The organism is Methanothermobacter tenebrarum, assembly GCF_023167465.1.
Lineage (GTDB): Archaea > Methanobacteriota > Methanobacteria > Methanobacteriales > DSM-23052 > Methanothermobacter_A > Methanothermobacter_A tenebrarum.
Genome location: NZ_AP025698.1, coordinates 1,399,786 through 1,457,456 on the forward strand (window position 1 = coordinate 1,399,786; position 57,671 = coordinate 1,457,456).

Annotated in this window: 51 protein-coding genes (2 of these 51 only partly in view); 28 read left to right on the forward strand and 23 right to left on the reverse strand. The window is 42.6% G+C overall.

Annotated features, from left to right (window positions below):
- Window positions 1–555 carry the 3' end of a pseudomurein-binding repeat-containing protein gene (locus tag MTTB_RS07855; RefSeq protein ID WP_248564445.1) on the forward strand. The gene continues 1,203 nt to the left of window position 1, outside the view, so 555 of the gene's 1,758 nt are visible here — the last part of the coding sequence; the start codon falls outside the window, past its left edge; the stop codon is at window positions 553–555.
- A 5-nt stretch (window positions 556–560) separates the two neighbouring features.
- Here MTTB_RS07855 and moaA read toward each other — a convergent pair whose 3' ends face one another.
- Together moaA and mobB are read right to left on the reverse strand one after the other, a co-directional pair.
- A complete protein-coding gene (gene moaA / locus MTTB_RS07860; protein ID WP_248564446.1) occupies window positions 561–1,487 on the reverse strand; it encodes a GTP 3',8-cyclase MoaA in 927 nt (308 codons plus the stop codon).
- A gap of 5 nt (window positions 1,488–1,492) precedes the next feature.
- The gene (mobB, locus tag MTTB_RS07865) at window positions 1,493–2,173 is read right to left on the reverse strand and encodes a molybdopterin-guanine dinucleotide biosynthesis protein B (protein WP_248564447.1); all 681 of its coding nucleotides are present in this window, start codon (window positions 2,171–2,173) and stop codon (window positions 1,493–1,495) included.
- Between the two features lie 77 nt (window positions 2,174–2,250).
- Here mobB and fdhF point away from each other — a divergent pair, with 77 nt between their 5' ends.
- The 8 genes from fdhF to MTTB_RS07905 all read left to right on the forward strand — a co-directional run bounded on the left by fdhF (window position 2,251) and on the right by MTTB_RS07905 (window position 11,035).
- Window positions 2,251–4,905 (forward strand): formate dehydrogenase subunit alpha, encoded by a 2,655-nt coding sequence (fdhF, locus tag MTTB_RS07870; protein WP_248564448.1) that lies wholly within the window; start codon window positions 2,251–2,253, stop codon window positions 4,903–4,905.
- A 107-nt stretch (window positions 4,906–5,012) separates the two neighbouring features.
- Window positions 5,013–5,468 carry a 4Fe-4S binding protein gene (locus MTTB_RS07875; protein WP_248564449.1) on the forward strand — a complete coding sequence of 152 codons (456 nt, stop codon included), beginning with the start codon at window positions 5,013–5,015 and terminating at the stop codon, window positions 5,466–5,468.
- A complete protein-coding gene (gene fwdF / locus MTTB_RS07880; protein ID WP_248564450.1) occupies window positions 5,468–6,520 on the forward strand; it encodes a tungsten-dependent formylmethanofuran dehydrogenase subunit FwdF in 1,053 nt (350 codons plus the stop codon). Before MTTB_RS07875 ends, fwdF begins: the two co-directional genes overlap by 1 nt.
- Before the next feature lie 16 nt (window positions 6,521–6,536).
- On the forward strand, window positions 6,537–6,785 hold the full coding sequence (locus MTTB_RS07885; protein WP_248564451.1) for a 4Fe-4S binding protein: 249 nt from the start codon (window positions 6,537–6,539) through the stop codon (window positions 6,783–6,785).
- Window positions 6,782–7,177, forward strand: a complete 396-nt coding sequence (gene fwdD, locus MTTB_RS07890) for a tungsten-dependent formylmethanofuran dehydrogenase subunit FwdD (RefSeq protein WP_248564452.1) — start codon at window positions 6,782–6,784, stop codon at window positions 7,175–7,177. Before MTTB_RS07885 ends, fwdD begins: the two co-directional genes overlap by 4 nt.
- A 12-nt stretch (window positions 7,178–7,189) precedes the next feature.
- On the forward strand, window positions 7,190–8,902 hold the full coding sequence (gene fwdA, locus MTTB_RS07895) for a tungsten-dependent formylmethanofuran dehydrogenase subunit FwdA (protein ID WP_248564453.1): 1,713 nt from the start codon (window positions 7,190–7,192) through the stop codon (window positions 8,900–8,902).
- Entirely contained in the window at window positions 8,899–9,711 is an 813-nt protein-coding gene (gene fwdC / locus MTTB_RS07900; RefSeq protein WP_248564454.1) for a tungsten-dependent formylmethanofuran dehydrogenase subunit FwdC, read from the forward strand. Before fwdA ends, fwdC begins: the two co-directional genes overlap by 4 nt.
- Before the next feature lie 25 nt (window positions 9,712–9,736).
- Window positions 9,737–11,035, forward strand: a complete 1,299-nt coding sequence (locus MTTB_RS07905; RefSeq protein ID WP_248564455.1) for a formylmethanofuran dehydrogenase subunit B — start codon at window positions 9,737–9,739, stop codon at window positions 11,033–11,035.
- A 110-nt stretch (window positions 11,036–11,145) separates the two neighbouring features.
- On the opposite strand, the gene MTTB_RS07910 is transcribed toward MTTB_RS07905, so the two are convergent.
- The 6 genes from MTTB_RS07910 to MTTB_RS07935 form a co-directional block, all read right to left on the reverse strand.
- A complete protein-coding gene (locus tag MTTB_RS07910) occupies window positions 11,146–11,436 on the reverse strand; it encodes a DUF2097 domain-containing protein (protein WP_248564456.1) in 291 nt (96 codons plus the stop codon).
- Window positions 11,437–11,459: 23 nt separating this feature from the next.
- Complete coding sequence (locus MTTB_RS07915) at window positions 11,460–13,115, reverse strand: DUF128 domain-containing protein (RefSeq protein ID WP_248565319.1); 1,656 nt, start codon at window positions 13,113–13,115, stop codon at window positions 11,460–11,462.
- Between the two features lie 113 nt (window positions 13,116–13,228).
- Window positions 13,229–13,792, reverse strand: coding sequence for a diacylglycerol/polyprenol kinase family protein (locus MTTB_RS07920; RefSeq protein WP_248564457.1), 564 nt, complete (start codon window positions 13,790–13,792; stop codon window positions 13,229–13,231).
- A 233-nt stretch (window positions 13,793–14,025) separates the two neighbouring features.
- A complete protein-coding gene (gene purL / locus MTTB_RS07925; protein ID WP_248564458.1) occupies window positions 14,026–16,167 on the reverse strand; it encodes a phosphoribosylformylglycinamidine synthase subunit PurL in 2,142 nt (713 codons plus the stop codon).
- Between the two features lie 12 nt (window positions 16,168–16,179).
- Complete coding sequence (gene ileS / locus MTTB_RS07930) at window positions 16,180–19,296, reverse strand: isoleucine--tRNA ligase (protein ID WP_248564459.1); 3,117 nt, start codon at window positions 19,294–19,296, stop codon at window positions 16,180–16,182.
- 32 nt (window positions 19,297–19,328) lie between these two features.
- A complete protein-coding gene (locus tag MTTB_RS07935; protein ID WP_248564460.1) occupies window positions 19,329–20,534 on the reverse strand; it encodes a methionine adenosyltransferase in 1,206 nt (401 codons plus the stop codon).
- A gap of 94 nt (window positions 20,535–20,628) precedes the next feature.
- Here MTTB_RS07935 and MTTB_RS07940 point away from each other — a divergent pair, with 94 nt between their 5' ends.
- The gene (locus MTTB_RS07940) at window positions 20,629–20,991 is read left to right on the forward strand and encodes a DUF192 domain-containing protein (RefSeq protein ID WP_248564461.1); all 363 of its coding nucleotides are present in this window, start codon (window positions 20,629–20,631) and stop codon (window positions 20,989–20,991) included.
- On the opposite strand, the gene MTTB_RS07945 is transcribed toward MTTB_RS07940, so the two are convergent.
- The 9 genes from MTTB_RS07945 to nuoE all read right to left on the reverse strand — a co-directional run bounded on the left by MTTB_RS07945 (window position 20,982) and on the right by nuoE (window position 32,744).
- Window positions 20,982–21,674, reverse strand: a complete 693-nt coding sequence (locus MTTB_RS07945; protein ID WP_248564462.1) for a dihydromethanopterin reductase (acceptor) — start codon at window positions 21,672–21,674, stop codon at window positions 20,982–20,984. The genes MTTB_RS07940 and MTTB_RS07945 overlap by 10 nt on opposite strands.
- A 15-nt stretch (window positions 21,675–21,689) precedes the next feature.
- Window positions 21,690–22,961, reverse strand: coding sequence for a serine hydroxymethyltransferase (gene glyA, locus MTTB_RS07950; protein WP_248564463.1), 1,272 nt, complete (start codon window positions 22,959–22,961; stop codon window positions 21,690–21,692).
- Between the two features lie 186 nt (window positions 22,962–23,147).
- Window positions 23,148–23,822, reverse strand: coding sequence for a DUF169 domain-containing protein (locus MTTB_RS07955; RefSeq protein WP_248564464.1), 675 nt, complete (start codon window positions 23,820–23,822; stop codon window positions 23,148–23,150).
- Between the two features lie 40 nt (window positions 23,823–23,862).
- Complete coding sequence (locus MTTB_RS07960) at window positions 23,863–25,839, reverse strand: CoB--CoM heterodisulfide reductase iron-sulfur subunit A family protein (protein WP_248564465.1); 1,977 nt, start codon at window positions 25,837–25,839, stop codon at window positions 23,863–23,865.
- Window positions 25,840–26,058: 219 nt separating this feature from the next.
- The gene (locus MTTB_RS07965; RefSeq protein WP_282570358.1) at window positions 26,059–26,961 is read right to left on the reverse strand and encodes an AEC family transporter; all 903 of its coding nucleotides are present in this window, start codon (window positions 26,959–26,961) and stop codon (window positions 26,059–26,061) included.
- Window positions 26,962–27,026: 65 nt separating this feature from the next.
- Window positions 27,027–27,962: a DNA repair and recombination protein RadA gene (gene radA, locus MTTB_RS07970; protein ID WP_248565321.1), complete on the reverse strand. Its 936-nt coding sequence runs from the start codon at window positions 27,960–27,962 to the stop codon at window positions 27,027–27,029.
- Between the two features lie 2 nt (window positions 27,963–27,964).
- Window positions 27,965–30,343, reverse strand: coding sequence for an OB-fold nucleic acid binding domain-containing protein (locus tag MTTB_RS07975; RefSeq protein ID WP_248564466.1), 2,379 nt, complete (start codon window positions 30,341–30,343; stop codon window positions 27,965–27,967).
- Window positions 30,344–30,453: 110 nt separating this feature from the next.
- A complete protein-coding gene (locus tag MTTB_RS07980; protein WP_248564467.1) occupies window positions 30,454–32,286 on the reverse strand; it encodes an NADH-ubiquinone oxidoreductase-F iron-sulfur binding region domain-containing protein in 1,833 nt (610 codons plus the stop codon).
- Window positions 32,283–32,744 (reverse strand): NADH-quinone oxidoreductase subunit NuoE, encoded by a 462-nt coding sequence (gene nuoE, locus MTTB_RS07985; protein ID WP_248564468.1) that lies wholly within the window; start codon window positions 32,742–32,744, stop codon window positions 32,283–32,285. The genes MTTB_RS07980 and nuoE overlap by 4 nt, the downstream gene beginning before the upstream one ends.
- A gap of 90 nt (window positions 32,745–32,834) precedes the next feature.
- Here nuoE and fdhD point away from each other — a divergent pair, with 90 nt between their 5' ends.
- Entirely contained in the window at window positions 32,835–33,584 is a 750-nt protein-coding gene (gene fdhD / locus MTTB_RS07990; protein WP_248564469.1) for a formate dehydrogenase accessory sulfurtransferase FdhD, read from the forward strand.
- 64 nt (window positions 33,585–33,648) lie between these two features.
- Here fdhD and hxlB read toward each other — a convergent pair whose 3' ends face one another.
- Window positions 33,649–34,233, reverse strand: coding sequence for a 6-phospho-3-hexuloisomerase (gene hxlB / locus MTTB_RS07995; protein WP_248565322.1), 585 nt, complete (start codon window positions 34,231–34,233; stop codon window positions 33,649–33,651).
- A 102-nt stretch (window positions 34,234–34,335) separates the two neighbouring features.
- Between hxlB and MTTB_RS08000 the strand changes: the two genes are divergently transcribed.
- From MTTB_RS08000 to MTTB_RS08035, 8 genes are all read left to right on the forward strand, one after another.
- Window positions 34,336–35,187, forward strand: a complete 852-nt coding sequence (locus MTTB_RS08000; protein ID WP_248564470.1) for a LysR family transcriptional regulator — start codon at window positions 34,336–34,338, stop codon at window positions 35,185–35,187.
- Window positions 35,188–35,277: 90 nt separating this feature from the next.
- Entirely contained in the window at window positions 35,278–36,210 is a 933-nt protein-coding gene (locus MTTB_RS08005) for a carbohydrate kinase family protein (protein ID WP_248564471.1), read from the forward strand.
- Window positions 36,211–36,217: 7 nt separating this feature from the next.
- Window positions 36,218–37,519, forward strand: coding sequence for a phosphomethylpyrimidine synthase (gene thiC, locus MTTB_RS08010; protein ID WP_248564472.1), 1,302 nt, complete (start codon window positions 36,218–36,220; stop codon window positions 37,517–37,519).
- A gap of 28 nt (window positions 37,520–37,547) precedes the next feature.
- Window positions 37,548–39,125, forward strand: coding sequence for a lysine--tRNA ligase (gene lysS, locus MTTB_RS08015; RefSeq protein ID WP_248565323.1), 1,578 nt, complete (start codon window positions 37,548–37,550; stop codon window positions 39,123–39,125).
- Window positions 39,122–39,607, forward strand: coding sequence for a UGSC family (seleno)protein (locus MTTB_RS08020; protein WP_248564473.1), 486 nt, complete (start codon window positions 39,122–39,124; stop codon window positions 39,605–39,607). The genes lysS and MTTB_RS08020 overlap by 4 nt, the downstream gene beginning before the upstream one ends.
- A gap of 6 nt (window positions 39,608–39,613) precedes the next feature.
- The gene (locus MTTB_RS08025; protein ID WP_248564474.1) at window positions 39,614–40,699 is read left to right on the forward strand and encodes a hypothetical protein; all 1,086 of its coding nucleotides are present in this window, start codon (window positions 39,614–39,616) and stop codon (window positions 40,697–40,699) included.
- A gap of 756 nt (window positions 40,700–41,455) precedes the next feature.
- The gene (locus tag MTTB_RS08030) at window positions 41,456–43,162 is read left to right on the forward strand and encodes a PAS domain S-box protein (protein WP_248564475.1); all 1,707 of its coding nucleotides are present in this window, start codon (window positions 41,456–41,458) and stop codon (window positions 43,160–43,162) included.
- A gap of 8 nt (window positions 43,163–43,170) precedes the next feature.
- Window positions 43,171–43,539 (forward strand): sensor histidine kinase, encoded by a 369-nt coding sequence (locus tag MTTB_RS08035; RefSeq protein WP_248564476.1) that lies wholly within the window; start codon window positions 43,171–43,173, stop codon window positions 43,537–43,539.
- A gap of 138 nt (window positions 43,540–43,677) precedes the next feature.
- Here the strand turns inward: MTTB_RS08035 and MTTB_RS08040 are convergent, their stop codons facing one another.
- The 4 genes from MTTB_RS08040 to nrdD form a co-directional block, all read right to left on the reverse strand.
- The gene (locus MTTB_RS08040; protein WP_248564477.1) at window positions 43,678–44,391 is read right to left on the reverse strand and encodes a hypothetical protein; all 714 of its coding nucleotides are present in this window, start codon (window positions 44,389–44,391) and stop codon (window positions 43,678–43,680) included.
- A 212-nt stretch (window positions 44,392–44,603) separates the two neighbouring features.
- Window positions 44,604–45,164, reverse strand: coding sequence for a hypothetical protein (locus MTTB_RS08045; RefSeq protein WP_248564478.1), 561 nt, complete (start codon window positions 45,162–45,164; stop codon window positions 44,604–44,606).
- 236 nt (window positions 45,165–45,400) lie between these two features.
- On the reverse strand, window positions 45,401–45,916 hold the full coding sequence (locus tag MTTB_RS08050; RefSeq protein WP_248564479.1) for an archaemetzincin family Zn-dependent metalloprotease: 516 nt from the start codon (window positions 45,914–45,916) through the stop codon (window positions 45,401–45,403).
- Window positions 45,917–45,930: 14 nt separating this feature from the next.
- Window positions 45,931–48,243: an anaerobic ribonucleoside-triphosphate reductase gene (gene nrdD / locus MTTB_RS08055; RefSeq protein WP_428343366.1), complete on the reverse strand. Its 2,313-nt coding sequence runs from the start codon at window positions 48,241–48,243 to the stop codon at window positions 45,931–45,933.
- 313 nt (window positions 48,244–48,556) lie between these two features.
- On the opposite strand from nrdD, the gene MTTB_RS08060 reads away from it, so the two are divergent.
- The 7 genes from MTTB_RS08060 (at window position 48,557) to mmp11 (ending at window position 54,482) form a co-directional block, all read left to right on the forward strand.
- Window positions 48,557–48,784: a hypothetical protein gene (locus MTTB_RS08060; protein ID WP_248564480.1), complete on the forward strand. Its 228-nt coding sequence runs from the start codon at window positions 48,557–48,559 to the stop codon at window positions 48,782–48,784.
- A gap of 257 nt (window positions 48,785–49,041) precedes the next feature.
- The gene (gene hacA, locus MTTB_RS08065) at window positions 49,042–50,298 is read left to right on the forward strand and encodes a homoaconitase large subunit (protein ID WP_248565325.1); all 1,257 of its coding nucleotides are present in this window, start codon (window positions 49,042–49,044) and stop codon (window positions 50,296–50,298) included.
- Between the two features lie 14 nt (window positions 50,299–50,312).
- On the forward strand, window positions 50,313–50,810 hold the full coding sequence (locus MTTB_RS08070; RefSeq protein ID WP_248564481.1) for a 3-isopropylmalate dehydratase small subunit: 498 nt from the start codon (window positions 50,313–50,315) through the stop codon (window positions 50,808–50,810).
- Entirely contained in the window at window positions 50,798–51,793 is a 996-nt protein-coding gene (locus MTTB_RS08075; protein WP_248564482.1) for an isocitrate/isopropylmalate family dehydrogenase, read from the forward strand. The genes MTTB_RS08070 and MTTB_RS08075 overlap by 13 nt, the downstream gene beginning before the upstream one ends.
- Window positions 51,794–51,814: 21 nt before the next feature.
- A complete protein-coding gene (locus MTTB_RS08080) occupies window positions 51,815–53,017 on the forward strand; it encodes a cysteine desulfurase (RefSeq protein WP_248564483.1) in 1,203 nt (400 codons plus the stop codon).
- 98 nt (window positions 53,018–53,115) lie between these two features.
- Window positions 53,116–53,532 carry a 6,7-dimethyl-8-ribityllumazine synthase gene (gene ribH / locus MTTB_RS08085; protein WP_248564484.1) on the forward strand — a complete coding sequence of 139 codons (417 nt, stop codon included), beginning with the start codon at window positions 53,116–53,118 and terminating at the stop codon, window positions 53,530–53,532.
- A gap of 14 nt (window positions 53,533–53,546) precedes the next feature.
- A complete protein-coding gene (gene mmp11 / locus MTTB_RS08090; protein WP_248564485.1) occupies window positions 53,547–54,482 on the forward strand; it encodes a methanogenesis marker protein 11 in 936 nt (311 codons plus the stop codon).
- Here mmp11 and MTTB_RS08095 read toward each other — a convergent pair.
- Window positions 54,463–56,172 carry a glycosyltransferase gene (locus MTTB_RS08095; RefSeq protein ID WP_248564486.1) on the reverse strand — a complete coding sequence of 570 codons (1,710 nt, stop codon included), beginning with the start codon at window positions 56,170–56,172 and terminating at the stop codon, window positions 54,463–54,465. The genes mmp11 and MTTB_RS08095 overlap by 20 nt on opposite strands.
- Window positions 56,173–56,524: 352 nt before the next feature.
- On the opposite strand from MTTB_RS08095, the gene purE reads away from it, so the two are divergent.
- Together purE and MTTB_RS08105 are read left to right on the forward strand one after the other, a co-directional pair.
- Window positions 56,525–57,523, forward strand: a complete 999-nt coding sequence (purE, locus tag MTTB_RS08100) for a 5-(carboxyamino)imidazole ribonucleotide mutase (protein WP_248564487.1) — start codon at window positions 56,525–56,527, stop codon at window positions 57,521–57,523.
- 20 nt (window positions 57,524–57,543) lie between these two features.
- Window positions 57,544–57,671, forward strand: partial view of a UbiD family decarboxylase gene (locus MTTB_RS08105; protein ID WP_248564488.1) — the start only. Its footprint extends 1,138 nt past the window's final position; the window shows 128 of its 1,266 coding nt (coding positions 1–128); it begins with the start codon at window positions 57,544–57,546; its stop codon lies off the right edge, out of view.

Sequence of the window (57,671 nt, forward strand, 5' to 3'; positions counted from 1 at the left end):
AATGAATCCTACATTGAAAGTCTGATAAACAGGATCCAGGAGTTTCTAAGTTTTCCTGGTGTTGGTGGTATCCACCTTGATTACATCCGCTACCCAGAGACCGCTTATAACTATCCAAATGCGACGGATATTATAACAGGGGTCGTCCAGAGAATATATGAGACTGTGAAAAGTGCTAATCCAACACTTTTAGTATCGGCGGCTTTAATGCCAGAAAAGGAGGCGAACGCATACTTATATGGTCAAGATTATGCCAAACTTGCACAATATCTCAATGTGCTGGTTCCAATGGCATACAAAGGCAACTACCGTGCCAATACAACTTGGATAACCAGTGTAACATCGTATATAAAGGACAGGTGCAACGGCAAGGAAGTGTGGACTGGTTTACAAACTTACAGATCCGACGAGGATCCAACACGAATCCCCGCAAAGGAGCTTGAATCTGATATAATGGCGGCGTTTAATGGTGGAGCAACAGGTTACGTGCTTTTCAGGTATGGTCTCATCGATAATGCTTTCTGGGATGGGAATCCATATTATCTACCAGGTTAGGCCTTTTATTTTTTTATTTTTTGATAATATGGGTATCTGTTTTTTATTGCTTTAATGAATAATCTGCGGAGTTTTTCTAGGTCATCTTCATGAAGTGCGTTTTTCATGTCAATAAGATTATCATTTCTCAAAAGGCATGGTTTTAATTTGCCGTCTGGGGTTATTCTCATCCTTGTACAATTTTCACAGAATCGTGTATTGTCCATTGGCCTTACTATTTCGATTTCCCCATCCCCGATATAATACTTTTTTCTGTCTTGCATGAATTTCCTAGTTTTCACTTTATCAGCTATCTTGGAGAGTTTTTCTTCGATTTCGGCGAGGTTATAATAGTATTTTTCAAAACCGTTATCTGGGCATTGTTCTGTGGTTAGAAGTTCGATGAGTTGGAGTATGGCTCCCTGTTGGTGGCAGAATTTAAACATTTCCCAGATTTCATGTGAATTTATGTTCTTCATCATCACCATGTTGACCTTGATCGGGTACAAGCCTGTTTTAACAGCGGCTCTTATACCATCTTTAACCTTCTCTAGGTGGTTTTTACCTGTTATGAACTTATATGTGTTGGAGTTGAGAGTGTCAAGGCTCACGTTGACTCTGTCGAGGCCGGCTTCTTTGAGGCTAGAACTATATTCTTCGAGTAGGGTGCCGTTGGTCGTGAGTGATATGTCTTTGAATCCTATGGCGTTGATTTTCTCTATTATCGTGATTATATCATCTCTGAGTAATGGTTCGCCGCCTGATAATCTTATTTTGGTTATACCCAGTTGGGATGCGACTTTACATATTTTCTCTATTTCATCTGCTGTCATTTCCTGGGAACTGGGGATTATACCATCCTTATGGCAATAGAAACAATTTAAGTTGCATTTTGTAGTTATTGATATTCTTAATGATGTTACCGGCCTGTTATAGTCGTCGTAGATCTTCATTTTCATCATTTTATTATGATTTCTATTTTGTCGATTTCGGTTTCTTCTCTTTGAAGAGATTCAACCATCCCGGTAATGGTTTTTGACATGATTTTTTGGACAAAGGGGTTGAGGGGTGTTGGATTGCCATTTATGCGTAACATTGCCTTTTTGAATTGGCTTTTACAGTTAATATCATCTGCATCTCCCCTAATTTTCGCCCTTGCAAATTCCTTGCAAGATTCGAAACCGCACTTTCCACAATTTAGGCCTAATAGGAGACCGTAGGTTCTTTTTTCTATTAATTGTAGTATCCTGTTGAATTCTTCATCTTTGAGGGAGAATGGGTCTACTTTTTTTATGGTGAATTCATTTTCTATAGACGTGGATATGTTAGCAAATTCCATTTTTTTGAATCCTTCAATGATTAGGAAATCTATTTCCTCTATAAATGGGATGGTTGATATTATCCATTTAATGTCCTTTTCTTTGGGCGTGAGGAAAAATGTCTCTTTTCCCGCTCCTGTGACTATCTTTGCCCCTGCCTTCCGGTGTCTTTCCGTGTCTTTACCTGGAAAGTCGAAGCTTCCATGGGTATGCTTTATTGTCCCAACCTTGTAGCCTTTATTGGTTAATCCTTTTATTAACCTCGTTACGAGTGTTGTTTTGCCAGTGTCTTTTGTACCTATTATGCTAAGTATCCTCATAGGGTCACCAGGACAAAGGTTTATTTTTAGATAAAGATAAATTTTTCTCCATCAACTAAAAAATTTTAAGGACGTCTATGAAGAAGAAAATAGAAATTATCCTGGATGGTCAGAGGATTAGAGTGGATGAGGGTAAGAGTACTTTGGACGCTGCCCTGGAAAACAATATATACATACCTCATCTTTGTTTCAGGCCGGGGTTTGATGCTTTTGGTGCTTGTAGGTTATGCCTAGTTGAGACTTCTGATGGCAGGCTTGTAACTGCATGTGAAACCCCAGCAGAGGATGGTATGGATGTAATATCCGACTCTGATAGGTTAGATCGGATCAGGAAGGTTACAGCCTCCTTGTTGATAAAGGGACATGTCGGGGATTGTCTCAAATGCCCTGAATCAGGAGAATGTAAATTAGAGGCTGTATCCTCTTATCTTGGCATTAATGACGAGAATTTGGCAAAACTGAGGGAATTTAAAATTGACGATTCAATTGATGATTCCAACCCATTCTTCCTAAAGGATAATGGTAAATGCATACTTTGCGGTTTATGCGTCCAATCCTGTGATACTATAGGTGTCAATGCAATAGATTTCACATTTAGAGGCGCCAAAACCAAGATTAGTACATTCATGGACAAACCCTTAATGGACTCTATTTGTGTATCTTGTGGCGAATGCGTTGAAACCTGCCCAGTAGGGGCCCTTGTAAAAAAATCAGAGAAGCCATCAAGGGAAGTTAAAACAGTATGCCCCTATTGTGGTGTGGGTTGCGGAATTTACCTTGGAATCAGGGGTGATAGGATCGTTAGTGCACGTGGGGACCCTGAAAACCCGGTTAACAATGGAAGACTTTGTGTTAAGGGCAGATTCGCCCTAAACTTCGTTAAGAATGTTGAAAGATTGGGGAAACCTCTCATAAGGGAAGATGGCGAGTTCAAAGAGGTTGAATGGGATGAGGCCATTTCGTTCATAGCAGATAAACTTTCAAAATACACTGGAGATGAATTCGCAGCTATAGCCTCTGCAAAGTGTACTAATGAAGAAAATTATCTGCTGCAAAAATTTACAAGGACCGTGATGAAATCCAATAATATAGACCATTGCGCAAGACTCTGTCATGCCCCCTCCCTCGTAGCTTTAAGTGAAAGCCTCGGGAGTGGAGCCATGACCAATTCAATCAACGAACTTAAACACAGCAATTGTATCCTAGCAATTGGAACCAACACAACAGAAACCCATCCTGTAATCGCATATAAGGTTATAGAGGCTGTTAAAAACGGTTCAAAACTTATAGTAGTTAATCCCACGAGGATAGAACTTGTAAGACACGCTGACATCTATTTAAGGAATAAACCAGGTACTGACGTTCCCCTAATCATGGGAATGTGCAAAGCCATACTAGACGAGAACCTCATAAACTATAAGTTCATAAAGGAAAAAACTGAAGGTTTTGAATCATTCAAAAAATATCTCTATGATCTTAAATGGGATGAAATAGAATCAGTAACGGGCATACCCCGTGATGATATCAGAGAGGCTGCTATACTCTATGCATCTTCCCCTACCGCTTCAATAATCTATGCCATGGGCATAACCCAACATGTTAATGGAACAGATAATGTGTTTGCACTTAGCAATCTTGCACTTTTAACCGGTAACCTTGGCAGGGCCAACACTGGTATCAACCCATTAAGGGGGCAGAATAACGTCCAGGGAGCCTCCGATATGGGTGCTCTGCCAGATCTGTACCCAGGTTACCAATCAATTGATGATGCGAGGGAAAAATTCGAAAAAAAATGGCAATGTAAACTCCCCAGGGAAAAAGGGGTGATATTGCTTGAAATTTTTGAAAATGCATGCAAGGGTAAAATAAAAGCATTGTATATCATGGGTGAGAATCCAATTTTAAGCGAACCAGATATAAAGAATGTGAAAAAAGCCCTTGAAACTATTGAATTTTTAATTGTACAGGACATATTCCCCACTGAAACTTCAAAATTTGCAGATGTTATTTTACCGGCTTGTTCATTCGCAGAAAAGGATGGCACATTCACAAATACTGAAAGAAGAGTCCAATTAATAAGGTCCGCTGTTAGACCACCAGAGGATGCTAAACCCGACTGGTGGATCATATGCAAGATCGCTGAGAAAATGGGAGCCCCTGGTTTCGAATTCGAAAATCCACGGGAAATATTCGATGAGATAAGGGAAGTTGTACCAGCATATAAGGGCATATCATATAATAGATTAGAAAATGGGGGAATCCAATGGCCCTGTAAGAGTAGAGAGGATCCTGGGACCGATTTTCTTTATAAGGATGGTTTCACAGTTGAAAATGGTAGGGCGAAATTCATTTTACCCTCATTCAGGTTATTTGAAACTCCTGATAAAGATTATCCTTTTATACTCATTACTGGTAGAAGTTTATATCAGTATCATACAAGGACCATGACAAGTAAAATCAAGGGCCTTGGAGAATTTAAGGACTGGAAGTTCCTTGAGATGAATCCTATTGATGGAGAGAAGCTAGGGGTCCGTGAGGGCGATTTTGTTTTGGTTAAATCGAGGCGAGGCGTCGTCAAGACAAGGGTAAAATTCAATGAAGCTTTAATGGAGGGTGTTACTTTTATGAGTTTTCATTTTGCCCCTGTTAACCGTCTTACAAGTTCTGTGAGGGATCCGCTTTCTGGGATGCCTGCTTTGAAGGTTTCTTGTGTTGATTTAATCCCACAATAGTGTGTGTACACACCACACAATAGTATATATAATTTTCTATTTTTTCATGGTAGAAATGTTTTAAATAAAATAAGCATAAAAGTGTGATTAGCACACACGGTGACCCGATGCCAAAACATATAATTTCAGGACTCCGGTACCTTGCAGCAGTAAACTTGACAAAACAGGGACACACACAAAAAGAGGTAGCCAACAGACTAGGCATCAACCGGTCCACAGTTTCCCACTACTTAAATGGCAGAAACCTTTCAATAAGATCAATAGAAGTTGCAAAGGTAATAACAGAACTATGTCCAAGGGACTTCCTACTTCTAACCTACGCCCTCCTACAAGACACAAATAAAACAAGAACAATAATCAAAGCCTGCCAAAAAAGAAAATTCAAAGCATCAGTGAAAAATTCGTGCATCGGATGCGGTATTTGCATAGACAGTTGCCTTATGAAAGCCATAAAACTGGATGAACTAAAGGCAAAAATAGACTCTGAATGGTGTTGTGGTTGCCTCATATGTGTTGAAATGTGTCCAACAAATTCTATAGAAATTGAGGAGGTAGAAGATTGATGGAAACTACAGAAGTAATAGAAGAAGGGGGGAACATTACAGTTGAAAGAGCCGGCGAAGAGACGCGAAAGTTGTATTTCAACAACGGCCTCTGCGCAGTCTGCGGCTTATGTGAAGAAATCTGCCCAGTAGAAGCCATCGAAGTCAACCCCACCGGTGCCATGATCAGAACAGAACAAGAAACCAGTAAAATAACCATAGACGAAGGAAAATGCGTATTATGTGGAATGTGCAGTTCAATATGCCCATTCCAGGCACTAGACCTCCAAATAGACGGCACATCCATAAAAGAAATCCCAGGATATCCACAACTACTAAAATCAGCCGAAATAGACGAAGAAGAATGCATAAACTGCAAAGCCTGTGAAACAGCATGCCCACAAGACGCAATAACCATAACAAGAGACCTCCCAGAAAGAAAAGACCTAGTCACCGGAGAAATCGAAATAGACAAAGACACCTGCATATACTGTGGAATCTGCGAAGAAATGTGCCCAGCAGACGCCATCCAAATAGACCACGAAGAACCCACATCAATAAACCCAGTCATAGCAAGCGACATCAACGTAGACGAAGACAAATGCGTCCACTGCGGAATCTGCAAGAGAGTATGCCCAGTCGACGCGATAATGCAAGTATGCAGAATCTGCCCATACGGAGAATACGAAATAGAAGAACCAGAAATAACAGGAACATCTTACATAGACCCTGAATTATGTGTCAACTGTGGATGGTGCCAAGAAATCTGCCCAGTAGACGCTGCCACGGTCACGAAACCATTCGAAGGCGAACTAATACTCGACGAAGAAAAATGTCAAGGATGCGAAACATGCGTCATGGTATGCCCATGCAACGTCCTCTCATTCCCCAAACCAGAAAAACCAGGAGAAAAACCCGAAAAACTTCATAAAGACGAAAAATTCTGCATCTACTGTGGCGCTTGTGAAAAATCCTGTCCCGTAGATGCAATAACAGTCAAAAGGACAAACATCAACTATACACCAACCAGATCAAAAGCATGGCAAAACGCCTTCGAATCCTTAACAAAATAATGGGGGTTTAACCAAAATGGCGATAGAACTAAAAGCATACCCAGACCTCTGTCACGGGTGTGGAAACTGTGTCGTAGCATGTCCAGTCAATGCCCTAAGAAGCCCCGAAATTGCAGGAGGTAAAGGACCCACAGAAGACGTAGAAGTTATAATGATAGTTGAAGATGGTGTCATCAACATAAAAAATTCAGATCTCTGCGGAAAATGTGGAACATGTGTTGAAAGTTGTCCCGTAGATGCGATAAGACTGGAGGAATCAGAATGAGAGCAATACTAAATACTGGTAGAACCATATGGCAAGGACAAGCCATAGAAGCCGGGAAAGACCTTAAATTATACGTGGATGCTGCTGCAATAGTCTACATGAACCCCGAGATGATGAGAGAACTAGGAGTAAGAGAAGGGGACAACGTAAAAGTCATATCAGAATACGGAGACGTTGTTGTTAAAGTCGCCGAGACAAAAGAGGCCCTACCAGAGGACATGATATATATCCCAATGGGCCCCTGGGCCAACCGCGTTGTAAGACCTAACACAGACACAACAGCAACCCCAAGCTTCAAAAACATCCCCGTAGAAGTCATACCAGCAGATGAAGAAGTACTTGACATGCCAACACTAATGAAAAAAGTTTATGGCAAACTCGGTCAAATTTAAGGGAGGATTAAAATGGAGCTTATAATAAAAAACGGATTTGTTTACTGCCCCCAAAGCGGCATTGACGGGGAAAAGATGGACATATGCGTCAAAGACGGTAAAATCGTTGAAAGCGTCAGCGACGATGCAAAGGTTATCGACGCCTCAGGCAAAATAGTAATGCCAGGTGGAGTGGACCCACACGCACACATAGCAGGCCCAAAAGTCAACATAGGAAGAACATACAGGCCAGAAGACAGCAAAAAAGCCGCTGCAAAATTTAAAGGTGGAAGAGCCGGCAGCGGATTCTCAGTCCCCTCAACCTTCATGGCAGGATACAATTATGCCAAGATGGGCTACACCACTGCAATGGAAGCCGCAATGCCACCATTACTCGCAAGACACACACACGAAGAATTCCATGACACACCCCTAATAGACCATTCAGCCTACACATTATTCGGTAACAACTGGTTCGTAATGGAATACCTTAAAGAAGGAGACATCGACAAATGCGCAGCATACGCATCATGGCTCCTAAAAGCCACAAAGGGCTACACCATCAAACTCGTGAACCCTGCAGGTACAGAAGCATGGGGATGGGGTGGGAACGTCCACGGCATACACGAACCCGTACCATACTTTGACATCACCCCAGCAGAGATCATAAAGGGCCTCGCAGAAGTCAATGAAAAACTAAGAATGCCACATTCAATACACCTACACTGTAACGACCTCGGACACCCAGGCAACTACGAGACAACACTCGCATCCTTTGAAGTGCCAAAGGGCATAAAACCCAACCCAGCAGTAGGAAGCAGAGACACGGTCTTATATGCTACACACGTACAATTCCACAGTTACGCCGGGACAACATGGAGAGACTTCGAATCAGGAGCCCCACCAATCGCAGATTATGTCAACAAACATGACCACCTAATCATAGACGTTGGACAAGTAACACTAGATGAGACAACAACAATGACAGCAGACGGTCCGATGGAATACGACCTACACTCACTAAATGGCCTCAAATGGGCCAACTGTGACGTAGAACTCGAAACCGGCGCAGGAGTGGTCCCATTCTTGTACGTGCCAAAAGCCCCAGTCCCCTCAGTCCAATGGGGGATAGGCCTAGAACTATTCCTACTAATCAAAGATGCCAACAAAGTTTGTCTCACGACAGACCATCCAAACGCCGGTCCATTCACCAGATACCCAAGGATCATGGCCTGGTTAATGAGTAACAAATACAGGATGGAATACATAGAAGAAAAACTACACAGTTGGGTCCAGAGAAGAAGCAGTATAGCCACCATTGACAGAGAATACACATTCTATGAAATAGCCCAAGTTTCAAGGGCCACACCAGCAAAGGCACTTGGACTAAGTGACGTTAAAGGACACCTCGCCCCAGGTGCAGATGCTGACATAGCAATATATGATATCAACCCAGAGACAACAGACCCATCCAACGATTACATGGCAATTGAAAAGGCATTCGAAAATGCAAGCTACGTCCTAAAAGACGGGCAAATAATAGTAAAGGATGGTAACGTTGTCAAGACAAGAGAACATGGAAGAACATACTGGGTTGACACACAAGTAGAAGAAGACATATACAAAGAAGTCCTAGCCGATGTTGAAAGAAAATTCAAACAATACTATTCCGTAAACCTCGAGAATTATCCTGTACAGGATGCATATCTGCCAAAGTCTGCTCCAGTTAAAGGGGTGATATTATGAGCGAGATAATATTAACACCCTTAGATCAGCCAGAGGTGCCACTAGAAGCCTCCAACATAAAACCTGACATATTCGCCGGTAAAACTATCCAAGAGATCAAAAACATCGAAATACTCCACGGGAACATCCCTGTTAAATTATCAGACTTCTTCGAAGTAACTGGTGAAACATCTGAGAATCCTGCAGAGCTCAAAATAATCATTGATGGAGACGTTGACAGGACAAAAAGAATAGGAGAAGGGATGAGCGCTGGTGAAATCCTCATCAAAGGTGATGTCAACATGTACGTCGGCGCTGAGATGAAAGGCGGTAAAATAACAGTTGAAGGAAACGCCGGAGCATGGGCAGGACAAACCATGATAGGCGGCGAACTAGAAATCCTAGGAGATGCAGGAGACTATGTAGGATCCTCCTACCGTGGAGACTGGAGAGGTATGCAAGGCGGTACCATAATAGTCCATGGAAACGCTGGCAACGAGATCGGAGAATACATGAACGGTGGCAAAATCATCATCAAAGGCGACGTGAACATAATGACAGGAATACACATGAACAACGGACTTATCATAGTCGAAGGAGACGCTATTGCAAGGGTCGGCGCCGAAATGGCTGGAGGAACAATAGTAGTAAAAGGTATAGTCAACGAATTCCTCCCAGGATTCGAATACCTAGGCGTTGAAAAAGACATTGAAGTAGATGGACAAACAATACCCGGAGCTTTCTACAAGTTCCTAGGAGATCATGCTATTAAAGGCGCGAAAGGGACAGTATACGTGGCTGTTAGAGGTAACAGTCATATAGTCCCATAAACTCCAAAAAAGGGAGGTAATCATAATGGAATATGTTAAAAATGTTGTCTGCCCCTTCTGCGGGACCCTATGTGACGACATCATATGTAAAGTAGAAAACGGTAAAATAGTGGGCACAATAAACGCTTGCAGGATTGCTCACAATAAATTCGTACATACAGAGGGTGCAACACGCTACACAAAACCACTCATAAGAAAAAACGGGGAACTTGTCGAAGTAACCTATGACGAGGCAATAGAAAAAACTGCCGAGATCTTAGCAGAAGCCAAAAGGCCCCTATTATATGGTTGGAGCTCCACCGAATGTGAAGCACATGCTGTGGGCATGGAACTGGCAGAGGAAACAGGAGCAGTCATCGACAACACAGCATCAGTATGCCATGGACCCTCAGTCCTCGCACTACAAGACGTAGGATACCCAACATGCACGTTAGGGGAGGTTAAAAACAGGGCAGACGTTGTAGTCTATTGGGGATGCAACCCAATGCACGCCCACCCAAGGCACATATCACGTCACGTGTTCTCCAGAGGATTCTTCAGGGACCGTGGAAGACCCGACAGGACCGTCATAGTAGTAGATCCTAGGGAAACAGACACCGCAAAACTCGCAGACATCCACTTACAAGTAGAATTTGACAGAGACTATGAACTCATCGACGCAATGAGAGCATACCTACTCGGACATGAAATATTATACGACGAAGTAGCAGGAATCCCAAGAGAAACCATCGAAGAAGCAGTTGAAATCATGAAAAACGCCCAATTTGGGATACTATTCTGGGGTATGGGCCTAACCCAGAGCAGAGGAAAACACAGAAACATTGACACTGCCATTATGCTAACCGAAGACTTGAACGACTTCGGTAAATTCAACCTAATACCAATGAGAGGCCATTATAATGTTACAGGATTCAACCAGGTAGCCTCCTGGGAGAGCGGATTCCCCTACTGTGTCGACTTTTCAGCTGGCGAACCAAGATACAACCCCGGAGAGACTGGTGCAAACGATCTTCTCCAGAACAGAGAAGCAGACGCATTAATGGTCATAGCATCTGATCCAGGTGCCCATTTCCCACAGAAGGCTGTTGAGTACATGGCCGAGATCCCAGTGATAGCTATTGAACCTCACAGGACGCCAACAACCGAATTAGCCGATATTATAATCCCACCAGCTATTGTTGGTCTTGAAGTAGAGGGGACCGCCTATAGGATGGAGGGCGTGCCTATAAGGATGAGAAAAGTCGTTGAAACAGACCTATTACCTGATAAGGAAATAGTGGAGAAAATCCTAGAAAAGGTGAGGGAGATCAAAGCATCCAAGTAAGACTCCCTTTATATTCTTTTTTTATGTGGGGTGCCTGTTGAGCATATGGCATAATACTGATACAATAACAAAACCCACCAGTATTACAGAGATTATTTGGAATGTTTGACTCATTCTTGGCCCTCCTCTTCATCAACTGCCTCTATTATGCACACGCTACCTTCACATTCATGTTCTAGTTCTATGAGATAATCTTTGAGTTTTTCAACGTCGATTGTTGTAAGTCCTTTTATCATTTCACTGTCAATCTTTACTTGTATGATACCATTATTGTTTGTTATAACCTTCCCTGGGATATATACTCTGCCAAGGGACAATCTTACAATATCTCCTGGTTTTACTTCCTCTTTAATGTAACGGCAGAGTTCCTCGCATGTGGCACATCTTTTTTCAGCTTCCATGTATATCACCTTTCTATATTATTTTATTTGATGATAAAAAAGTTACTTATCTCCATGAGTGATTCAACAGCCTTGACCTTAACCTCTATCCCATTTTCTTTGACCGCTGCAAGGGGGTTTAACCCGCCTGGTGTGACGATACCCACCTTGTATCTTCCAACCTTGGCATTGTACAGGATCTCATTTGTTCTCCCAACCTTTAGGATGGTAAGGCCGGATCCCCTAAGCTTCTCTATCACTTCTAGGGCTTCTTCCCTTGCAATGTATGGTATCTCCCTTAAACTTGCCATTATCCTCCCAGATCCTGTGAGGGAATCATATACACTTGTCATCCCCTTTGAAATGTATATCTCATGGGGTTCGACTGATGATCCATTATAGGCTGTAAGTTCAACGAACCTTCGCATATCATCTTTTATCTCGAGTAATCCACTATAAGTTGGAGTTGACATGATACCCTGGTTTATGAGAACACCATCAACTGTTAAGCTACATACACTAGCTATACCCACCTTACCATCTTCTAATTCTATTATCCTAAAATAGGGTGATGTTGAATATTCTGGTTTTTCTTCGCACACTTCTTGGATGATCTCAAGGGCCCTGTCAAGATCTTCTCTTTTTAAAATTGAAATGTTAGCTATGACCTTCCCAGTTATCGTATCAGGGTCGAAATCTACTTGTTGTATGAGATTCCATGCCTTGGTCAAGAGGATTCCGACCTTTTCCCTACTGGGCGTTTTCGGTTCTTTTAACAGTCTTCTGGGGTGCGTGATCAAATCTAGTTTGTTAAATTCTAATAGGCTTTCAGCCATTTTAATATTAATATCATAGCCCGCCTCTTGGGCTGCGCAGATGGGTGTTATACCCCCTATGATCGCTATTCCAACCATCCCATCATCCACGGGTATGCCTAGTAGGTTCTCCCCAGCTTCGCCTACTTTAATAACCCCTCCAATCTTCATCCTTTGGAGTTTATCCAATAATCTTAGGGCCTTTTCGCGGCCTGTTTCTGGGATGAGGCGGAAATTAGCAGGTATTCTACCTTCCCCATATTCTATCACATCGAGGACTGATGTCATCTCCCCTGCTGTGAAGGCTTCAAGTGGCATCATCGAAGTCTTTTTATATGCTATAAGTTCTGTGAACCTTCTTGGTGTATGATCTTCTATTTCAACCAATCCCGCGAAGGTTGGGATTATGGGTATGCCCTCCTTGAGGAGTAAACCATCAATTGTGGTCCCACATACTGTCATTATCTTGTAGTTCTCATCTATTTTCTCCAATCTTGCATATGGACTTACACATAAACCTTCTTTGAAGGCCTTTTTGATAATGGGGAGAGCCTCTTGGGGGGTCATGGAAGTGTTTATCACAACCTTCCCCTTACCAGTTATAGGGTTGAAGCTTGTCTGATGTATCATTTCTTCGAATTTTGAGAATATAAAATCGACTTGATCATAGACTAGGCCCTTTTCTATCTCCTTTAGCCCCTTTTTTGTTATTTTCCGGCCAGAGTATCCTATGCGTTTGGTGAATCCTTTTTCGTCGAGTATGCGCATGTGATATCTGACTGCCCTTTCACCTAGATCATAGCCTTTCTTTTTAAGTTCTCTGGCTATCGCCTTCGCTCCGAGGATCTCTTCATGTTCGGATAATATCCTTAAAATTTCCATCATTTTCTTGTCAGTTTCCCCAGCCACACTCGACACCACGAAAAAGAATAAAATTCAATTAAATGTTTTATTTCACCAGCTTTTATATATTTTTCCGATTTGGAAGAGGTTCTTTTTTAGAGGATGGATGAAATGTACATGCCAAGCCCGGCCATTATGGGTATGGTGATATTATCTTCTATTGGAGTGTATGCTTCTATTAACGATCCCGTGAATGCCCCTATGAAGGCTATGATAGGGTTAACTTGTGTTAATGCTCCCATGAATCCTATGATTATGAACGCGATGGAACCTTCAAATGTCTTATTGGGCTTGTATGGTAGCGGATGTTTCCCATAGAGTTTACCGACGATGGTGGATGCAGCATCACCAATTGTTAGAATGAGTATAGCCGCGTTTGCAATTGGAATATTCGACCCAAAGAGTGTGTAGGTTATGGCCAAGCCTATAAAATAATATATGAATCCTCTTTCAGCAGTATCTCTGCGACAGGTTCTCAGTAACCATGAAAATAAGGGTATGGGGCGTCTGAGGTCGTATTGGCGGATGATCTCACCTATAAATGCTGCTAGGATGCCTAATAAAATGAGGTTTCGCACTCCAACCCAAGGTTGTATTATCACGAATATTATACCAGTAGCATGTATAAGTTGCCTTAGGATTTCTCGTTTATATTTCAAACTGAACTACCTCTCTCTAAAGGGTGGAGCTTCCGGCGTTTAAATAGAATTTCATGCTTCTCTCCCCATTTGCTAATGGGAGCATCCATTCCCATATTTTAAGCTATTAGAGGAGCATTCAAACCTTTTCGCATAGGGAGCACCCCCAAGGAACACTTTCACAAATGTGAGTCTAAGGTTCTCATCCCCTCCTGGGGGTCTTCCCACCGAATAAAATAAACCCTTGAGGGAATTTACATGTATTTTTCTATCACTCCATGATATGTCTCCTGGAGTTTATCTACTGGGATTTTTAGGTCATCTATTTGGAGACTTTCACCGCTGACGGTGCCTATAACTGAAGATGGTACTTTTATATTTGCTATTATATCACCGGCTATTTCTTCCTTTACTGTTATAATATATCGGCCATGTGATTCTGAAAATAGGAGTTGATGTTCGTTTTTGCAATTGTTTGGGATCCTATTAGTATCGATTTTGGCTCCTAGACCCGATTTTATGCTCATCTCTGCTAATGCCACTCCCAATCCACCCCTAGAACAGTCATGTACTGCCGTGACACCATCACCAAACTCGTCTATGATGTTATGGATGGATTCTGCAGCTTTTAGTTCATCCTCGAATTTTACACGTGGCGGGTCTCCTGTCACGAGCCCGTGCACACTCTTATAATATTCAGATCCTCCCAGTTCTCCTCTTGTGTAACCGGCGACTATAATCTTCTCATTCTCCCCTTTAAAATCCATTGTCTTTATATTATCTAATTTCAGCGATCCTATAACCCCAACCACTGGTGAAGGGTTAACTGTGACCCCTTCCGTCTCATTGTAAAAACTTACATTACCACTTATAACAGGGGTTTTAAATGTCCGGGCGGTCTTCGCCATCCCCTTAACACATTCTTTGAATTCCCAGAATACAGTGGGCTTTTCAGGATTCCCGAAATTGAGACAATCTACTATGCACAATGGCCAGGCACCCATTGAAACCACATTTCTTATGGCCTCTGCCACTGAACCTGCACCACCATGATAGGGGTCGAGTCTTGTATGTATACTATTAGAGTCCACTGTGAGTGCTATCCCATTTTCCCCATCAATTCTTAAAACCGCTGCATCGTCTCCAGGTTTTACCACGGTCCTGATTTGAACTTCATGATCGTATTGCCGATAAACCCATTCCTTGCTTGCAATATTGGGTGAAGACAAAACCTTCAGAAGCGCCTCTTTAACTGGTGGATGTTCTACTCTTATAGTCTCCCTGGGGTGTGTTGGCCTCTTAGCCTCTCTTATGATAACTGGGGGGTCTGCGAGGAGTTTGGCTGGTAGATCCGCGATTACTCTACCATCCTTTACTACCTTCATCCTCTTGTCGTCTGTGACTTCGCCTATTATGGCTGCTGGGAGCTCATATTTTTCACATATCCTCATGGCCTTTTCTATGTCCTCTCGTCTTATCACGAAAAGCATTCTTTCCTGGGATTCTGACAACATTATCTCATAGGGTGTCATTCCCTCCTCGCGTAGGGGTATCTTTTCTAGTTCTACTATTGCACCGTTATCACATTTTGCAACAATCTCTGATATGCAACAGGTGAGCCCACCCCCACCAAGGTCTTTGACCCCTGAAACTTCCACTTTATCCATTATTTCAAGACTGGCCTCTAATACCATCTTCTTTGTGAAAGGATCCCCTATTTGGACTGCTGGCCTGTCCTCTATCTCTGATGAGCTTGTTAGTTCCTCTGATGCGAATGTAACCCCGTGTATCCCATCCCTGCCTGTTCTACCACCCATTAGCAAGAATACCTCCCCAGGGTTGGGTGCTGTGGCCCTTTTTATCTTATCTTTTTTCACGAGGCCGACGCACATGACATTTACTAGGGGGTTGAACTTGAAGTTTTCGTCGAATTCGACTTCACCAGCTACCGTGGGGACTCCCACCCTATTCCCATAATCTGATATCCCCTTTACAACGTTCTCGAAAAGGTATCTTGATTTTTGGTCTTCAGGGTATCCGAAGTGCAAGGAGTCTAATAGGGCTATGGGCATGGCCCCCATTGAGAGTATGTCGCGTAGTATACCGCCTATCCCCGTGCCAGCGCCACTGTATGGTTCTATAGCTGATGGGTGATTGTGGCTTTCTATTCCAACTGCCAGTGCCAATTCTGGTGTTACTTCTACAACTCCTGCATCGTCTCCCGGTCCTATTATGACCTTCTTGCCTTCTGTGGGGAATAATCGGAGTATGGGGCGGCTGCTTTTATATGAGCAGTGTTCTGAGAACATGACGTCGAGCATCCCATATTCGAGGGGGTTGGGTTCCCTCCCAAGTTCTCTTTTTATGAATTCGAGTTCTTCATCGGTTAAAACCATTTTAACACCAATTTATAATTTGGAGATGGATATTGTGAGCTTCTCATCTGATATATTCCAATCCTTTGTGTATCCTATCTTTTCCCCTTGGAATGATAGTGTCTTCGCCCTCACTTCGTTTTTAATGAACTCCCTGTGGGGTTCTACAAGGTCTTTGAATTTTTTGCTACAGTTAACATCGACTTTAATGTGTGCTTCAACATCAAGGTCTAGGTCTTTTCGCATATCTTGAATCCGGCGGATGAGCTCCCTTGCCATGGCCTCGCTTAATATTTCATGGGTCACTTTTGTATCTACGAAGACGCTTCCACCATCGAATTTTGCTGTTACTATATCCTCTGGCAATTCTGTTTCGAATATGATATCTTCCTCGCCCAATTGCACCTCCTTGCCCTTAATAGTTAATGTGTATACTCCTTCACTTTCTAGGATGGATTTTATATTATATCCGTCCTCTTCTTGGAGTTTTTTCATCGCTAGGGGCATGTCACCCCTGAGGCGCGGTCCTAGGCTCTTTGGGTTGGGTTTGGCGTGTATTTTCATCCTTTCAAACTCTACAGTCACATCTAATCCTTTGGTGTTCGCCTGTTCCATAACAACTTCTTTAAGTGATTCCACAGCCTCAAGTATCCTTTTGTCCTCGGATACTACTGTTATATTCCTAACCGGCCATCTGAGCTTGTACTTTGCCTTGTCCCTTGCACGTGCACATGCTTCGATAACATCCCTTACAATATCCATTTTCTCTTCAAGATCCTCATCTATGAGTCCTGGATCGTATTCCCAGTCAAGCATGTGTATACTCTCTGGGACGTTAGGGTCAGCGCCCCTTACGAGATTCTGGTAAATGTCCTCCGTCAAATGGGGTGTTATAGGTGACATTATAATTATTAGAGTTCTAAGGACATTGTAGAGGGTATAATATGCTGCGATCTTGTCCGGGTCGTCCTTTTCGATCCATGTCCTGCTACGTATAAGCCTAACATACCATCTGCTAAGATCCTCCACTATAAAATCGTGCAACTCCCGCGTGGCCTTATGGAATAGGAGCTTTTCAAGTGCTCTTGTCACCTTCTCGGCTACTGAGTTTATCCTTGATAATATCCACTGATCTTCTGGCCTGAATTTAAATTCATCATGTTCATAGGGGTTGAAATCATCTAGGACCATATAGGTTGTTGCGAAAACATACACGTTCCAGAGGATGTTGAACATTTTATTAATATTTTTGAGTTCTTCCCATACAAATTTAAGATCCTCCCATGGTTTATTGGCCCAGAGGAGGTAAAATCTGAGGACGTCAACACCATATTTTTCTATGACCTCTTCGGGTTCGACAACGTTCCCCAGGGATTTGCTCATTTTCCTCCCTTCTTCATCGAGGGTGAACCCGTGCATGAGAACCTTCTGGTATGGTACCTGGTCCAGTGCTATGACTCCGCAGCCAAGCTGTGAATAAAACCAGCCTCTTGTCTGGTCGTGTCCTTCTGTTATGAAATCATAGGGGAACCATCTGTTGAATAATCTTTTTTCCTTTGGGTAGTAGAGTGACGCCCAACCAGCAACTCCAGAGTCGATCCAGACATCTAATACATCGGGTGTCCTCTTCATCTGTGAACCGCATTCACACTCTAGGATTATGTTATCCACGTAGGGTCTGTGTATGAAGTCGCCTTTGAGTTCTCCCTGGATCATGTTTTCCTTAAGTTCCTGGATGGACCCTATAACCTTGATCCTACCACATTTTTCACATATCCAGATGGGTAATGGTATCCCCCAGTATCTTTGCCTTGATATTGTCCAGTCCTTCGCGTTTTCGATCCAGTTGCGGAATCTGCTCTCACCAGCCCAACTTGGGATCCATTCAACCTTTTCGATCTCATCTAACATTTTATCTTTTATTTCTGTGATCTTCAGGAACCATTGTTGGGTTGCAAGGTATATTATTGGCGTCTTGCACCTCCAACAGAACCCGTAACGGTGTCTGATGGTCCCGGATTTGAAGAGCAGACCCTTTGATTTGAGGTCTTGGATAATATATGGATCGGCATCCTTCACAAATTGGCCCTCGTATTTGCCCGCTTCTTTCTTGAATTTCCCAGCCTCGTCCACTGGACAGAATATTGGCAGACCATACTTTTTACCTATTTCAAAGTCCTCCGGTCCGTGGCCCGGGGCTGTGTGCACGCATCCTGTCCCCTCCGTGAGGGTTACATGTTCACCTACTATTATATGATGTTTAATGTTCTTGTGGTATGGTACTTCCTCCTTGAGGGGATGTTCATATTTTAACCCTTCAAGTTCACTCCCCTTAACCTTCTTTATTATCTTATAATCTCCTAGTATGGCATCTGCCAGGGACTCTGCCAAAAGGTATGTCTCTTTACCAGTTTTCGCATAAATATAATCAAAGTCGGGGTGTACAGTTACCGCCATGTTGGCTGGGAGGGTCCATGGTGTTGTTGTCCATACTAGGATGAAGTGATCCTCTTCTTCTAGTGGGAATTTCACGTATACTGAAGGGTCTTCCTTTTCATGGTAGTCTATCTCGGCCAGTGCCAGGGCTGTTTCACAGCGGGGGCACCATGTTATAACCCTAAGATCATTTATGAGGAGGTTCTTTTTATGTGCCTGTTTTAGGGTCCACCAACAGGATTCCATATAATTGGGATCGAAAGTGATGTAAGGTTTCTCCCAATCCATCCAAACTCCCAGTCTCTTAAATTGTCCCGTCATTACCTCCTTGTTCTTAATGGCGAATTCTCTGCACTTTTCCACGAATTTTTCTATTCCTATTTTTTCTATCTCTTTCTTACTTTTTATGCCCAGTAGCCCCTCTACCTTATGTTCGATTGGGAGGCCGTGAGCATCCCAACCGGCTTGTCTTCTAACATGGAACCCCTTCATGCTCTTGAATCTCAAGTAGGTGTCCTTTATAATCTTATTCCATGCTGTCCCGAGGTGTATCCGACCGCTACAATAAGGTGGACCGTCTAGGAATGAATATCTTGGTTTATCCTTTCTGAGTCTTTTAATCCGCTCGTAGATATCCCTTTCTTCCCAGAAGTCCTGGACCTTCTCTTCGATACGGTGTGGTTGGTATGTTCTTTCAGCCTCCTGGATTGGCATAATAACTCTCCCATCTTAGAGGGTGTGAAAAATTAGAACGTTTTAAGTTTCCCTTTTATCAGCATGTCTGTTATGGCCCCTATATTCTCAAGCCATTCATCCATTATCCCTGAGATATCCCCTTCGACGTCTTCTATCCTGTAACCCTCCTCGAGGAGTACCTGGGACGTTGCAGTCTTTGGTTGGTTGATTGGCTTGCCTATCTGGCTCAGGATCATTATATGGACCTGTTTAACACCCTCCACTTCTCCTATGATATCTGAGGCCATCTGATTAGCTAGTAGGTTATATATTTTACCCACATGGTTTATTGGGTTTTTACCAGATGTGGCCTCCATCGACATTGGCCTGTTGGGTGTTATGAGCCCGTTCGCCCTGTTACCGCGCCCTGCTGAGCCGTCATCTCCCATCTCGGCTGATGTTCCCGTGACTGTTATATAAACTGATGGTTTTTCCTCATCATATCTGTCAGCCGTGTTTATGAACACTTCAACACTCCTCTCAGTGTATCTTCTGCTAAGATCTAGGATTTTCTCTTCTAGGATGTTTTTAACCTCTATGTACTCTTCAAGGTCTGCTATGTGTTTGTCGATCATGGCAACCGCGACTGTTAAGGTTATTTTGTCCTCTTCCCTTAAGCCCATGACCTTCACGTCTTCACCGACTGCTGGATATTTTCTTTTGAACTTTCTAGAATTTAGCAGCCTCTCAGTTTCAAGTACTATAGTTTCTGTCTCTGAGAATGGGGCGAATCCAACCCCAAATGATGTGTCATTTGATAATGGGGCGCTATCCCTCCTCGCGAACACATCCCTCAGTTCGCCGGAGCCGTGGCCTATCTTGCATTCTACTACAGTGCATGTTTCAACATCAAGGTTTCTTATATTCTCCTTCAAGTACTCCTTCGCTGCTCCTATCGCTATACAGTCAAGTCCTATCTTTTCATTATCAACTTCTGAGATGCCCCGGCCCGTTAAGAGTATGCTTATTGGTCTCAGTATTTCACCGCCACCAAATTTTGGCGCTGACTCGCCTGCTGTTATCTGAACCTCATCAGTGTTATGGTGCATAATAGCCCCAAAATGTTCCAGATAAGCATTGCAAAGCGCTCTGCTAACAGACTCTGCTATACCATCACTTATACTATCAGGGTGTCCTATACCCTTCCTTTCGACTATTTCTATTTTTTGCTCTTCGATTGACGGCTGTCTAAGTGGTTCTACAATTATGTTCCTCACAATGGTAACCTCCCGAGTCTATGAAAATAATTATTATGATAGATATGATTTTTTGAATTGATAATATAAATAATATTATAATCTGGGAGGTAGGGTGACCCTATTGAAAGTTTTGAACAAGACCAGAAATGAATGCCTTGGTAATGTGAAAATCGCAGACACGTTCATTTCAAGATTCAAAGGCCTAATGTTCAAAAAAGATATAAAAGGGGGTCTCTTATTAGAGATGCCAGATGGTAGGGGGTGTGGTGGTTCAAGTATTCACATGTTCTTCATGAGAATACCATTAGATGTTATATTCCTAGATTCAGAGAAAAGGGTTGTGGACCTGGCCACACTAAAACCATGGCAGATATACATACCAAAAAAACCTGCAAAATATATAATAGAACTTCCAAGGGGGAGGATAGCAGATTCCGGGACGAGGATAGGGGATATCATCGAATTCTACAAGTGATCCCAAAATTCCTTTGGTTCTTTGATAACCTGGACACCCTCTATACTCTCGAGGCGCCTCGTATTCTCCACATCCACACTCCTCATATGGAGTGTTATAATACTCCCACCTGATACAGCCCCATAAGGGCAAACCCTCTGACAATTCCCACATCCTATACATTTTAGAAGTTGTATTTCCACCCCCGGTATTATCGCATCCTGTGGACAAGCCGCAGCAGCATTACATGTTTCACACCTTCTGCAAATACTTAACTCCAACTTAGAGGGTATCACAGTCTCGACTTCACCCTCTTCCAAATCCACTGGTAATATTATCGTCCTAACTTTGCCTTTACCGGCTTGTGCAACCGCATTTGTGACGAGGGTGTCCGCTATCCCATGAACTATCTTGGCTACCGTATTTGCAGTTGCAGGTGACACTATAAGCAGGTCATAACGGCCAAGGGATAATCTTCCAGTTATGGGAAAACTGAAACCCTCATCCCTTTCTAGTACTAATTCTCTATAGTATCCTCCCTCTAATTTCTTAACACGTTCAAAAAGGCCATACATTCTCAGAACTTCTTCAGCGGCCCTTGAGACCATTATCGTGACCTTATGCTCCCTTGCAAGTTTTTCAAGTTCTTCGACGCTTTCAAGGAGTAAATGTCCGGCTCCCGTGAACGCCCATGCTATCCTCATCCTAGATCCATCCCATCAGATAATGTCCAGGTACTTATAGGCTTCTGACTCTTCAAATGCGTAATGGACCCTCGTATAATCGGACATGAACTCTGAAACTTCCTCCTTCACATCCTTTTTATCTATGATCACCCTTTTTATATATTCTGCTATCTCGCCCATCTCTGACTCCTTCATGCCACGCCTTGTAACTTCTTGGGTGCCTATACGTATACCCGAAGGGTCATTTGACCTGTTAACATCATCCCATGGGAGCAGATTCTTGTTCAATATGATATTGTTATCTTCAAGCCTTTTAGCGATCTCAACAGCCCTCCCAATATCTGAAACATCCATCACAAGCTGATGGGATTCCGTGAATCCAAAATCCTCACATAGAACATTAAACCCCAACTCATAGAGGCTTTCAGCGAGTTTTTTAGCATTCCTTATGGTGTCCTTTGCATAGGCCTCTCCAAATTCTAACATTTCAGCTGCAGTGATCCCAAGACCGGCAACATGATGCAAGTGATGGTTACTCACAAGCCCAGGGAATACCGCCTCGTCTATTCTTTCTGCCAGCTCCCGACCACATAAGATTATACCACCCTGTGGCCCTGGGAAAGTCTTATGTGTGCTGCCTACTAGAACATCAGCCCCCTCCTTCAGAGGATCCTGGAAACGTTTACCAGCGATCAAACCTAATACGTGAGCCCCGTCATACATTATACTGGCGCCCACTTCATCAGCAGCCTCCCTTGCCTCTTCTATAGGATGCGGGAACAAGAAAAGACTCCCACCTAAGATTATCAGTCTAGGTTTTAATTCGATAATCCTTTTTTTCATCTTCTCAGGGTCAATGTTCATCCTCTCCACGTCAAATGGGTGGGCCTGGATCCTTAACCCCCTCACACCAGCCGCGCTCACATTTGCATGGGACAAATGACCCCCATAGGGGATCTCTAATGCCATTATGGTGTCCCCTACACTTGTAAGTGCGAAGAATGATGCGAGGTTCGCCACCACACCAGATGTGGGTTGTACATTTGCATGTTCCGCGTTGAAAAGTTTTTTGCATAAATCTATTGCCAATTCTTCAATTTTATCTATATAATAACAGCCTTCATAGAACCGTTTACCTGGCAAGCCCTCCGCATATCTATGGGAGAGGTCAGAGGTTAGAGCTTCTTTAACTCGCGAACTTGTAATATTCTCACTGGCAATCAGATTGATACTATCCTCCATCCACTTATTATGGTCTTTCATGAAATTCCGGATCTTCTCAGCGTAAATTCGATTATCTACCATGGCTTATCTCCCTCACAGTTTATACAAGAAAATTTCATCCCCACATATTAAGAGTTGGGGGACTCTCATACACTATTATAGTTTAGGTTTTTATAGTATTTGTCCCATTAAAAATAGAAAAAACCGCCGAGTGTTATCTATAAAATTGTTTAAATGCCAGTTAAAGAAAGATAATTCTGTGAAAGTTTATCCTCTAAGCCTTTTCATTTCTTCCAGGTTGTGGATGATCCTCTTAGCGTGCTGGTATGGTATGCTGACCATCACATCTTCGTCTTTGAGGTTTTTCATGTGCCTTCTTGATCCCACATCTGCGAAACCATATGTTACTTGTCCTGTGAGGTATGGGCGGGCGCCCATGGTACTGCAGATGGGCCCGACATCGGCGCCGAGTGCATCTGAGATACTATCATATGCGTTGGCGTGTAATAATTCCATTGCCTGTTTGCCATTACATATGATGACTATTACATCTGGTGTGAATTTTGCCTTGGATAAGGGTGCGAATAGGATGCTGGAGAATATTCCGGGTTCTATTGCCATGTTTTTTTGCCATGACCTCTGGACTGATTGTATGCTATCATGGATTCCCATGGCGACTAGGAATGCCCCTGTTCTCATGTTCTTTGGGAATTCCTTGGGGTCCTTCATACCAGAGTATCTTGCACCTCCAAAGCATTCTTCTTCCTCTGCTGTTGAATAGAAGACTTCCCCTTCAAGTGCCTTATCTATTTTCTCGCAAAAACGGGATTTTCCCTTTTCTCTGGGTATGTCTTCTGGTTCTTTAACCGACCATGCGATTGCGACTGGTTCCTTTTCCAGGTTTAATAATCTTGTGAATTTTTCCGAGGTTTCTTTATTCAAAATAGGAGCCCCCCATAAAAAAAGTAAATTGTGTTGGGGGTTATTTTGCCGGTTCTTTGAATGCTGCTTCGATTTGTGCCATTATCTGTTTTGTCCTGAAGTGTTGTTGGTCCATTGCACCTGATGGGCATGCGGCTACACATGTTCCGCAGCCTTTACACAATGCAATGTTTACGTTTGCTTGGTCGTCTTTTATTTCAATGGCACCGAATGGGCATAATTCTACGCATACTTGGCATCCGCCGCAGACGTCTAGGTCTGTGACAGCCACTATCGGTTCGATTTCCACTTCTCCTTTGACCATTGGTATGGCTGCTCGGGCCGCTGCACCGGAGGATTGTGCTACTGAGTCTGGTATGTCCTTTGGACCCTGTGATACGCCTGCTAGGTATACTCCATCTGTTAGGGTGTCAACTGGTCTTAGTTTTGGGTGTGCTTCCATTAGGAACCCATCGGCTGACTTTGATAATCCGATGGTCTTTCTGAGGTCTTCGATTCCTTCTGGTGGTGTTAATCCGACGCCTAGGACGACCATGTCATATGTGTATTCTGTTGTTTTGCCGAGTAGGGTGTCCTCTGCTCTTACCGTTAATGTGAGGTCTGGGTTTTCTATTATCTCAGCTGCTCTTCCTCTGATGAATTTTATACCATATTGTTCTTGTGATCGTTTGTAGAATTCTTCGAATCCTTTACCAAATGCTCGGATATCCATGTAGTAGCATACTATTTCGGTTTCTGGAACCTTGTCTTTTATTAGTTGAGCGTTCTTCATGATGTACATGCAGCAGACCCTTGAACAGTATGGTTTTCCGATCTGTTCGTCCCTTGAACCGACACAGTGTAGGAACGCGATCCTCTTCGGTTTTTTACCATCTGATGGTTTGAGTACTTTACCTTCTGTGGGCCCGGATGCGTTGATCAGCCTTTCAAGTTCTATACCGGTTATTACATTGGTGTATTTGCCGTAACCGTATTCTAGCTTCTCTGTTGGATCATATGGGTCGTAGCCTGTTGCTACTATGATTGTGCCTACTTCTAGTTCTATTTCCTCGGGTTCTTGGTCGTGGTTTACAGCGCCTCTTTCACAGACCTCGTCACATAGGTTACATTCTATACAGTAGTCCTTGTTTATGGTGGCGCATAATGGGACTGCCTGTGGGAATGGTATGTAGACGGCTTTGGTCATTCCAATGCCTTCATCGAAATAGTTTGGCATTTCAATTGGACATACTTCCACGCAGGTGCCGCAGCCTACACATTCTTCTTCGATAATGTATCTTGGTTTCTTTTCGACTTTTACTTTGAAGTTTCCAATGTAACCGTCCACTTGTTTGACCTCTGCATAGGTTATGAGTTCTATGTTGTCGTGTTTACCCACATCCACCATCTTTGGTGAGAGGATACACATTGAACAGTCCAGGGTTGGGAATGTCTTGTCTAGTTGGGCCATTCGACCTCCAATACTGGGTCTTCTCTCTACGAGGTATGTTTTGAATCCCATGTCGGCGAGGTCTAGTGCGGCTTGTATACCTGCCACTCCTCCTCCTATGACTAATGCTTTGTCTTCGACGCTGACTTTTGATGCTTCTAGTGGTTCTAGTAGTCTTGCCTTGGCGACTGCCATCCTTATTAGGTCCTTGGCTTTTTCTGTTGCGGCTTCTGGTTCGTGCATGTGGACCCATGTGTTCTGTTCCCTTATGTTTGCGAATTCGAATAGGAAGGGGTTAAGGCCTGCTTCTTCCACACATCTTCTGAATGTGGGTTCGTGGAGTCTGGGTGAACATGCGGCGACTATAACCCTGTTTAGGTTGTGTTCTTTTATGTCTTCTTGGATTTCCAGTTGTCCTGGGTCTGAACAGTAGTATTTGTAGTCTTTTGCGACTACTACGTTGGGGAGTGTTGCTGCATAGTCTCTTACCTCGTCAATGTCTAATACTCCGGCTATGTTCACTCCACAGTGGCAAACGTAGACGCCAATTCGTGGTTCTTCCATTTCTTCCTTTTTTTCTTCTGCCAATTAAACCACCTTTCTTATAATCTGGATATAACTATAAGATGATGTAAAATCTATCACAGTTATAAATAAAAGTTTCTATTAGTGTATTTAAGTAAAATTTATATATGATGACCCTCAGGTTGTATTCCCTCCAGCATAGCCCCCACAAGAAGGTGACATGTCAGAGATTATAGTAGATGGGCTTGTGGATTAGAAAAGCCCGAATTCAGTGGGGTGGTTTCATCCGATAAGGCCTATTATCAGTGGCAGGCTTATAAGACTGAGTGTTGTGCTCATAAATACACAAGCAGCGGTTAAACTGATATCAAGGTCGTTTTCAATGGATAAGACCATGCTAAGCATGGCGGATGGCATTGCGGCTTCTATAATCGCAACAGATTTTTCCAACCCTGAAAATAGGAATAATGTTACAATTAGAGCAGCTAAAAATGGTGATATTAGAAGTCTAAAGGTGCTTACTATCGCAGCATCCTTCAATGAAGACCTTATAACCTTAAAATCTAATGACAACCCCAAGGAGATCATTATAAGGGGTACGGCCGCCCTTGAAAGATAATCTATAATATGTGATATGAGTCCAAGGGGCAAACTAAGGGCATTAAACGCCACTCCCAAGAAAAGAGCCCACAATGGGGGGAAAAACAACGTCCTCCTAAGAATCCTCCTATAATCATTACCAAAGATGAATGATAACAGGACCCCCATGGCTAAAAAGACGAACACAGACCCCATATCATATAATATCGCCCTTAAAAGACCAGCATCCCCAAAAACCCCCAAGACTACAGGGTAGCCCATGAAACCCGAATTGACCATGGCAGCTGGCAATATTATACTCCAAGCCCGCCTCTTATTATAATATGCTATTCTAGTCCAGGAAAACACCATCACACCAATTAAAAGACTAACCATCACAGAAACAAAAGGCATCTTCAAAAGGGCCGTGATAGTTGAAATCTTCGAATTATAAATCGCGTTAAAGATCAAAGATGGTATAGCGATATTCACAACCACCCTATTAAGAGAATAAGCATCCTCTTCACTGAGAACACCCAGGGTCTTCGTGATATAGCCCAGTAAAACCATCAAAATTATTGAAAGCACAGTCTCAAAGGAATTCATAGACTATCACAATAAATATTTAAGTCATAGGATACCACCAAAAAAAGATAATATTGGGGGGTGGTTTAGTCTACTATACCATCATTGGTTATTTTAAAGACGCACTCACCCTCTGGTAGGTGTGGGCTGTCAACTAGCCTCGCTATCCTCTTGCCAGCTAACCCCTTCTTCAACCATATACGGTAAGTTGCCGCGTGTCCAAGCACGTGACCTCCTATGGCCTTTGTCGGGCTCCCGAAGAAAGCATCAGGTCGAGCCTGGACCTGATTGGTTACGAAGATGGCTGCATTGTAAGTATTGGCAATATTCTGTAATGTATGCAAGTGCTGGTTTAACTTTTGTTGTCTTGTTGCAAGGGATTCTCTCCCCACATATTCCGCCCTGAAATGGGATGTGAGCGAATCCACTATGACAAGTCTTATATCCTTACCCTCCTGGATTAACTCATTCACCTTCTCAGCCATGAGAATCTGATGACTTGAATTAAAAGCCCTTGCAATGTATATCTTCTCCATGACCTCCTCGATGTTAAGTTCGAAGGCGTTAGCTATCTGTTCAACCCTTTCCGGTCTGAACGTGTTCTCCGTGTCTATAAATACTGCCTCACCATTTAAACCACCCCTATCCTCGGGTAGTTGGACTGTAACAACGAGTTCATGGGCTAATTGGCTCTTACCAGACCCGTATTCTCCGAACACCTCTGTTATGGCCTGTGTTTCTATTCCACCGCCTATAAGCTCATCTAACGCCTTGCTACCCGTGGTTATCCTTCCAATGTCTTTACGCCTTTCCATTACATCAAGCGCTGTTTCAAAGTCTATCTTCTCGGCTTTTCTAGCTGCTTCTATTATCTTCTCAGCCACCCCTTCACCTATATCCGCTTTAACGGATAATTCCTTGGCCGTGGCTGTTGCAAGACGCATCATGTCCCCAAATCCTGCTTCTCTAAGCTTTTGAGCCGTCTTGGACCCTACATTTGGGAGATCCTCGAGTTCAACCATTTTCATTCTCCTTTTTTGATTTTAAAATTGATATCAACAATCTTTTTCGGACTGAATCTTAATTCCCCATTATATTCATCAAAGTTCGCATTCCCTATTACAGTCACATGCACACCATCAAGATCCTCAACCTTATCATGTAAAGCTCCTTCATCGCCTGTCTTTTTAATAACATTCACTACTTCTTCTGTTTTCATTCCGAGCAATTTTTCGGCTTCTCTTCCAAAGAATGTTATCCTTATCTCTCCAGTCTCATCGGTGATACGAGCCGGTATTATGAGTAAGTGGCGTGGTTCATCTATTGCCTCGCAACAAACATTGCATATGTTTTCATCACCAACTTCAAGGCGTGTATTACAACTTGGACAACGATATGATATTATCCTGTCACCATAGAGGTCTGTTAACTCCCCCGAGATTTTCACATTCTCTGATTCCTCATCAAGGTCTCTTATATTCTTATATGGGTAGACCATCTCCTCTATTTCCTCGAAACTGGGTAAATCTTCAACTTCGCCTTTGATAACTTCTATCTGGGAATTCCGGCCCAGGCTAAGTTCAATGTTCTCGTTCCTATATCTTACACTGGGGTTTTCTATCTTCACAGCATCCCCTATGTTGAGGGGTGTTTCTGCTTTCTCATCCCATAATGTGACTCTTATGACACCTGTATCATCTGCCAACTCCATACTCCGGAGTATACCCACACCATCCTCCCTTTGAAACTCCCTGGGCTCGTAAAGGTCGATTATCCTGCCGATAACTTTTATTTTTCTGTCATCCTCTTCTATCTCATCGATTTTCTTGGTGGTGTAGATGATATCCTCAAGCTCTTCCATGCTTGGGAGTTCCTCCATGTCCTCTGGGGATGGTTTCATTATCCTTGCGGTTTTACCCGCACTCAGCTCGATGTCATATAAGCCTATGCGGATTCTTGCATTCTCTATTTTTATAGCATCCCCTACATTTAATGAGGTGGTTGCTTTCTCATCCCATAATGTGACTCTTATGACACCTGTATCATCTGCCAACTCCATACTCCGGAGTATACCCACACCATCCTCCCTTTGAAACTCCCTTGGGTCTCCTAAGGATAATATGCGGCCGACCACATCAACTTCCTCGCCTTCTTCCTCCATTTCTAATATTGAGGATATCTTCGCGGGTTTTAGATGTTCCCTGTACTCTTTTAGGACTTTTATGAGTCTTGTGTCCTCTTCAGGGTTTATGATTATCCTAGTGTTCCAGTTTGTGTTTATACGATGGGATGATGTATAATTGTCAAATTCAACGTTCCCTCCTTCTATTTTTATTATATCACCCTTTTTTATGTCTAGGTCCGCGTCCTCATGCCATAGTGTTACTCTAGTGGCTCCAGTATCATCCATTATCTCGAGGGATCTTAGGGAGCCTGTTGTCCCATCAGCTCTTTCAAAGTTTATTTTATCATGGACTTTTGTAACGAGGCCGATCACGTTCACGTCTCTTTTCTCGTGGAGGTCTCCTATCTTTAATAGTTTCTCCTCCACCTCTGGGACTTTGAAGTCGCCCTTTATAATCCTTGTAAGTCCATGGTGTGTCAGGTAAACTTCTCCTTCCCTTTTTCTTGTCTGGGCGCCTAGTACTTTTATGGCGTCACCCTCCTTCAAGGGGAGGTTTTTTATAAGTTCTGTGTCCCTGTTCCAGAGTGTGTAGGTTATCTTCCCTGTTTCGTCTTTTAGTTCCATTGATGCTACTTTGCCTTCTCTACCATTCCTTTCGAAGGTCCTTATCCTTGATATGCGTGTTATCCTCGCTATGATGTTGACTTCTTCGTCTTCTTCTCTGATATCTGCTATGGGTGTTATTTCTTCCCTGTATTCTGGGATGTTTGGGTGATCTTCTGGGTCTAATACCCTTATTGTGGCGCGGGGTTGTAGGTGTATTTCTTTTCTGCCAGCGAACCCCCCTCTCACTTGGAAGCCTTCTATTTGGATTATGTCCCCCTCTTTGAATTTTTTGAGTAACTTTATATTTGGTGTCCAGAATACTGCCCTTATCTTCCTGGTTTCATCTGCTAATAGGACATTCGCTACTTTCCCTTCTTTCCCGGCCCGGTTAATGAAGCTCCTTATATTGGATATTCTGAGGACTCTACCTATAATTTTAAGGTTCCTATCAGCTCCTTCCATCTCCGCTATATCAGCGATCTTATATTCTCTTTCTGATAATGGTTTGTTTTCTTGGTTTAAGTATTCGCCCACTATCATATGGGCTATGTCAACATCATCCATGAAACCTACATCGTATTCTTTTTTTCTTTCCTCAAGTTGTTTTAGGAACTCTTCCTTTGAAATTTTATCTTTTATTTTCTCATATTCGTCTAATATTTCCCTTTTCATCGCTGTCCCTCAATAAAATATAATCGTTCTCCAACCTAATAAAATTGGTGAGAGAGCATGTGAAAACTATTATAATAAAAATTAATAACAAGATAATATATAAGTTTATCCTAACCAGGACCTGGCACCTTTAATATTGCACCCTCTTTACAAACATCCATACAAGAACCGCATTTCAAACATTTCCCCTGGTCTATAAAATGTACTTCATCTTTCACCCCAACAATAGCATTATTTGGACAAGCCTTTAAACATGCCATGCACCCTGTACACCGTCCCCCGTCAATGAAGTAATGCATCAACTCCCTACAATATGCCACCGGGCACCTTCCCCTAATATGCTCAACGTATTCTTCCCTGAAATATTTAAGGGTGGTGAGAACAGGATTCGGCGCCGTCTGACCGAGTCCGCAAAGCGAAGCCGCCTTAACAGCCTCGGCAACCTCATGGAGTGTTTCAACATCCCCTGGGCTCCCCTTCCCCTGGAGTATATCATCCAGGATTAAGAGCATCTGTTGGGTTCCCAGACGACAAGGCACACATTTACCACATGATTCCCTTTGTGTAAATTCAAGAAAATAGCGTGCAATTTCAACCATACAAGTATCATCTGATAATACTACAAGTCCACCCGATCCCATGATAGCCCCCGCTGAAGTGAGCGAATCATAATCAATTTCAGTATCCACCATTGAAACTGGAAGACAACCCCCTGATGGCCCCCCAATCTGCACAGCCTTTAAATTCCCCCCATCTTTTATACCACCCCCTATATCAAATATGACCTCCTTGAGGGTTGTGCCAAGGGGCACTTCTATGAGGCCCGTTCTTTTAACATCTCCTACAAGTGAAAATGTTTTAGTGCCTTTACTTGATTCTGTGCCCATTGAACTGAACTGTTCGACACCTTTTTGAAATATTAATGAGATGGCTGCGAATGTTTCCACGTTATTGATTACTGTGGGCTTGCCCCATAGGCCCTTTGTTGTGGGGAATGGTGGTCTTGTCCTTGGCATGCCCCTTCGGCCTTCAATTGATGCTATGAGAGCTGTCTCCTCACCACAGACGAAGGCGCCAGCACCCCTCTTTATGATTATCTCAATGTCTGGGAGGCCTATTTTATCCAAGTCCTCTATTGCCTTCTCTAGTTTTTCTAAGGCGGCTGGGTATTCGGCTCTGCAGTAAATGTATGCCTTTTTGGCTTTGATTGTATGGGCTCCTATTAGTATTCCCTCAAGTACAGAGTGCGGGTCGCCTTCAAGGAGTGAACGATTCATGAAGGCGCCTGGGTCTCCTTCATCAGCGTTACATATAATATATCTCTCCTGGGAATCTGATTGTCTGCACAAGTCCCATTTTAGCCATGTTGGGAAGCCCGCCCCTCCTCTTCCACGCAAGCCTGATCTTTTAATGGCGTCTATGATTTCATCAGCTCCCATTTCAAGAGTTTTCAAAAGGCCTGTGTAGCCTCCTGTTGCAAGGTAATGGTTTATATCCTCTGGGTTTATGAGACCGCACCTTCTGAGTATTTGACGGGATTGTGACCTCATAAAATCAGATTCGAAAAAACTACCCCCTGTTCCCGTTTCTCTTACCCATATTGTGCCTAGGATGTTCTCCTTAACTATTTCATCCCCTATGATGTTCTTTTTGATGATTTTCCTCGTGAGGTTTTTGTTCACTGGACCATAGAATACTCCTTCTCTGTTGTCTTTGAATATTCCTATGATAGGCTCTGCATAGCATGATCCTATGCATCCGACGGGTATTATCCTCGCTTTAATGTTTTCTCTGGTTATCTCATCTTCTATTACTTTTCTGATTTCATCCGCCCCTGCTGATATGCCGCATGTGGCCGAGCCTATGAGGATGGCTGGTGGTTCTCCTTGGAATATTGAATAGTATTCTTTTTTCGCTTTCTGGACGAGTTTTTCAAAGTTCATGTTGACACTCTATGACCCTTTTTTGGGAGTAATCTTTTTATTTGTCTCGGTTTTATCCTTGATATTACTTTTTCGTTTATCATGGCGCATGGTGCGAGTGAGCAGCAGCCGATGCACCCTACAGCTTCTAGGGAGTATTCATGGTCTGGGGTGGTTTCACCCTCCTCTATTTTGAGGTGTCTTTTTATGGTGTCTATTATCTGGTCAGAGCCTTTTACGTGACATGCTGTGCCTGTGCAGACTGTCACATGTTTCCTACCCTTTGGTTTGAATCTGAATTGCGCATAGAATGTTGCAATACCATAAATTTGACCCTCACTAACCCTGGTGGACTTTGAAAGTTCCCTTAGGACGTTCTCTGGTAAGTACCCATACTCTTCTTGGATGTCCTGGAGTAATGGGATGATATCCTCCCTTTTACCAGGGTGGGCTTTTAATATCTCTTTCAATTTTTGCATTAATAACCTCCCAGTAGCGAACAAAGACCAGCTCCTATCAAAATTTTATTCTCTTAGCACCATATAATACCTTAGGGGAGAGGATGTTATATGCGATTATATAAGAATGTTATCGCTTTTAAGGTTGATGGGAAACCTGTTAAAGTCAAGGAAAGAATGGTTAAAGATTCAGAGATCCATCTTATAATAAATGGGGTGCTTTCAAGGCGTTTATATGTCACTCCGAGCAGTTTGAGAGAGTTTACAATAGGATACCTCCTAGGTGAAGGTTTAATCGACACACTATCCGATATAAAACTTTTAGACATAAATGGGGAGACCATAAACGTGGAAATAAACCTAAAGGATGAAACCATAGCCAGGGAATCTGTTATAGGATCAGACAGTCTGGGCGGGTGGAGATCTAAAATAGAATCTGTAAAAAAAGTCAATTCTACATTTAGCATCACAAGTGATGAACTTTTTAGGGCTTTTGATAGGCTAGTGAAAGGGGCGAGATTATGGCAGATGACCGGCGGGGCCCATGTGGCCGCCCTTGTAGGCGCGGATAAGTTCATCCTGGCGGAGGATGTGAGCCGTCATGTTGCAGTGGATAAGATAATAGGGGCAGGTGCCCTTGATATGGTTGATTTTACAGAAACTTTTATAGTTTATAGTGGTCGCATGCCGGCTGACATGCTCATAAAAGTTGCAAGGGTGGGTATACCTATAATAGCTTCAAATGCTGCTCCAACATATTCAGGTTACAGGGTTGCGGTGGATGCTGGTCTTACCATGGTAGGATTTGTAAGGGATGGACGATTTAATATTTACACCCACCCTGAGAGGATAAAGATCTGAGCTGGATAATCCTAACACAAGGATAACTAACTCCCCCGATCATCCCAAAATTGTGTGGGGGTTTTCATTCGAAAACGTCATGCATTTCTTTCATGTCTTCTTCTCTTTTATTTAATTTATCCATTAGCTCTGCTATTAGCCCATCTAGGAATACTAGAGCCGACACCTCGAATAGCGTCCCTAGGGGTGCTTTTGAGTGATGTTCACCCTTCATCTGTCTTTTTATATAATTTTGTTCGCCATCTATTTTAGTTCTCCCTTTTATGGTTACGGTAAGATCCGCGATCTCTGAAAGGGATGATTTTGGATATGATGTTATGGCAACCACCTTCGAACCTCTATCCTTGGCTATATTAGCCGCTTTTATGATGTAACTTGTCTCCCCCGACCCTGAAATCGCTATTAGACAATCATCCTCTTTTATGGCTGGGGTTATGGTTTCTCCAACCACGAATACATTCATGCCCAGGTGCATTAGCCTCATTGCAAAGGCCTTTGCCACCAGCCCTGAACGTCCCAATCCGATCACAAATATCCTCTTAGAGGATGTTAAGACTTCAATCAATCTTTCTATGGTTTTTTCATTTATACTCTCTGAAACTTCCTGGATATTTTTAGTGATTAACTTGATAGCTTCTTTTATTATCAACCTTCGCACCCTACCCCCTTTTTTATAGGATAAAATCTCTAATTACATTTATAAGATTTGGTTTAAATCCATTATAAAAAATTTTATAATCCTATGATTAGTATGAAAGAAAAACCAATTATTGGGATTTCCATAGATGGTGTTGAATTAGACCACAAATTACTCCAAATGCTAGAATGGATTTCAAGAACATGCTCCCAGAGAAAAGCGGCAAAAAAAGTTGGTATAACAGTCCAAGTATTTAATAGGCGCATACTAAAATTTGAGGATAAACTAGGATTCAAGTTAGTTAAAAGTAGTAAAAGCGGTTCTGAACTCACACCAGAAGGTGCCAGGACCCTTAAAAAATACCATGAATACAGAAACCTCCTAAAAGAGAGTGAAAGGATCCTGATAGCAGCAGGTTACATATCCTCACAGCTTATAAGGGCGCTAATTGAAGCCTATGGATTAGACGCGGCACTATACACTTGCAGCGACGATGAAGCATTCCACCTCTCAAAAAAATGCAGATTAGACCTAATAGCCCTAGACGATCCACTCATAGCATTCAGGAACAACCTAGACTTCATACCAATCGCCTACGACCACCTAACACTCATACCCGGAGACAAAATCCAAAACATCAAAGAACTTAACAATGCCAACTTCGTCGCCGTAGAAAACTCCTCACAAAGACTAGCCTGGAGAATATTAAGAGAAAACAGCATAAAATTTAAGATCACAAAAAAGGTTAAATCACCCTTTGAAGCATTCCAGATAGTCCAAGATAACCCAAAACTTTACACCTTCCTAAACGCGAGCAAATTCCCAGGAAACAACATACTAAAGGATGAAACAAGACACGTGATAAGCATAATACCATTCAACGAACGCATAAAAGACTTCATAGACTTCATATCCAACAAAGGACAATCCACAATCCAAAAAGAAGGATTTGAAAAAATCAACTAACAAAGTGAAAGATTAATATAACCAACAACCAAATACCCCAAACACACCAGATAATAATCTATTCTCCCAACCACTTACAAGGTGATTTTTTTGAACAAAAGAGACCTACTAGCCATCGGACACACAGCCATCGACTATATAATACAAATAGATGAATTCCCACCACCCAACTCCTCAGTAACCATAAAAAAAATGAAAAAAATGCACGGCGGCGCCGCTGCAAACGTCGCAATAGTCGGATCATCCCTCAACCTCAAAACCTCACTAGTATCAGCAGTAGGAGGAGACTTCATAGGATCAGAATACCACAAAAAATTGAAAAAATTCAAAATAAACACAGATTCCCTGATCATCATCGAAGACGAAAGCACACCCACAGCATTCATAATGACAAACTCCAAAAAAGACCAGATAAGCTACTTCTACTGGGGAGCGGCAAAAAACTTCAAAAACACTGAAGCACCATACAATACAATACAAGAAGCCCGAGCAGTCCACCTCGCCACAGGCGACCCATCATTCAACGGCAAATGTGGAGAAATCGCACAAAAAGAAGACAAACTCATATCCTTCGACCCCGGACAAGACCTCCACCTCTACACAAAAAAACAACTAGAAAAAGTAATAAGATTAACCGACATACTATTCGGCAACCACTTCGAAATAGACAGAATCCAAAAAAGACTCTCAATGAACATAAAAAAACTACAAGAAATCGGCCCACATATAATCGTGAAAACCTATGGAAAACAAGGAAGCATAATCTACGCAGAAGAAAAAATAAAAATAGGCGCCGTAGTCCGCAAAGCAACCGACCCCACCGGCGCCGGAGACTCATACCGTGCAGGTTTCCTACGAGCCTACCTCGAAGGGGCCGACCTTGAAACATGTGGAAAATTCGCATCCACAGTAGCATCATTCATAGTGGAAGCCGAAGGCACACAAACCAACATACCAGACTACAAAATGGTAAAAAATCGGTACGAAAACTATTGGAATGAAAAACTAAAACTCAGAGGGTGAACATCCCATGACGCAAATGGACGAAGCAAAAAAAGGTATTATAACAGAAGAAATGAAAGCCATCGCCAAAAAAGAAAACGTCCCGGAAGATTTTATAAGAAGGGGCGTGGCCAATGGTAGGATAATCATACCAAGTAACATTAACCGGGAAGTAAAACCCGTTGGTATCGGTGAAGGACTCAGAACAAAGGTAAACGCGACAATAGGAACCTCCACGGACATAATAGACCTTAAAATGGAGGAAGAAAAGGCGAAGATCGCAATCCAAAACAAGGCAGACACCCTCATGGAACTATCAGTCGGCGGCAACCTGGACAAAATCAGAAAAAGAATCCTAGAAATCTCACAGATACCAGTAGGCAGCGTACCAGTATACCAGGCAGCCATAGAAACCATAAGAAAAAAAGGCGCAGCCATCTACATGGACGAAGACATACTATTCAAAACCATAGAAAAACAAGCAAAAGACGGCATAGATTTCATGGCCATACACTGCAGCATAAACATGGAAACCCTCAAAAGGCTGAAAAGACAAGGTCGAGAAGGCGGACTCGTGAGCAGAGGCGGTGCATTCATCTCAGCATGGATAGTTGAAAACGAAACAGAAAACCCCCTCTACAAGGACTTCGACTACATCCTAGAAATAGCAAAAGAACACGACTTCGTATTATCACTAGCAAATGGCATGCGCGCAGGGGCCATCGCAGACGCAACAGACCGAGCACAAGTCCAGGAACTCATAATACTCGGAGAATTAATAGACAAAAGCAGAGAAGCTGGAGTCCAAGCCATGGTAGAGGGTCCAGGACACATACCATTAAATGAAATAAAAGCAAACGTCATACTACAAAAAAAATTATGCAGGGGAGCCCCATTCTACATGCTAGGGCCTATTGTCACTGACATAGCCCCCGGCTATGATCATGTCGTGGCTGCTATAGGAGCCGCCGCATCAGCAGCAGCAGGAGCTGACTTCATCTGTTATGTCACACCAGCAGAACACCTAGCATTACCATACCCCGAAGATGTTAAAGAGGGTGTTATAGCCACAAGAATAGGAGCATACGTAGGTGACATGTCCCGGGGAATACATAATGGAGAAAAAGACCTTCTAATGGCCAATGCACGTAAAAAATTGGACTGGGAAGCACAATTCGATGTTGCCATGTGTCCAGCGGATGCGAGGAGAATAAGGGAAGAAAGACCCCCAGCAGACCCTGACACTTGTACAATGTGTGGAGAGTACTGTGCGGTGAAGATAGTGAACGAATGGCTCGAAAGCGCAGAAGAAGATATATTCACAGACTAAACCTCCAACTCGGGGGTCGGTGATTGAATTGAAACACTGGGTTGAGAGGATAGCAGACGAACTTAAAAAAATGGACATAAAAGAGCATGTGATCGCCAGTGGAACATCCATCTCAGGGGCTATACACATTGGGAATTCCTGTGACGTTTTCATAGCCAACGCCATAACAAAAAGCCTACTAGAAAATAATATAAAAGCTAAGACAATCTGGGTGGCCGACGACCACGACCCACTCCGCAAAGTGCCATATCCATTACCTGAAAGTTTCAAGAAGTACCTTGGAGTGCCATACTCCATGATACCATGCCCAGAGGACTGTTGTGAAGGATTCGTAGAACACTTCCAGAGACCATTTTTGGAAAGTCTCAAAAAATTCAACATAGAACTTGAAACATATTCAGGAGCCCAAATGTACAAGGACGGCTCATACAACAAATATATCCGCCTCTCCCTGGAAAGAGCAGAGGATATAAGGAGGATATTCAATAAATATCGGGAGAATCCACTCCCAGATGACTGGTTACCCTATAATCCCATCTGTGACGAGTGCGGTCGGATAAACACAACATATGCCAAGGATTTCCAAGGGGATGCCGTCTACTATGATTGTAAGTGCGGATTCAGTGGCCAAGTGGATATCAAATCCGGGCAAGGTAAACTCACATGGAGAGTTGAATGGGCTGCGCGATGGAAAATGTTAAATGTTACCTGCGAACCCTTCGGCAAAGATCATGCAGCAAGCGGGGGATCCTATGATGTTAGCAGCGAAATATCCAGGGAAATATTCGATTACCCCCCACCATACCCTGTACCATATGAGTGGATAACCCTCAAAGGAGAAGCCATGTCCAAATCCAAGGGCGTATTCTTCACACCAGGACAATGGCTGGAGATAGGACCCCCAGAGAGCCTGAATTATTTCATATTCAGGAGCAAACCAATGAAACATAAGGATTTCAACCCCGAAATGCCATTCCTAGACCTCATGGACCAGTTCGACCGCACAGAAAGAATATACTATGATATGGAATCCCCCACATCAGCAAAGGAAGAAGAAAAATTGAAGAGGATCTACAAGGCCTCCATGATACAAGAATTCGAAGACCTGCCATTACGTCCATCCTATAGGTTTATGACAGTAGCATATCAGATAGCCGGTGAAAACCTTGAAAGAATCTATAAAATCCTCAAAAAGAATTCACAACTACCACCCGGATTCGATGAAAAAAGCCTAGATGACCTGAAAGATTTTCAAAGGGAACAGCTCATTGAAAGAATAGAACATGTGCAAAATTGGCTGGGAAAATACGCCCCAGAGATCGTCAAATTCCAAGTACAAGAAAAAATACCACCAGTAGAACTCTCAAAAAAACAAAAAGCATTCCTAAGCGAAGTCGCGGATACAATAAAAGAAAAAACTTTAACCCCCAAAGAACTCCACGACAAAATATATAACATACTGAGAAAACATGGACTAAAACCCAAAGAAGCATTCCAAGCCATCTATAAAGTGCTTATAGGGAAAAAGATGGGCCCAAGGGCGGCATCATTCCTCCTATCCCTCGACAAAGAATTCGTAATAAAAAGACTAAAACTGATAGAATGAAAGTCCTAAACCCCCTCGCAGAAACAAAAAAACAAGAAACCAAGATAAACCAGATAGAAAAAATAGAAAAAATCTCCCTAATTAACAACACAAAACCCAACACAGACACCATACTCAAAGAAATCACAAAAAACCTAAATACAAAAATCCTAAAATTCACCAAACCAGCAGGGGCCCCAGCACCAGACCATGAAATACAAAAAGCAAGCCAAGCCAACCTGTGCATCCTAGCCCTTGGAGATTGCGGGTCCTGCACAACATGGCTCATACTAGACGCCATACGCCTAGAAAAACTGGGAACCCCAACAATCACCATCTGCTCAGACAAATTCGCCAAATTCGCAGAGGAACTAGCAAAAGCCCACGGGGCATCAAACCTTAGAATAGCCAAGATAGAACATCCAATAGCCGGCCTAAAAAAAGACGAGATAATCAAAAAAACAAGACAGACAATAGAAGATATCAAAGGATTCATCAGGTGAACTATGATGAAAGGATGTGGATGTCTTATCAACCACCAACCCAACTCCTTGGAGAAGATAAACCTAGACTTTTACCAGAAAAAATTCACAGATGGTCTCCCTATTATACCACCAACCCCAGAAAGAGTGGAAAAATTCTACGAATACTCATCAAGGGATCCGGAGGAGGTTATAGCGGTTTTACCCCCAAGAAATGGTGAAGCAACCATTGAAAAGATCGCGATAAACGCTGTTATGGCAGGATGCCCACCCCAACTAATGCCATTCATTGAAAACACAATCATGGCCATAGCAGATGAAAAATTCAACCTAGCAGCAATAAACGCAACAACACATCCCATATCAGTGGCCATAATAGTTAACGGTCCAATAGCAGATGAGATAGGATTTAATTGTTCAACAGGATGCCTCGGCCCCGGGAACCTCCCTAACGCAACACTTGGAAGAGCCCTCAGACTCTGCCTCATCAACATAGCAGGGGCCATACCAGGGATCGGAGACCACGCAACCATGGGCTCCCCAGCAAAATACACCTACTGTTTCGCAGAAAATGAAGATGAAAACCCATGGGAGCCATTACAAGCTGAAAGGGGATTCCCTGAAAAATCAACAACAGTAACTGTCATAGGCGCCGAAGCACCCTACAATGTAAACGACCATAGAAGTACCAGACCAGAAGACATACTAGACACCATAATAGATACAATATCAACAGCAGGCTCCAATAATAGTCACGTCCCCGGCGAAATATTGGTTATAATGGGACCCGAACATGCCAAGGCCATTGCAACTGAAGGTTGGGAAAAGGATGATGTAAAAGATTATATACATGAGAATGCCATGGTACCCTCAAATCTTGCTGACAGAGGGGGCCGAGCACTCGACAAAAAGCACGTAAAAGATGAAATGGTGAAGATAACACGTTCACGGGAGGATGTGGTGATAGTGGTCGCCGGAGGGGTGGGTAGGCATACACTAGTCGCCCCCGGATTCGGAGGATCCTCAAAATCCACTACCAGGGCTTTAAAATTAAAAAATGGAACCTATGCAACTTCCATAAAAGATTATAATATGAGAGAAAAAAGAGAATAAAATATTCACCCACCACACTAATTATCATTTTTGGGATGGAATGATCCCAGCAAAGGACACCGATACAAAAAAAAGTCCATCGAATAGTCACAATTATGCATAATTGATAAAAAGAACGCCCAGGAGGAACGGCTTCAATCAGAAGAAACTGTTCATTTCAGTAGGCTTCCTTTCAAAAATGAAAAGGTTTTGAGACTAATTTTCAAGGGTTTATCAATGTCTTAGCTTCATATTATCCTATTACTTCTGTTAACTATTCCTGTGCATTGGAGTGGGGCTTTTCAGTGTTTTATTTGAAGGTTTACAATCCACCACATGCTGGTACACGGCATTTGCCATCCCATGAGAGGCTCATACTCCATGAATTATAAACAATCTTTACTTCCTTTGTCTGTAAAGCCTTGGGAGAACTGGCAGACAAGATGAAGTAGGATGATTATTCCAGGACCAGGGACGGTCCCCTGAGCCCGCGGAGATGAAAACGCCTACATGGTATACCAGCAGGTTCTCATCAGCGAAGCACCATGGGGGTAGTTCACATTCCAAAATCCAAACCTAGGGGGAGATCCCCCTCTTAGGGATTTTTTCTGTTCTAATCAGTTCCAAGAGGAATCTGAAAAAATAAAATGCTAAGCTTCCCATCATTATATTTTTTGTGGGGGATAATGTCCCCATTTTTGGAATGATTGATCTATTAACACCCTTTAAAGATAACGCATATATATAATATTACAATATTTAATGGTGGTGGGGAGGTTGAAGATTCTTCTACTTAAATGCGCTGGACTTGAAGTTTCAGATTTAGAGCAGAAACTTGAAGCCATTGGTTTTAAAGTTGATGTTGCTGATAGTGTTGAAGAAGCAATGGAAAAAGAACCCAGAACTGACCTGTTTCTTGTGTATACTACACCCACTAAGGATATAGAATGGACTGGTAAAATTAAAGGCTTTAAAATGCCCCCAGTATATTTGATTGATTTTGAAGAGGTTAATATCCAAAAGGCAATCCTAGTCCCCCATTATATTCGTATAAGCAAGCCATTTGATGTTAAAGAGCTTAAAACTGCCATGAATTTAATACTCCAGAGTATGAAAGAATTGAAAGAAGAGGAAGAGCGCTATAGAAACCTGTTCAAGTACACTGGAAGGTGCGTGGCCGTCTACGAAGCCGTTGATGACGGTGAAGATTTTGTCCTCAAGGATTTTAATCCTGCCGCCGAAAAGGTCGAGCAAGTGAAAAGGGAAGACATCCTCGGTAAAAGAGTGACCGAAGTTTTCCCAGGAATAAAAGATTTCGGCCTACTAGATGTTTTCAAGAGAGTGTACAAAACGGGTCGGCCGGAACATTTCCCCTTAGCTCATTATAAGGATAATAGAATAAGCGGGTGGAAGGATAACTTCGTATATAAATTACCCTCAGGCGAAATAGTAGCAGTATACGAGGATTTGACCAAATATAAGCAATTAGAAGAGGAAGTTAAAGAGAAAAGAGAATTATATAGGAGCATATTTGAGAATAGTGGCGCTGCGACAGTTATCATAGACGAGGACACCACACTATTACTAGCCAACAAAGAATTCGAAAAACTCAGCGGATATTCCAAAGAAGAATTGGAAGGTAAGAAAACCTGGACAGAGTTTGTAGCAGAAGAAGACTTAAAAAGGATGAAAAAATATCATTACTTGCGTAGAAAGGATCCTAGCCTAGCACCTGAAAAATATACCTTTAAATTCCGTGATCGCCGAGGAAAAACAAGACACATACAATTAAACGTGGGCATGATCTCAGGGACAAAAAGGAGCGTGGCCTCACTAATCGATATCACCGAACTTAAAGAAGCTGAAAGGAAAATCAAAGAGAGTGAAGAAAGGTACCGGGCTGTTGTGGAAACCGCCCCCAACGGGGTGGTAGTGCTGGATAAAACCGGCACGATACTTGAAGTTAACAAAAAGGCACTAGAACTTTCAGGGTTCAAGAAAGAAGACCTGATAGGTAAAAACATTATAAGAATACTCCCCAAGATCAAATTAGACCCCAATGAGATAATAACAGCATTTAAACTCGCCCTAAGGGGAGAAAAACCTGATAAGAGGGTTAGAACCTTCACAAACTTGAACGGTGAGCAGATCTCATTCATAGAACACCATTCAGTTCTAAAGAAACATGGCAAAGTAGTAGGCTTATCACTTATCATAGAAGATGTTACTGAACGTTGTAAAGCAGAAAAGAAGATCAGAGAATCCCTCATAGAAAAAGAGATGTTCTTAAGGGAAATACATCATCGTGTTAAGAATAATCTGCAGATTATCAGCAGCCTGTTAAATTTGCAGGTTGGTAGAATAGGGGATGGTAGAGCTCGTAGGCTGTTGCGAGAATCTCAAATGCGGATACAGGCAATGGCAATGATACACGAACACCTTAATCCAGGACACTGGCAAAGATCAAATTCAAAGAATACGTAGAAAGGTTAGTGAACAATATATTCACATCCTATGGGGCCAAGGTTAAAAAAAGATTGGAAATTGAAAACATACAACTGGACCTTGACACCGCCATACCCCTCGGCCTAATAATCAACGAACTGGTAACAAACAGCATCAAATACGCCTTCCCAACAGGAAAAGGGACAATAACAATAAAACTCACAACTAAAAACAACAAAATAACACTAACAGTAGCAGACAATGGCATAGGCCTCCCAGAAAACATCAACATAGAAAAAACAGAAACACTAGGCCTAAAACTAGTAAACATCCTAACAAAACAAATCAACGGAAAACTAACCCTCAAAACAAACCAAGGCACAAAATACAAAATAACATTCAAAAAACTAGACTAAGAGTTTATAGTCAGAAAAGATCAAATCAGAGACAATACACGACAACTAGTCGGTGCTCATAAGTTTATTTAGAAAATATAAATCAAATCCCCAATATACTTCTCGCTGTGAATAAAATGAAAGGAAAAAAATCTTGTATTATTCTCTTTCTATTTTGATTTTTATGGGTACTTTTTTCCCTTTAAGTAGTCTTGCGATGACTAATAGGATTATTAGTATTAAGAGCCATCCTGGTACGACTATGACTTGTCCTGTAGCTTTTATGGGATTCTGTGGGTTGTATCTTCCATATTCTATATTTGCATCCGCAGTGTACACTCCCATATCCAAGGGGCCTGGTTTCCAAGTGATAACATCTGTATATTTGTCTCCTGGGTATACTCCGCCTGTGGAGTTAACCTTGGCGGTGGCAAACCAACCCTTTAATGTTATTGTCCCTGTAAAGTTCTGGTAACAATTACCAATATTATGAAGAGTATATTCAAATTCCCCTGATAGTGGACTTATAATTAAAGGCGGCACTTTGAAACTTTCAAGTTTGAGTGATTCTTGGATTGACCCTGGCAGCCCAACAACAACGGGTACTATAATTTCTGCCCCTTGTTTGAGGAAAACTTGTGTCCCCCCAGCACCTGTTGGAGTCGCTCTTGGCGTTGCCCTCACTACTAATGCTCCAACTGCATCCCTATAATTATAATTTGACGGTACTGTCACCTCGAAGTGAACCTCTTTACGTTCTCCAGGTTTTAGTGTGAATTTGCTCTCTTTTATTTTTATCCAATTGGTCGCCCCTCCATCAACGAGTAAAAGGTGCACTTTGTCCTTTATAATCCTTTTTTTATCAACTTCCACATCTATTGTTTCATTCCCAAAATTTCCAACTGTAATTTTCCCCTGATAATGTGTGGTGTTTTCTATTTCGAAACGCGTGGGAGAAACCACCACATTAAGACTATAAACCCACGACAAGCAAAAAAGTAAGATCAATAGGATGATAATTAACCCTCTCCTCAACCTTTAACACCCCCTTCAAATAAAAAATAAAAAATAAAATTATATCAATTTTATGGTGAAGTTGGTTGCTCTGCGTTTTCTTGGACTGCTGCATGGTATATTGTTGTAGTGTATACCCCTGGTGGTGTTGCAAATGGCACAGTCAAGAAGAGATCTACAGGGACCGTAACTCGCCCACCTTGTGATGGTGGATCCCAACCAAGTAATACCCTGACATATTCTGTTGTGAAAGATGTTTTAGAGACGCTAGCACCATAATCTGCATATTTGAGGAGATCTAATGATATCGTGTTAGAGCCATTTGTTAAGTCGCCGGCGGCTCTTACATATAGGTCTATGGCTACGTTGGAATATGAGTGAACTTGCTCGCCACCGGATCCGCCAGACCATGACCTTTCCATGTTATCTGCCGCTAAATCACTCAAAATTATCGTACTATTGTTTCCTCCGCCAGCCCATTCGGCTGCAATTGCAACTGTGGGCTCAACCTCGGCTTCTAAAGTTTGTGTAGCTGATGGGGATGCCTCAGCGTTTACTGGCTGGTAATAGAGCATCCCAACCACTAGCATCACTAATCCAGCCAATAAATAAAATGGCATAAGGTTCTTCATCGCCATCACCTTACACTAAAAACTTTTCAGGTCACATCCAAAAAAAAATTTATGTGAATATCATCACATCCAATTTGGTGAACCTTGTATTCCAAGAAAAAATGGAATCGGGAACCTTTCCAGTGGAGGGATCTTCCAAGAAGGATAAAACTTTTTAGCTGTGAAACATCATCATAATTTACCCCTATATCACCTAAAATGTGGGGGTGTGTATAGCCTTTTAGGAGTCCCAAAAACTAGCATTTATTTCTTGTTTTCAGCTCTTTTAAACATTCTTTGCAAAATTTTGGACTCTTTTTGTCAGTGTCTATTATACTATTGCTGAAATACATTACACAAGATGGATTACTGCAGTGTGCTAGTCCAATTGTATGGCCGAGTTCATGTATGGCCTCTTTTAGCACCCTTTCTAAGAATATCCTCCTATCTGGATGTTTCAGTCTATAAGTTGATATTATTGCAAATTTTCCAGGGGATTCCGCCTCCCCGAATACGAAATTTAAATGGGGCGCATAGAGGTCGACATTTGTAACTCCTAGGATACGATTAAAATCCCCTCTCAACACATTCTTTAAAAAGAGTAATAATCTGGTGGAATGATATTGGTTTCTTAACGGGTTATATGCATCCTCGGGAGTCGCTAGCTTCTGGTTAGAAACTATACACCTTGTATTGAAGATCGTGGAGATGAACTTTTTTAGGAATTCCAATATTTCTTCCTCAACATTTCCAATGGGTTGTATAATTATCATGGCCTTGTAGGAAACTATAAGTTGTAGCGCTTTCTGTCGAGTAATTCTTGTCTTTTACCCGGGTTCCAGCCTCCACTGGATGATTTAGCCCTTCCAACCTGCTGGACGTATCCTGTTATACGATCGTACCATTCTACTTCTTCTTTTTCGCCGCAGTTGGCGCAGGTTTCTTGCAATCCTCTCATGAGGGTTTTGCATTTGAGGCAGAAACTTAGTGCGCTGCTGTAATCCCAGAATCCTATCTTTGTGTTTTTGCAGATGTTTTTTGTGAATCTTGTGAGTGCTTGTGTGTCTGGTTGGGCTTCCCCAAGCCATGCATGGAATATATGCCCTCCGGGTGTTATTGGATGATACTCCTCTTCTATTTTTATCTTTTCTATCATGTCTATTTCAGCGTCTACTGGCACGTGACTAGAGTTCGTGTAATAGTATGAGTTTTCCCTTCCTTGTACTATAGCCTCCTTATAGGATTTTTTGTCTAGCATCGCGAATCTGTGAGCTGTGCTCTCAGCGGGTGTTTGCAGTACGCTCCAGCGCAAGCCAGTTTCCTTTTTGAGTTCCTGGGCGCGTTCGTACAAGTATCTTATTACCTTGAGTCCGAATTTGTTGGCATCCGGGTTTGTGATGTCGTCTCCAGTGTGGTATTCTAGCATCTCGTTCAGACCAACGTATCCGAAACTTAGGGTTGCATTTTCTATCCTGTAATAGTTTTCGCCCTCGATTTCTTGTGTGAGGAATGGTAATAGATTATAGTCGTTTAGGCATTTGAGTGCTTGTTCTCTTCTTAATTCTAGTATGTTAATTGCAAGGTCAAGGTATTCGTCAATATACTCGAATATCTCATCGTCATCCTTTGCCTGGTATGCGATCCTTGGAAGATTTAACGTTACATATGCTAGGTTCCCTGTTCTAAGACAGTCTTGTTCCCAGTTCCCCGTCCAATTATCTGAGAGAAGTGTTCGGCAACCCATATAATTGGACATTTCACCCCTGTAATCTGCTAACATGTTAACGAAATATGCTGTCCCGTATTTGGCGGCTAATTCATGTGCAAGGTGCAGGTCATCATCGAATTCGCCCTTTAGGGTTTCTTTGCGGATGACATATATTGTATTTGGGAATAAATGGGGTTTGCCATCAGCGTCACCCTCCAGGAGCACTTCTGTAAATGCCCTTGTAACTTGCCTGGCCTCATCATAGAAGTCCCCATATACTCCCACGCGTTCGCCCCGGGGCCCGTAAGCCAGCACATCAGATAGGAAATCTGGTACTGCGAATTCCAAGTTTATGCTTGTGAATGGGACTTGGCTCCCCCTAGCAGCGTATGCCATGTTAAGGTTGAATATGAACATTTGCACAGCCTGTTTAATCTCATCATACGACCGCCCCGCGGCGAATGGTGCGACGAAAACATTCCAGAGGCTCATTGCCTGGCCGCCGGACATGTTTTGTTGGGCTGCTAGCATTATCTCCCCTGCATGGTTCATAAGGGTTTCAAGGTGCTTTGGGGGCCCCGCAACCGAAGTATGGTCTCCCGTCCCATCAACTTTTAATCCATATTTTATAAATAGGCGTAGATCATGTTGCAAGCAGTTCAAGGGGCGGGCTGCGAAGAATTCTAGGTCGTGTATGTGTATGTCTCCTGATATGTGGGCGTCTGCTAGGCGGGTGGGTAGTATGTGGAGGAGTGTGTATTGTTTGAGGGCTTCGTCGGCAACATATTTGTGGACGGTTTCGGGGTTGTGTATCATGTTGGCGTTGTCCCTTGAGCCTTCGGTTATGAGTTCTGTGATGTTGTATACTGGTATTCCGAGTCTTGTGTATTTTTTTCTTAGTTTTTCTAGCCTGTGTTCGATGAGTTTGGTGTTGACCATCTCCCTTATCATTGGGGCTGTGAGGTATTCTACGTCGAGTTTTTTAAGTTCTTTCCACACTTCTGTGGCTATTTTCTCTGCTAGTTGTGGTGATGCCCCTGCTTCTTTGATTAGGCTTTTTTCAATCTTTTTCTGGTTGAATGATTCTATTGTGTCACGTGATGTTCTAACCTTTAATTTTCTAGCGGCAAAGTATTTATCCGCTATTTCTTCATCAATATCCTTTAATGAAGTGTATACTAGCATTTTTATCTCTTTAGTTGTGATGCTGTCATAGGCTGATTTAGCAACCTTTGATGCTATCTTTTCAGCGGCCCAGAGGGGTGAACCCACCATTAGGAGTGATTTAACGAGTTTTTCGTGGCTGAATTTTTCTCTTATCCCATTGTTTTTTTCAACGCTAATATCCGCCTTTGAAGGAAGTTCAGCTAAAACGTGTGAATCCTTAATCACAAAATCACCACATTTAACTTTCTCAGGGGAAAGTCCCCCATCCAAGAGGGGTGCACATAAATATATTTTTTCTTCTATGGGGGGTAAAATTACTAACAAGTATTATATCAGAGCCCATATATTAACTTTGGGTTAATAACCCACTTATAAAGGGGGTATTGGCAATTAATAAGCTTTTAAATGATCCTTTATGAATAAATCGGAAGGAAATTTCCGAATCAATCCTCGTCAAACATCATGTTCCCCAAAGGAACATAAACCCCCTAATGTTTTAGTACCAAAAAATTTTATATGATAGGATAACCCCATTATCATGTACAAGTTACAGGCAATAACCCTAAAGGAAAACTCCTATCCCCCAAACAAAGGCAAAAAAGAGAAAATGGCCCAAATGCTGGAAATTTACCACGAAGCCCGCAACCGGTTCCCAGAACAGGCCGAAGCCTTGAACACCACCAGGACAAAATTACACTTCAAAGCTGGTGGTTTAAATGCACAAGCTGCGACTACCAATCTGACACCGACGAAATCGGAGCACTAAACATCGCCACGAGAGCGCTCGACACTCTCAAAACACGACACCTGAAATAAAAGGGAATTTGACACCCCATTAAAGGCCAAACCGACGAAAACATGGGAACCGCCCAAGTGCTGGCTAACCTGTGGCTTAAAGCCACCATCCCACGATGGGATGCCCCCCCATAGACCATGGGGGCATGTCATGTCAAGACCGAAAAGAGCGCCTTATTCTATGATCGCTCCACCAACCCCGAAACATTCAATCAGGGAGGATTAAACATGTCCATGACTATTTCTGAGAAAATACTCGCAAAAGCCGCGGGTAAAAAAGAAGTACAAGCCGGTGAGATAATAATGGCCAATATAGACGTGGCCATGATGCACGATCTAACAGGCCCCCTTGCCATTGAAGCGTTTAAAAAAATAGGATCGGAAAGAGTATGGGATCCCTCCAGGATTGTTGTATTATTCGACCATCAAGTACCTGCAGATTCCATAGAAGCCGCTGAAAACCACATAATCATGAGAAAATTCGTGAAAGAACAAGGAATAGAGGATTTCTATGATGTTAGAGAAGGCATATGCCACCAGATACTGCCAGAGAAGGGCCATGTCGTCCCAGGTGATGTTATAGTTGGAACAGATTCACACACTTGCACCCACGGGGCACTAGGAGCATTCGCCACGGGTATAGGATCAACAGACATGGCAATGGTCCTGGCCACTGGAAAATTATGGTTCAAAGTCCCGGAAACTATCCGCTTCAAGATAGAAGGCCAACCAAAAGATCATGTATACGCAAAGGATATCATATTATATATCATAGGAAAGATGGGAATAGACGGAGCCACATACAAAGCCTGCGAATTCACAGGGACTACAGTAAAAAACATGAACATTTCAGAAAGGCTCGTGCTCTGCAACATGGCAATCGAAATGGGTGGCAAAACAGGCATAATAGAAGCAGATGAAAAAACCATAAAATACGTGAAAAAAAGATCCAAAAAGCCATACAATATCATGAAAACAGACCCAGACGCGCCCTCACTCGAAACCATACAAATAAACGTCGAAGGCCTTGAACCACAAATAGCATGTCCACATAACGTAGATAATGTGAAACCGATAAGTGAAGTGGAAGGAACAGAAATAGACCAGATATTCATAGGATCGTGCACAAACGGGCGCATAGAAGACCTAAGAGACGCTGCAAAGATACTAAAAGGCAAAGAAATATCAAAAAAAGTCAGAATGCTAGTAATACCCGCCTCAAGGGAAGTTTACGCAAAAGCATTAAACGAAGGCCTAATAAAGATCTTCATAGACGCGGGCGCACTAGTATGCAACCCATGTTGCGGTCCATGCCTCGGAGGCCACATAGGACTCCTCGGACCTGGAGAAGTCAGCCTCTCAACTTCTAACCGGAACTTCAAAGGCAGACAAGGAAGCCCAGAATCAGAAGTATACCTCTCATCCGCGGCAGTAGCCGCGGCCTCCGCAATAAAAGGAAAAATAACACACCCCAAAAACATCTAAAGGTGTGAAAGCCCATGAAAGGAAGAGTTTGGAAATTCCAGGATGATATCGACACCGACCAGATAATACCAGGCAGATACCTAGTTATAAGAGACCCAAAAAAACTTGCAAAACATCTAATGGAAGGCATAGACCCCCAATTCCCAGATAAAGTTAAAAGGGGCGATTTCATAGTAGCGGGTAAAAATTTTGGATGCGGTTCATCACGAGAACACGCACCCCTAGCCCTGAAAGGTGCTGGGATATCCGCAGTAATCGCAGAATCCTTCGCAAGAATATTCTACCGCAACGCAATAAACCTTGGAATACCCCTACTAGAAGCCCCTGGAATATCAAAACACCTAAAAACAGGAGACGAAATAGAAATAGATCTAGAAAAGGGTATAATAAAAAAAGACAAAAAAGAATTCAAGTTCAAAAAATTACCAGAATTCATGGTAGAAATACTGGAAAAAGGTGGTTTAATCCCCTATCTCAAAAATAAAATTGGTGAAGTCGCATGTACAAGATAGCGGTCATCCCAGGAGACGGAGTCGGGAAAGAAGTAATGGACGCCGCACTACACATACTCAGCGGCCTCGATTTAGATTTTGAATACGAGTTTGCAGAAGCGGGAGATGAATGCGCAGAGAAAACCGGCGACCCACTCCCAGATGAAACCCTAGAGGTCATAAGAAATTCAGACGCATGCTTATTCGGCGCCGCCGGAGAAACCGCAGCCGACGTCATAGTTAAACTCAGGCGTGAGTTGGATTTGTTTGTTAATTTGAGGCCTGTTAGGTCTTTGCCTGGTGTTGGGGGTTTGTTTTCTGGTTTGGATTTTGTTATTGTCCGGGAGAATACTGAGGATTTGTATGTTGGTCTTGAGGAGTATACGGGTGATGGTGCTGTTGCAAAAAGGGTTATAACTCGAAGGGCTTGTAAGCGTATTTGTAAGTTTGCCTTTGATTATGCTGTTGATGAAGGTTTTGAAAGGGTTGCGGCTGTGCATAAAGCCAATGTTCTTAAAAAAACTGATGGAATATTCAGGGAGGAATTCTATAAAGTTGCAAGAAACTATCCAGGGATAAAAGCCGAAGATTTTTATGTTGATGCAATGGCAATGTACCTCATCAAAAAACCAAGAGAATTTGAAGTTATAGTCACAACAAACATGTTCGGAGACATACTATCAGACGAAGCAGCAGCCCTGGTCGGAGGACTAGGAGTAGCACCATCAGCCAACATCGGAAAAAAACACGGAATATTCGAACCAGTACACGGATCAGCCCCAAAAATAGCCGGAAAAAACATAGCAAACCCAACAGCAATGATACTATCCACCACACTAATGCTAAAACACCTAAAAAAGAAAAAAGAAGCCACACTCATAGAAAAAGCCCTCAAAAAAACCCTAAAAAAAGGAATAAAAACACCAGACATCGGAGGAAAACACACAACAACACAAGTAGCACAGGCAATAAGAGATGAACTAATAGAAGAATACCTCTCATAGCCACATTTGAGGTGATAGGGGATGAACCCCCAAGAACTTAGAAATGATATCCCCCTCCTAGAAGATTACGTTTACCTTGATGCTGCAAGCACAACACCAACCCCCAGATTAGTGGTAAAGGCCATGGACAAATACTATTACAAGTATAACGCCAATACCGGGAGAGGTGCATATTCACTTGCAGTTAAAGCAACTGAAAAATTAGAAGAGGCAAGAAAAAAGATAGCAGATTTCGTGAACGCCCAAGTAGAAGAGATAATATTCACAAAGAATACAACAGAGTCAATAAATCTTGTCGCAACAGGCCTTAGATTCGAGAAGGGAGATTCCATCATAGTCCCAAACATTGAACATCATTCAAATTACCTGCCATGGCTAAAACTACAAGAAAAAGGAGTGAAAGTAAAGATAATCAAAGCAGACGAAAATGGCATTATAGATCCTGGGAGTGTAGAAGATGCCATCGACGAAAATACCAAACTTATAACAATAACACACGTATCCAACGCCATAGGATCAGTACAGGATATAAAAAAGATCGGCAGGATCTCGGAAGAGAATAATATCCTATTCATGGTAGATGCCGCGCAATCATTCGGACATATGAAAGTCGATGTTAAAAAATTCAAAGCAAACTTCATAGCATTCCCAGGACATAAAGGGGCCCTAGGCCCCGTTGGCACAGGATTCCTCTACTGTAACCTTCAAAGTGCCGATGAACTTGAACCGCCAAACCTTGGAGGAGGGACCGTGACTGACGTCCTAGAAGATCAATTTAAACTAGAAGAACCACCAAGGAGATTTGAAGCTGGAACATTGAATATAGCAGGTTTCATAGGCCTTGGAAAGGCCATAGACTACCTCCAGAGGATAGGCGTCGATAAAATAGAAAAACATGGGAAAAATCTTACAAGAAAATTATATGAATCCCTCACAGAGATCGACACAGTCGAATGTTATGGAGACCCCAAAAATATTTATGGAATAGTATCATTCAACATAGATAATATAAACCCTGACGATGTTGCAAAAATGCTAGATGAAATGGCTTGGATATGCGTTAGAAGCGGCCACCATTGCGCCATACCAGCTATGAGACACCTAGGAGTCCACGAAAAGGGAGGTACCGTGAGAGCCTCCATCCACTACTATAATATCCCAGAAGATATTGAAATACTAACAGAAACCATAAATAAGATAACAAAAACTGAGGGTCCAAAATGACAAAAGTACAGGTAATAGCCATAATAATAATCATCATAATGATTATAAGCACAATCGCCTATGCACTATTATAAACCTTTCAGCGGAGGAAGATAATAATGGAAAAAGTAAGGATAGGGGCTGTAGTAGCTGAATTTAACTATGACATAACCCAAATGATGTTAAAGTTGGCCGAAGAGCATGCAAAATTTCTCGGTTCCGAGATAACTAAGGTCGTGCCAGTCCCAGGCGTCTTTGACATGCCCCTTGCAATCAAGAAACTTTTAGAGGATGAGAACATAGATGCCGTCATAACACTTGGAGCCGTTATTGAAGGGGCTACAGATCACGATCAGATAGTGGCACAACATGCATCCCGTAAAATAGCCGACCTTGCACTAGAATATGATAAACCAGTAGCCCTCGGAATCTCAGGGCCTAGTATGACCCGCCTGGAAGCCCACCAAAGAGTAGACTATGCCAAAAGGGCTGTTGAAGCTGCTGTTAAAATGTATAGGAGACTTAAAAAACTCTAGACCCCGGGATTGAATTGCAGATTCTAAAACCCGAAGAATTAAAGGAAAAATTCAAGGACCCCTGGATAGCCCCCTATAAGAAGATTATCACAATGGTGGACGATGACCTCGTGGAGATAATAGAATATCACCCATGTATTTCAGGCTCCCATTGGATGATCTACCAGTACCCACGGACAAGCAAACTAATACTGAAGGCGAAAAGGGATGGTAACCGCCACATTTACCTTACAAGGACGGGAAAAACCCATCTCAATCTAAGGGCTAGCTTGAGCGCTGCCGGGATCGAAGAAGTCACCGTAGCCGGGGACGAGGTTAAGGTCGTCCACGCCGGGCTTGCCGGGGCCGGAGTTGGCACTGCAATGTGCAGAGGAATGGCAGAAGGCGTCAAGAGAGTTGAACTATATGATGTGGGTGGAGGGTCAAAGGTTGGAAGGGCTGCTGTGATAACACCAAGACTTGAAAAGGTTATCATAGGCATAGATGATACAGATACCAAAGATAAAGGGGCTACATGGACCCTTGCCCATAATATTGGGGTTGAACTTTCAAAAGAAGGTTTTGAGTACCTGGATCATATTATAGTGCAACTTTACCCACACAACCCATATAAGACACAGAATTGTGTTTCCGTTGCATTAACATTCGCAGTTAAACCAGGAACCCAAGAAGAGCTCATAGAAAGGACAGTAGAGGAGCTAGAAGAGAAAACCCTCTCTGATAAGACTTCCATCGCAATCTTTAATGGTATAATGATCCCAGAGGAACTTAAAGAATATTCTATAAAGGCTAAGAAAGAATTAGTCACCCTAGAGGAGGCTAAACAAGTCGCAGAAAAGACCAGGATCCAATTAATAGAAGTCACTGGAGCCCAAGGACAGATCGGGGCCCTTGCAGCTATAGGATTATCAGATAATGTTGAAGAGGCTGTTAAAATTTATCAGATATGATATTGAGAAACACACCATCCTCTATTGTGGCAAATCGCATATTACTCTTTATCGGCTTCCCGACCTCTACTGTTATAATATGAGCACCCCAGTATATAGTATAATTTTCCCTCGGCGAGCTCTCACTAAAGTATATCGTCCTAACATGCATACCATTTATATAAATGGAATATGAACCATTCTCCATCGCACCCAAAGCTGTGGCGATCTTTTTACCATCAAGGTAAATGTTTACTTCACGCCCACTTTTATCATTATCCTCAATCAAGACACCATTTTCTATCGTAATATTAGACTGGCCTGAAATTTTCCGGACAACAAATATATTATTGAAGACCTTACGAAGGGCGCTGTCCCTAATCACATCTCCCACATTCACATCTAATACTTCCCTAGCATTTGCAGGTATCCTTATAATGTTAACGTCGCTAGGCCTTGATTCCCTTAACGTGTAACCTACTCCTCCAATGTAGACTATGTCACCATAGTTGAGTCCTAGGGTGTCAACAGCCTCCCTCGGCAACCTTATAGTATCATTTTCACCTTCAAAGGCACTATCTATAGTATATGGCCCCCTAACATCAAATGTCCTATTCTCCACGTTCTTCTTCCATATTATAAGATTTCCAGGATTAGGTTCAATGGATATTTTACCCTCATCAATATGAACCGCCCCTAGAAGCGCTGAAATCATGGCAACAAGGATAAGGGCCGATATAAGGATGGGAAAATGCATGTAAACGAAGGATCTTAGAACCTGTAAGCGCCCCTTTGAACGGGATAGAACATAATATGATCTTTTAAGCAATGCCACAAGATAATAGGCTGCTATAATCACACCCACAATACCCATTATAATACCCACAGTTGGGGGGAGTGCCCTGATAAAAAATATGCTAAATATTCCCAAGGTGGTGAGTGAAAGTCCAAGTATGCACATTCGGATTGACTCCCCCATGGAATCCATCATGGTTATCCTACCATACTCAAGGGCCCTGGCCACGATGGTGCGGACAACCTCTGTAGCTACAATGTTAAGATCAGAGAGACTCGCCATATCGTGTTCAAGTTCGCCTATATCAACCTCTTTAACATTTAATCCTTGGACGTCAGCATCAAGAACTATCCCCACGTCAACTCCGTAATCATCTTCAAATTTCATCCGCTCAAGCACGCTTCTTTTAGCGGCGAACTGGCCGCTTAATGGCTGCTCAAATTTTATCTCAGGGAAGAAAAACCTCAAAAGAGGTTTTGCGGTTAACTCGGTGACCCTGCCAGCTCTTCTTTTAAATTTGGTCTTCGTAATGTCTGCCCGACCCTCTATGATGGGTTTTATCATCTTATCTATCTTAGCCGTTGTGATATTTTTAAGGTCAGCATCCAAGAAGACCACAATATCCCCATTTGAATGCTTAAACCCTGTTTTAAGGGCTGCTCCCTTACCGCGATTGCTCGCATGGCGTATTATCGTCGCACCCGCCCTTTTAGCCTCCTCGTATGTATTGTCAGATGAACCATCATCTACCACAATAACCTCATCTACATAAGATGAGCTCTTGGCCGTTTTAACAACATTCGCAACAGTCTTTTCTTCATTATAGGCGGGTATAATCACTGAAACGCTAAAATCCCTTCTACGCCCCTTTAAAACACATAAGAGTATTACCATTATGAGGATTAACCAATACATGCCCCTTAACTCCAAAAGATTCTATATGTTGGAGGAAAATAATCCCCCTAACCCTTACTAATCTTATTATAAAAAACACTACAATATATACATTAAATGAAAAGTCTAAAATTATGAGATTTCACCCCAAGAAAAGATTAAAATGAACAGGAGCAGACATCTTCCACCCCACCTATAGTAATTTTCGATTTCCTACCTTGGATGGTTAAAATTCTACCCCCTTGCATCAGTAGGTGAAGACAGCTAAAACCTCCAGGAGCCGGCTTCCAGAAGCTCAATATAAACCCTGGTGGGGTGAAAAGCTCGCTTCCAACGCCCACCCTTATGACAGGGTGTCCAGCAGGTGTTAAAAATGAAACCGAAGGTAATGATAGTTCTTGGAAGTGGAACAGATTATACTATAGCCGAGAAAGCCATGAACATTTTTGAAGAACTTAAAATCCCCTATGATTTAAAGGTGGCATCAGCCCATAGAACCCATGAAAAGGTTAAGAATATTGTCTTAGATTCTGTTAAGAATGGTGTGGAAGTTTTCATTGGCATAGCCGGATTATCAGCACATCTTCCAGGGATAATAGCCGCGAACACTCATCGGCCAGTTGTTGGAGTGCCTGTTGACGTTAAAATAGGGGGGCTTGACGCTCTCTTCGCATGCTCTCAGATGCCTTTCCCAGTGCCTGTTGCCACCGTGGGTATTGACAGGGGAGAAAACGGGGCCCTATTCGCCGCCCAGATACTCGGAACCTACAACCAAAAGATAAGAGCCCGTATAATAAAACTTAGAGAAGGATACTATGAAAAGGTTGAAAGGGACGAATCACACATCATCACTAACATCCAAGGAAACTACTACTCCCCGATTAAAATAACGATCCCAGAGCCGACATGGACAGCTAAAGAGGTGGCAGATGACAGCCCCCTCGTCTCTGTTATTCCAGGCAGCTACACCGATATGAAAATCACCAAGAAAGTCACCACCTTCCTCGATAGACTGGGCATATCCTATGACCTGAATGTTATATCCCCCATAAGATACCCCGAACGTTTCCAAGAGTACATAGAGAGTATGGAAACCGTTAAATTATTCATAGCGATCAGCGGCTTATCTGCACATGTAACCGGCGCAGTAGCGGCCCTTACAGACAAACCAGTTATAGGAGTCCCCTGCGCTTTTAAAGCCTATGGTCTAGACTCCCTATTCTCCATGGTTAACATGCCCCCAGGAGCCCCCGTAGGGACTGTTGGCATAGGAAATGGTGGTAACGCAGCCATATTAGCAGCCGAAATCCTCGGGATAAAAAATGAGAAAATAGAAACAAAAGTAAAAAAACTAAAGGGATGGACCCACTAACTTCTCAGCCGGGTGATCAGATGAGAAAATTTCTACAATCCATAAAGGATGAATTCAATATTATAAGAATCAAAAGGAAAGTTTCAACTCATATTGAAGCCGCTGAAATCCTCAGAGAACACCCCAGAGAAATCGTAATACTAGAAAA

Excerpts from the sequence above, each read along its gene's own strand:
- moaA (WP_248564446.1), bottom strand. The coding sequence starts at position 1,487 with ATGAAGATCTACGACGACTATAACAGGCCGGTAACATCATTAAGAATA.
- mobB (WP_248564447.1), bottom strand. The coding sequence starts at position 2,173 with ATGAGGATACTTAGCATAATAGGTACAAAAGACACTGGCAAAACAACA.
- fdhF (WP_248564448.1), top strand. The coding sequence starts at position 2,251 with ATGAAGAAGAAAATAGAAATTATCCTGGATGGTCAGAGGATTAGAGTG.
- MTTB_RS07875 (WP_248564449.1), top strand. The coding sequence starts at position 5,013 with ATGCCAAAACATATAATTTCAGGACTCCGGTACCTTGCAGCAGTAAAC.
- fwdF (WP_248564450.1), top strand. The coding sequence starts at position 5,468 with ATGGAAACTACAGAAGTAATAGAAGAAGGGGGGAACATTACAGTTGAA.
- MTTB_RS07885 (WP_248564451.1), top strand. The coding sequence starts at position 6,537 with ATGGCGATAGAACTAAAAGCATACCCAGACCTCTGTCACGGGTGTGGA.
- fwdD (WP_248564452.1), top strand. The coding sequence starts at position 6,782 with ATGAGAGCAATACTAAATACTGGTAGAACCATATGGCAAGGACAAGCC.
- fwdA (WP_248564453.1), top strand. The coding sequence starts at position 7,190 with ATGGAGCTTATAATAAAAAACGGATTTGTTTACTGCCCCCAAAGCGGC.
- fwdC (WP_248564454.1), top strand. The coding sequence starts at position 8,899 with ATGAGCGAGATAATATTAACACCCTTAGATCAGCCAGAGGTGCCACTA.
- MTTB_RS07905 (WP_248564455.1), top strand. The coding sequence starts at position 9,737 with ATGGAATATGTTAAAAATGTTGTCTGCCCCTTCTGCGGGACCCTATGT.
- MTTB_RS07910 (WP_248564456.1), bottom strand. The coding sequence starts at position 11,436 with ATGGAAGCTGAAAAAAGATGTGCCACATGCGAGGAACTCTGCCGTTAC.
- MTTB_RS07915 (WP_248565319.1), bottom strand. The coding sequence starts at position 13,115 with ATGATGGAAATTTTAAGGATATTATCCGAACATGAAGAGATCCTCGGA.
- purL (WP_248564458.1), bottom strand. The coding sequence starts at position 16,167 with ATGGTTTTAACCGATGAAGAACTCGAATTCATAAAAAGAGAACTTGGG.
- ileS (WP_248564459.1), bottom strand. The coding sequence starts at position 19,296 with ATGCCAATCCAGGAGGCTGAAAGAACATACCAACCACACCGTATCGAA.
- MTTB_RS07945 (WP_248564462.1), bottom strand. The coding sequence starts at position 21,674 with ATGAGGATAGCATGGGCGTTCACGGGAGCCGGACATTTACTCCTTGAA.
- glyA (WP_248564463.1), bottom strand. The coding sequence starts at position 22,961 with ATGGTAGATAATCGAATTTACGCTGAGAAGATCCGGAATTTCATGAAA.
- MTTB_RS07965 (WP_282570358.1), bottom strand. The coding sequence starts at position 26,961 with ATGAATTCCTTTGAGACTGTGCTTTCAATAATTTTGATGGTTTTACTG.
- radA (WP_248565321.1), bottom strand. The coding sequence starts at position 27,962 with ATGGTTGAACTCGAGGATCTCCCAAATGTAGGGTCCAAGACGGCTCAA.
- MTTB_RS07975 (WP_248564466.1), bottom strand. The coding sequence starts at position 30,343 with ATGAAAAGGGAAATATTAGACGAATATGAGAAAATAAAAGATAAAATT.
- MTTB_RS07980 (WP_248564467.1), bottom strand. The coding sequence starts at position 32,286 with ATGAACTTTGAAAAACTCGTCCAGAAAGCGAAAAAAGAATACTATTCA.
- nuoE (WP_248564468.1), bottom strand. The coding sequence starts at position 32,744 with ATGCAAAAATTGAAAGAGATATTAAAAGCCCACCCTGGTAAAAGGGAG.
- fdhD (WP_248564469.1), top strand. The coding sequence starts at position 32,835 with ATGCGATTATATAAGAATGTTATCGCTTTTAAGGTTGATGGGAAACCT.
- MTTB_RS08000 (WP_248564470.1), top strand. The coding sequence starts at position 34,336 with ATGAAAGAAAAACCAATTATTGGGATTTCCATAGATGGTGTTGAATTA.
- thiC (WP_248564472.1), top strand. The coding sequence starts at position 36,218 with ATGACGCAAATGGACGAAGCAAAAAAAGGTATTATAACAGAAGAAATG.
- MTTB_RS08020 (WP_248564473.1), top strand. The coding sequence starts at position 39,122 with ATGAAAGTCCTAAACCCCCTCGCAGAAACAAAAAAACAAGAAACCAAG.
- MTTB_RS08025 (WP_248564474.1), top strand. The coding sequence starts at position 39,614 with ATGAAAGGATGTGGATGTCTTATCAACCACCAACCCAACTCCTTGGAG.
- MTTB_RS08045 (WP_248564478.1), bottom strand. The coding sequence starts at position 45,164 with ATGAAGAACCTTATGCCATTTTATTTATTGGCTGGATTAGTGATGCTA.
- MTTB_RS08050 (WP_248564479.1), bottom strand. The coding sequence starts at position 45,916 with ATGATAATTATACAACCCATTGGAAATGTTGAGGAAGAAATATTGGAA.
- MTTB_RS08060 (WP_248564480.1), top strand. The coding sequence starts at position 48,557 with ATGTACAAGTTACAGGCAATAACCCTAAAGGAAAACTCCTATCCCCCA.
- hacA (WP_248565325.1), top strand. The coding sequence starts at position 49,042 with ATGTCCATGACTATTTCTGAGAAAATACTCGCAAAAGCCGCGGGTAAA.
- MTTB_RS08070 (WP_248564481.1), top strand. The coding sequence starts at position 50,313 with ATGAAAGGAAGAGTTTGGAAATTCCAGGATGATATCGACACCGACCAG.
- MTTB_RS08075 (WP_248564482.1), top strand. The coding sequence starts at position 50,798 with ATGTACAAGATAGCGGTCATCCCAGGAGACGGAGTCGGGAAAGAAGTA.
- MTTB_RS08080 (WP_248564483.1), top strand. The coding sequence starts at position 51,815 with ATGAACCCCCAAGAACTTAGAAATGATATCCCCCTCCTAGAAGATTAC.
- ribH (WP_248564484.1), top strand. The coding sequence starts at position 53,116 with ATGGAAAAAGTAAGGATAGGGGCTGTAGTAGCTGAATTTAACTATGAC.
- MTTB_RS08095 (WP_248564486.1), bottom strand. The coding sequence starts at position 56,172 with ATGTATTGGTTAATCCTCATAATGGTAATACTCTTATGTGTTTTAAAG.
- purE (WP_248564487.1), top strand. The coding sequence starts at position 56,525 with ATGAAACCGAAGGTAATGATAGTTCTTGGAAGTGGAACAGATTATACT.